The organism is Streptomyces sp. NPDC002490 (genome assembly GCF_040296045.1).
GTDB lineage: Bacteria > Actinomycetota > Actinomycetes > Streptomycetales > Streptomycetaceae > Streptomyces.
The window spans coordinates 1-57671 of sequence record NZ_JBEOWM010000012.1 but is presented as its reverse complement, the minus strand read 5'-3'; the positions used below and the strand labels follow the sequence as shown (position 1 = coordinate 57671).

The following is a 57671-nucleotide window of genomic DNA, read 5'->3' as shown; positions in this document are numbered from 1 at the left end:
CGGCGCAACAGAACGGCTATCGCACGGTCACCATTGCGAGCATCGTGCAAGCCGAATCCGGAGGAACGGCGGACATGGGGAAGGTGGCCAGAGTCATCCACAACCGCATGCAGCAGGAGATGCCCCTCCAACTGGACTCCACGATCGACTACGTCCGCGGCCAGAACACCGGACAGACGGAGAACCACAACGCGCCGCTCGACAACCCCTACAACACCTATGCGCGCCCCGGACTGCCACCCACTCCCATCTCCAGTCCGAGCAAGGAGGCGATGCGTGCGGCGATCGCGCCGACCCCGGGGGACTGGCTGTACTTCGTCACGGTGAAGAGCGGCGACACCCGCTTCACCGCGGAGTACCAGGAACATCAGCGCAATGTGGCCGAGTTGAAGGAGAATCGCCAACGGTCTGCTGCCTCGGCTTCACCCTGAGGTGCCGATCGGCCTCGTGACTACACGCTCGTCAGTTCCCCCGACAGCAATCGGTGGATGTCGCGCACGGCCGCCCGCCCCGCCCGGTTGGCGCCGATCGTGCTCGCTGACGGCCCGTACCCCACCAGGTGGACCCTCGGATCCGCCGCAGTCCGGGTCCCCACCATACGAATGCCGCCACCCGGATGCCTGAGCTTCAACGGCGCCAGGTGGTCGATCACCGCACGGAAGCCGGTGGCCCAGAGGATGACATCGACCTCCACTTTTCGGCCGTCCTGCCAGACCACTCCCTGTGGTGTGATCCGATCGAACATCGGCAACCGGTCCAGGACCCCGCTGTCACGTGCGGCCTTCACGGCATCGGTGAGGGGGAGGCCGGTCACCGACACGACGCTCCGGGGCGGCAAGCCGGCACGCACCCGTTCCTCCACCAAGGCCACCGCGGACCGCCCTGCCTCCGCATCGAACGGTTCCTCCACGAACACCGGAGGCCGTCGCGTCACCCAGTGCGTGGCGGCAGCGTACGGAGCCAACTCCATCAGGTGTTGAGTTCCCGAAGCCCCGCCCCCCACCACGAGGACGCGCAATCCCGTGAACTCGGCCGGCCCGCGGTACTGCGCCGTGTGCAGTTGGCGGCCCTGGAAGGAGTCCTGCCCGGGGTACCGCGGCCAGAAGGGCCGGTCCCATGTGCCCGTGGCATTGATCAGCGCACGGCTCGCCCAGCGACCCGCTGAGGTCTCGATCAGGAGCCGTCCCTCCTCGCCGTCCCGCACCGCCTCCACAGCGACGGGTCGCCGCACCCCCAGTGCGAAGGCGCGCTCGTAAGCAGCGAAGTACTCCCCGATCACCTCCGAGGAGGGGCGGTCCGAGGCGGCGCCGGTCAGCTCCATGCCGGGAAGCGCGTGCATGCCGTGGACCTTGCCGTAGGTCAGGGTGGGCCAGCGGAACTGCCAGGCCCCACCAGGTCGCGGCGAGCGATCGAGAACCACGAAATCGCGATCCGGGACCAGTCCCGTACGCCGCAGGTGGTAGGCGGCGGACAATCCGGCCTGTCCGGCTCCGACGACCACCACGTCCACGGGAGAGGGCGTCGTGTCCGGAGTGCTTCCGAGGTTCCCCATGTCGTTCACGCTTCTACTAACCAGGGGTGTGAGGAGAATCTTCCCCGCTCACCCGCTCCCGGAGCGGTGAGGGGCGGCAACCGTCCGGATCGGAGCGGCGTCGGAGCGTTCGCCGTGCCGTGTGCGCCAGGATGAGGCCATGCCCGACACCTTTGCCACCCATGTCCTCGACGTCGCCACCGGGACCCGGGAGACGGTCGTGGACCTCACGGACGACTGCGCGGCCTTCCTCACGGCCGTCGCCCCGGGCCGAAGCGGTCTGCTCAACGTGTTCGTCCCCCACGCCACGGCAGGGGTCGCCGTGCTGGAGACCGGCTCCGGCAGCGACGACGACCTCCTGGCCGCACTGCACCAACTGCTGCCGTCGGACGATCGCTGGCAGCACCGCCACGGCACCCCCGGGCACGGCCGGGACCACGTCCTCCCGGCCCTGGTGGCTCCGCATGCGACCCTCCCCGTCGTTTCCGGACGTCTCGCACTCGGAACCTGGCAGTCCGTGTGTCTGGTGGACACCAACGTCGACAACCCCCGGCGCCAGGTGCGGCTGAGCTTCCTCGGCTGATCGAGCTGAACAAGATCATCCTGGGAGTGGCCGCCATATCTCCGTACTCCGCGCGTTCGAAACGGACAGAGTGTACACGGTACGGACCAGAGCGTGATCGAACGACCCTACGACGGCTGCGGCACGTGTCTGCTCGGCGTCCGTCGGCTGTCCCGGATGAAGCTCGCCACGACCTCCCCGGAGCGGCAGCGCGCCGATGTGCTCGCCGTGGCCGCCTCGATCGGCGGCCACATCGTGGGCTGGGCCGACGACTGGGAGGTCTCGGGAGCCACGGCCCCGATGACCCGCCCGAAGCTCGGGCCGTGGCTCCGGGACGAGCGGGGACCGTACGACGGCCTGGTGGCCGCCGCGGTCGACCGCCTCGGCCGCAATGTCGTCGACTGCCTCAACACCGGCTACAAGATGCGGGACGAGGGAAAGCTCCTCCTCACCCACGGGCACGACGGCCCCTGGGACCTGAACGAGCCCGTCGACGAGAACCGCTGCACCATGGACGCCTGGGGCGCCCAGATGGAGCTGCGGGCCATCCAGCGGCGCAACCGCGACACCACGGTGCGGGGCTGGCTACAGGTGCCCCAACCGCCTTTGCTGATGGCGCGGAGAAGCGTCGGCGTGGGCGGCCCCTGGGAGTCAGCGCGGAGAGGGGCTCCCGAGGCGATCGGGTGAGTTCGCAACGGAGGAACGGTTCAGCCCCCATCGAGGCTGATTTCAAGCGCTACGCTCACCAGCGACCCCGATGACTACGCCATGCGCATACGTTCGTGCTGCGGGGTGTGCCGGTCGCGCGACCGCGTCCAGCGGCACTCGGGTCCTTCTGTCTCGTCTGCCGTGCCCACGCTTACCGCCCTCTCCCAGGGATGTGACGTTCTGTGACCCTGCGTGCCTGCTTTCGTCTGCGGATCGCGTTTGTCGTCCTGGTCACCAGTGCGCTCGTGCCGTTGGCCACTCCCGTGGCCCGGTCCGGGCCGGTGGCGCCGCTGGACAGAGTGCAGATGGACGGCCTGAGGAACGGGTTGCCCATCGAGGGCCTCGTGGTGACCTACCACCCCGGCAGCACGGTAGCGGCCGGTGATCTGGCCGCGGTGCAGCGCTCGCTTCCCGAGGCCGGCGGAGGGGTCCGTCTCATCGTCCGGGAGTGGGCGGGGAAGGGCCATGCGGTCGTGGACACCGACCCCCGGGTACTGACGAGGTCTCAGTGGAAGAGGGTGATGCTGCGGATCGCGGGCGACGCGCAGGTCCGCGAGGTGGGCCTGCATCACAGGATTGCCGACCCGCACGGCCTCCGACAGGCCGGGCCGGGACGTCGGCCCGTACAGGAGAAGCGGGAACGGGTCGCCTTCGTCCCCAACGACCACTTGTATGGGCAGCAGTGGGCGCTGCAGCCCAACGCGGGTGTCAAGGTGCCCGAGGTTTGGGGAGCCGCGCAGTTCGGTGCCGGTGCCCGGGTGGCCGTCATCGACGGCGGGGTCGTCCCCCATCCGGACCTGCCCGGCGTCGGGGACCTCGGCGCTGACTTCATCTATGACTGGCGCAACAGCCGCCGCTGGAACCACCAGGTCCCCAACGCTCGGGGGCCGGGTGCGTGGGATCCGGGGGACTGGATCGACCAGAACACGTACTGCTACAACCCGCCGCAGCAGGGGGTTCGGAACAGCACTTGGCACGGCACCATCGTGACCGGGATCATCGACGCGGTCATGGACAACGGGATCGGTATCGCCGGTATGGCCCCTGCCGCGGATGTCATTCCCATCAGGGTCTCCGGCCCGTGCGGTCTGAGTGCGGTAGATCTCACCCAGGCGATCTACTGGGCCGCAGGAGTTCCCTCCGACCCACAGGTGGGGTCACCGCCTGCGGGCGTCGATGTCATCAACCTCAGCCTCAATTCCGTGGCGTACGGGATGCAGTGCCCGCCCCATCTCCAGGACGCTCTCCAGTTCGCCTACGACCGGGGCATCACGGTGGTCAATTCAGCGGGAAATGACAATCGCCTGGCCAGTGGCTACTTCCCGGCCAACTGCGGTGTCCCCCTCATCGTGGTTGCGGGGGTCGACCGTCACAACCTGAAGTCCCCCGAGTCGAACTTCGGTGACTACCGCGACAACAGCGCTCCGGTTGATGTCGCAGGTCCGGGCACCGATGTCCTGTCTACGACCAACAGCGGTCATCAGGGCTGGGTCGATGACACCCAGGTGGGCGGCGTTTACGTGGCGAGGGACGGCACGAGCTTCGCCGCTCCGCATGTCTCCGCTCTGGCCGCGCTCCTCATCGGCCGCTATCCGCAGCAGTTGCGCAACCATCCGGACGTGGTGTCGCAGTACATCACCGCGATTGGCAGGGTCACCCCTTTGCCGTACAGCGACGACCCCAACCGGTGGTGCACCGACGGGAACCTGCGTCGGTGCGGGTCGGGAATGATCAACGCATGGGCTGCCATGTCCTAGTTGTCCGGTGGGCCGGGGGGCACGACGCCGGACAGACGGACCGGCAGAACGGTTGACATGCAATGAGTCTGACGATCGACAGCCTGAGGAAGCTGATTGCCGCGGCGGGCGAGGACTTCACCCTCACCGGCGACACCATGGATCTGCCCGGAGTCGGCGACATACTGAAGGCTCATCTGGCGGCCACCGCCCTGTCGGTGAAGAACGTTTCACTGCGAGACGAACAGAACCTCGTGGTGGTCGGGGAGGTCACCCTCCTCAAAGAACAGGGCCCGTACCCGGTACGGGTGGTCTTCGAACCGGACCCGAAGAACGAGAAACTGGCCGGACTGCGGATCGACGTCACGCTGCCCAGCTGGTCGGTTCCCGAAGGGCACATCACGGCCGACCCCGGGGTGCTGAAGAAGCTGGGCGGCGGTGATCTGCATCTGCTGGTGGGCATGACAGGGCGGGCCGGGACACCGCAGGCCGCCGTGGGGCTGGGGGTGGAACTGGCCACCCCCACGGACGCCCAGAACCACCGTCCCTACATCTGGGGATGGCAGGGCCCCGCTTCCGTCAACCAATGGACACTGTCCGGGACGTTCCCGGGTGTGGCGCTCAAGGACCTCAGCGACCTCAGCGTCCTGGGCCAGTGGGACGCGGCGCACCACGACGGCTTCACGGTGCCCTCCGACGTCAAGACCGGCGCACTGACCCTGACCGCCCTGAGCGTCGTGCTCCTCAAGGCACGCAAGAACACCCCGGCGCGGATCCGCGACGTGACACCGCGGGTGGCGCTGGACACCTCGTGGAAGCTCATCGACGGCGTCATCACCGTGTCCGGCCTGTGGGCCGATTTCGTCATCATGAAAGGCGGAGGCACACCACAGGTGAAGCTCGGCGGGACCGTGATCCTCGCCGAAGGGGCACCCGTCGAGATCACCGTCATGCCCGGCACCCAGGGCGACTGGAGAATCAGTGGAAGCCTCGCCAAGGAAATGCCGCTGGATCCGTGGCTCAAGAAGTACCTGCCCGACTCAGGGCTTGACGTGAAGAAGCTGAGCGTGACCAGCGCGGTCCTGACCGCCGCAACCAAACCTCCGGCGTACGCGATCGGCCTCAGCCTCGCCGGGCAGGTCGAGATGGGCCCGGCTTCGCTGACCGGCCTGTACCTGCGCATCGCCAAGGACAAGGACACCACGGCACAACTCGGCTGCTCCTGGCAACTGGGCAGCGGCGACGGCCAGGTCCGGCTGATCGGGACCTGGTCGAAGCAGGGCTGGTCGTTCACCGGCCAAGCGGTGGACATGCGGCCCGGGGACCTGTTCCACACGTTCGGCGCCGACGCCCCGCCCGTCCTCAAAGACCTGGCTCTGGACGAACTGGGCGTCGAGTTCGGCACGGACACGGCGCAGGGCAAGAAGGTCCTCCTCAAGGCCCGGGCCCGGATGCCGCTGGGCCGTGTCGAGGCCGACCTGGCTGTCACCGCCACCATGACACGGAAGAGCGACGAGCCCTGGAGCCGGGTCTTCTCCGCCCAGCTCGCACTCACGATCCCCCACAGCGGCGGCGAGCCCCGCGCGCTCACCTTCGGCCTGTCGGGCGACATCGAGAAGGGCGAGTTCACCGCCTCCTGCACCGACAGCAAGGGCGTGAAGCTCTCCGAGCTGCTGGACCTGGTCGGCGTCGACGACGCCTGTGGTGTCACCGACTGGCTCGACGGCGCGGCTTCCCTGAAGGGGATCGTCCTCGGGTACTCGACCAGGGCCCGCTCGCTGGTGCTCCACCTCGCCGGCTCGGGCCTCGCCCCCTCCCTCACGGTGGTGTCGGTCCAGCCCAAGGGCGGCGAGCGGCTGTGGGTGCTGCGCGCGGGCATCACCGTCGACAAGGGCCTGACCGACATGCCGCTCCTGGCGGGCACCGTCCCCAGAGACCGGGACCTGCGCCTTCAGGGGCTGAGCGTGCTGTATGCGCCGCGGGCGTTCAAGGCGACGGAGCTGAAGGAACTCAACACCGCGCTGGCGGCGGTCAGCTCGGTGATCACCGGTTCTGGCCAGGTGGGGCTTCCTCGGCTCCCGGACGACCAACTCGCCCAGGGCACCGCGTTCGGTGTCGATGTCCTGTTGCCCGGCACCACCACCCCCACCTCGGTGTCCGTACGCCCTCCCGCGAGCGCACCCAAGCAGCGCGAACTCGGCGCAGGCGGCGACGCGCCGATCGTGGTCGAGCAGGACACACCGGCCGTCGCCGCCAAGGGCGCCGGGGGCGGGATGTCGGCCCCGCTGGTGGCGTGGGTGGACGTCCACAAGGCGCTCGGGCCGCTGCGGTTGGAGCGGGCCGGCGTCAGCTTCACGGCAAACACCGTCTGGGTGCTCTTCGAGGCCAGTATGGGCATGGCGGGTCTTACGCTCGAAGTACTGGGGCTGGGCATCGGCGTACCGATCAAGACACCCGCTGACCTGAAGTTCCGGCTGGACGGACTGAGCCTGAGCTACGACCGGTCCCCGCTGACGCTGATGGGCGCACTGGTCAACCAACCGACCACGGACTACGACCCGCTGGTCAAGGGCGCAGTGGTGGTGTCGGTGAAGTCGTTCGGGCTCACCGCGCTCGGCGCCTACGCCTGCCCCACGGACCACGGGGCGCCGTCGATGTTCGTGTTCGGAAAGGCCACCGGCCAGTTCGGCGGTCCGCCGCCCGTCAAGCTGACGGCGCTGATGGCGGGGTTTGGCTACAACACATCGGTACGGGTGCCCGAGGCGAACAAGGTCTTCGACTTCCCGTTCCTCAAGGATTTCACCGACACCGAGCCGCTCAAAGCCCTCGATACGCTGATGGGCGGCGGCAAGGACGCTTGGGTACGGCCTGCGGTGGGCCAGTTGTGGTTCGCGGCCGGACTCGGCTTCCAGCTTTTCGAGTTCATCAACTGCGAGGCCCTGCTGATGCTGGAGGTGGGCGACGACTTCGCGGTCTCCCTGCTCGGCACTGCCGAGGCCGCCTTCCCCAAGGGCCCGGGGCTCGCGAAGTACGCACAGGCGAAGCTCGGCATGTCGGTCACGTACCGGGGCAGTGAGCAGATCCTCAAGGTGACAGCGCAGCTCGCTCCCGGCTCCTTCGTGATCGACGAGCAGTGCGTGTTGACCGGAGGGTTCGCGTTCTACCTGTGGTTCGACGACGCCCACCGGGGGGACTTCGTCGTCACCCTGGGCGGCTACCATCCCAAGTACGCGGTGCCCGCCCACTATCCGAGGGTGCCCGCACTCGGATTCAACTGGCCCATCCTGCCCGGATTGACGATGAGCGGGCGGGCCTACTTCGCGCTGACCCCCGGTGCGATCATGGCCGGGGGCCGACTGGAGGTGCACTACCGCTCCGGGGACCTGCACGCATGGCTGGTCGCGGGGGCGGATCTGCTGATCGAGTTCTCGCCGTTCCGGTTCGACGCCCGCATCGAGATCAGCATCGGTGTCTCCTACGTCCTCGACCTGTGGCTGGTGCGGGAGACGATCAAGGTCGAGGTGGGCGCCACGCTGGGGTTGTGGGGTCCGCCGACCGCCGGATTCGTCACCGTACACCTGTGGTTCATCGACGTCACCATCGATTTCGGGGATGACCGCAAGCTGTCCGACCGGGCGGCGACCTGGGACGAGGTCCGCCAGCATCTGCCGGCGGGGCAGGCCGTGAAGCTGTCGGTCACCGACGGTCTCATCCCCGTCCCCGGTGCCGCCGTCCCTGGTGCCGACGACACGGGGCAGCCGGCGTGGGTGGTCGCGCCGGGATCGTTCTCGTGGACCGTGCGGACCGTCGTCCCGTCCACCAGCATCCGTCTCAGCCGCGCTGAGGGCGACCCGGCCACGATCGCCGGTGCGTCCTCCGCGGACATCCGGCTCCTCCGCGCGAGCGGCGAGGACCTCCGGTCCGATCTCACCCTCACCCTGTCTCGCACCGTCAAGAACAAGAACGTCACTCAAGATCTGTCCGCCTGGCAGTACTCGAAGGACAGCGACACGAAGGTGCTCTCCGACCTGCCGGCCGCGCTGTGGGGTCGGTACCAGGGCGACCTCAAGCCCGGAAGCGACCGTCAGGTCTCCGGCCAGCTCACCGGCGTCAACCTTCGGCTGCCGCTCCCGCACCAGGGTGCCTCCCCCGGTAAGGTCACGGCCGGCACGCTCCTCTACGACGACCGCTTCCCCGACGGACCCCTTCCCCTCAGCCCTCTCGCCAAGGTCTCCACACCGCCTGCGGCCTCCACGGAACAGCCGCTCGCCGAAGCAGCCGCTCACCGGACGAGCGGCGCCGCCGCCCCGTCCGCCCGAGCGGTGCGCACACCGGAGAAGGCAGACCAGGTGGCGGTCGCCACGCACGTGGTCGGTACTGGTGAGAAGGCGCAGAACGTGGCATGGGCGCGCAGGCGCCTGTTCGACGCGATGGCCTACCTGGGAGTCAGCCCCGGCTTCAACGATGCCTTGGACCCGCTCGATCCCCTGGTGTCCGGTGACATCACGACCGAGCGGAAGGAGCCGGACATCGAGGTCGAGCCGACCCTTCCCGGGCCGCGCCTGTACGCGCTGGGCCGCTCAGGCCGGCTGATCTGTGTCGACACCGACAGTCTGACCGTGGCCTCCAGCGACCAGATCGGCGCCGTCGTACAGAAGGATGTGAACTTCCTGGCCATCGACCCGTCCGGGACCACGGCTCTCGACGTCCGGGACGACCAGCACATCGAGCTGATCGACATCAGCGCGAACCCACCTGGCACGACGAAGACCTGGATTGGAGCGCAGGACCCGTGGTTCCCCAAGCGGACGGGTGGGGTGGCCTTCAGCCCGGACGCCAAGTCGGCCTACGTCCTGGGTGTTGGTGACGACCAGATCGTCATCGTCACCATGGATCCGGCTAAGGGAACCGCCACCAAAGGCGTGTCAAACGGAACGTATCCGGCGAATTCGCCCCGGGACGTGGCGGTTGCGGCCGGACAGCAGGATCCCGCGAACCCCAAGATCTACGTCTCCGACCAGGACACAGACACGATCTATGTCTGGAAGAACGCCACCACGACCAATCCCGACAAGAACACGAAGTGGGCGGCAGGGCGGCGACCGGCCCGGCTGGCTGTGGACCCGAAGGGACGGTGGGTGTACGCGGTCAACGACCGGTGCGCGACGGTGACCGTGATCTCCGTGGACGAGGGCGGGGTTGTCGCGACCCTGCTCACGGGAACGGACCCGAGCGTGCTGACCGTGTCCGCCGACGGGACGCGCCTGTTCGTGGCCAGCCCGGTCAGCGGGACGGTCTCGGTGTTCGACACCTCTGTCACCAACGCGAAGGAGATCCGCTCTGTCGGTGACCCGGTGTGGGTCGGCGACCAGCCGCTCGCGCTGGCCGCGAGCCCGGACGGCGGCCGGCTGTTCGTCGCCCTGAAGGGCGTCAAGAGGATCACGGTCGTCGACACCTCCGGTCCGGAACCGGTCCTGCTTGACGAGACCGTCCCCCTGCACGATGGCTCACCCGGCGCGGGGGCGGAACTCGACGATGAACCGATGGCGCTCGCGGTGACCGTGCCGGCGCCCGTCAAGTAAGGACACTCCATCTGTGATCGCGCCCGAGTACCTGAGCGACCCCGACCCCAGCCTGGCCGTCGAGTTCGTCGACTACCTCGTCCCCGAACTGGCCGCCGGCATCTACTCCCTCGCCGCCTCGCAGACGCTGACGAAGAACGGCACAAGCGTCGATGACGCGAAGCAGCCTTACTTGCCCACCGAGAAGACGCCGGTCACCCAGGCCATCGAGGTGCGCGCCCCGCGGTTCGGTCTACAGCCGGAGTGGATGCACGGCTTCTACCCGCCCGACGGGTCGGTGGGCCTGTACTCGACGGTGCTGCCGCACGTCGCCCTGAACCGGCCGACGCTCCCCTGGGAACGGGACATCACCTCCGCCGAGACCAAGCCCGACGACAGGCTCCCGTGGATGGCTCTGCTGCTGTTCGCGGAAGGGGAACTGACCGAAGACCCGCACTGTTTCGGCACGACCGAGCAGCGCTCCGCGCCCGAGATCACCGCGGGGGAGAAGGGTGCCCGCCACCCCGGGGACGGCAGCGGCGTGACCCTGCCCGACGTCGACCTGACGGCCAACCCCGTCGACGACAAGAACGAGCTGTGCCGAACCATTCTGGTGGACGCCGCCGTGTTCCATGCACTCGCGCCGCAGCGGCAGGAGCTGCCCCGTCTCACACATCTGCGGCGGGTCAACGAGCAGCATCAACAGGCGTTCCGTTCGCGGGACGAGATCGTGATCGGTGACTACGCGGTGATGGTCTCGTCCCGCTTGCCGCGGGCGGCTGGCGGCCGCTACGTGGCACACCTGGTGTCGCTGGAAGGCTGGCTGGACCGCCTCCCCACCAGTGACGAAGCCTACAAGGGCAAGGCGGGGAAGCTGCGGCTGGTGTCGTTGTGGTCGGCTGCGTTCGAGACCCTGCCCGATCACTCGCCCGGCTTCGCCGCCCTGACGGAGAACTTCCTGCCTTCCCAGGGGGCGGACGGGTCCGGACTGCTGCTAGCGGTGCCCTCCAACGGCCGGCGCGCGGTGGGCGCCGAGCAGAAAGAGGTCCTCGCCCGGCTGGAAGACGGCTACCTCCCGCTGGCGTGCCGCACCGAGTGGGGGCGGATGACGTTCGGCTGGTACCGGGGCCCCTTCACACCGGTGCCCGCGAAGCCGCGGTCGGACGAGCAGCGACGGCGGTGCGCGGCGCAGGCACTGGTCTATCTGGCGCGGTACGGCATCTTCGACGTTTCCCTCGCGGTGGCGTTCACCGCCGGGCGTGGTGTGGCGCTTGCCAACCGTGAGATGTGTGCGGCGCTCCTGCGGCTGCGGGCCAAGGCCCATGACCTCGCCCGCGCCCATCTGGAGGAATCACGGTCCGCGTATGCGCTAGACGCGCACGGTCCGCCCGGCGACAGAGGAGCCAGTGCCCCAGGGGGAGGCGCCCGGACCCGGCTGGAGGCGCTGGTCACCGCCGGGGCTCCGGATCTGGCCCGGGCCTGGGCCGACGCCCCCACCCCCGCCGCCAGGAGAAGCGGTGCGGCCGTGCCGGTCGTGTCCCCGCCTCCGCTGGCGACCCGACTCCCGGCGACCGCCCGGATCACTGGACAGCTGCTGCGCACGGATCCGGACCTGCGTGCACGCCTGAAGACCGCCTTGTCGGGCCTCACCGGCACCACCGGGCCCGCACCGGCCGGCGACCGGCCCGAACGCACCGGCGACAACGGTGATCAGCACGGACGGGACACCACCGTCGAGGGAAGCGAGGACGGCCTGCTCGTGCGGAACTGGCTGGCCGGGCTGCGCCGCCTGGAAGGCGTGCCGTTCCCGCATCTGGTGCCGGACGCGCGGATGCTGCCGGCGGAAAGCGTACGGTTCTTCTACCTGGACCAGGATTGGATCACCACCGCGGTGGAAGGCGCCCTGAGCGTCGGCCTCGCCCGTGACTTCGACCTGGAATGCGACAAGCACCTCTTCAAGGACCTGCTGGCCCCGTCTACCCCGATGACCGGACTACTGATCCGTTCGCAGCTGGTGACCGGCTGGCCGGCACTGGAAGTCCGCCCCTACCTCGCTGCCCAGGAGCCGAAGTCCGGCAGCGGAACGCCGGAGACGCCGCTGCCGGTCGTCCGCCGTGAGGAGCTCGCCCGGGATGTGCTGCTGGTCCTCATCGACGGGGTACCCGGCCGCATCGAGCTGGCCGAGCCCGCCCAGGGCCTCCATTTCGGCATCGACGAACCCTCCAGCGGCCAGACCGACGACCCACTGGACGACGGTGTCATCCGCCTGCGGCGACTGAAGGGCACCGTCGGCAAGGAGAGCACCCATCAGTACCCCGACCCCGGCACCGAGAAGCTGCGCTCTCTGTTGAGGCCCACGCCCGCGGGCGGTCCGGACAACGTCCTCAAGGTCACCGAGCTGGCCAGGAAGCTGCGGGCCGCCCTCCTCCAGCACGAGCTCATGGACCCCGGCAGCACCAGCACGGACGCCCTCACGCCGAGCGAGTTCGCCATTCAGATGATCAACGCGGCCCAGCGGCGGACCTTCAGCGTCCAACCCCGCCCGGCATCCTGAGACGAAGGCCAGCACACGTGACCGACACCGCCTCCCAGCTGATCGTCCCCGTGACCGTGGACGCCCTCGCCGTCACCGACGCCGTCCGCCTGCGCGGCGGCAGGGGGTTCCGCCGCTGGGTTCCCGAATACAAGCTGCTCCACTACAACGCCACTCCCGAACCCCGGGCGTTCTCCAACGACACGTCCTGGAACAGCAAGAACAGCAGCCAGTACCTGGACAACGGAGTCGTGGTGCGATGGCAGCTTCCCGCCGGCCTGCGCCACGGCCGACCCCGCACCCCAGGCGGCCGCAGCGAGTTCCCGCTCGTGCCCAACCGATGGCTGGTGGTGCGCCGCGTCGGCACCGACCAGACCAAGGCAGGGGCCTGGTTGGTGGAGAGCGACTACCTCGACTCGCGTAAGGGTGCGTCACCCTTCGTGCACCCGGTCAAGAACGGTGCCGACGAACCGACGAAGACGCCCTACCGGTCCACGCTCGTCACCACCCGGATCGGCCGTGCCACGGACATCGGGCCCAGCGCGCAAGCCTGGACGGAACCGGCCGCGAAGCACCGCAAGGAGCTGTTCCTCACCGCGGTGGGGCCGGGCCTGATGACCTTCCACATCTTCGAGCCCTACCACCGCAACGTGTTCTCCCTGCACGACCCGCTCACTGGGCTCTCCTCCGGAGCCGTCGACTACCAGGTGATCGGCTGGTACTCCGACTCGGGCCAGGAAGAACTCATCCGTCTGCTCGACCTCAACCAGAAGAAGACCCAGAAGCAGACGCTGGCGGAAGTCCTGGCCGACCTCGGATGGCAGGTCAGCACGGACACCTCCGCCAGCTGGACACCCACCTCCACCCTGTACTGCGGGCGCATCGCGGGGATCGACTGGAAGCCCGGCGCTCCCCAGCCACCCGACAGCGACTTCCCGGAGAAGACGAAGATCACCATCGCCTTCGGGTCCAGCGCGGACGAGGCCGCCGCCGCCAAACCCGACCTCTTCAAGGCGGGCGACGACGCGGCGCACCTCCTCCACATGTTCGCCGCCGGACACCTGGACACCCTCGATGGCCCGGACGGGGACATCCTCGCTGCCCAGGACACGCACCGCAGCTGGTTCGAACAGCGCGCCGGCGGCACCGCCTGGCGCCTGGTACCGACCACGAATCCCAACGGCAACGCCCCGCGGAACCCGGCGGAGGTCACCTGGTCCACGGCTTCCAGCGCCGCCGAGAAGCTCCTGGCCGACCTCAACACCTGTCAGAGAGACCTCGACGAGGCCCAACGGGAACTGCGTGCCCTCCAACAGCGCCTTTACACCCTGTGGTGGATGCACGGGCGTCCCCTGCTGCCTCCTCAGTACACACGCGAGCAGTTCTACCAGGAGATCGCCGAGACCGGCGCGGGCAAGACCGCCACCACCGAATGCGGACGCCTCGCCGACGAAGTCGTGCGCCGTCGGAAACAGGTCGCCGACTACGCCACCCGGCTGGCGAAGGCCACCGAGGCGCTCACCGAGCACAACGCCACGACGCAGGGTGGCTGGGAGCTGCGCAGTGAGGCGCTGCCCTCGTTCTGGCAGGCAACGGACCCCACCGTCGTCCTGGGCCAGACCCGGGGCGGCAAGCCTCACTCGGCACTCACCACTTCCACCGCCCCCGGAAGCCTGCTCAATTGCCGTACCCACACCCAACTCCTCGGCGATCACAGCCTGCCCGCCGAGTTCGCCAAGCTGCACCTGGACAACTTGCCCTCGCTGGTGCCCGACCTTCTCGCTGAGTTCGTCCACCTGATCGGCAAACCCGGGCCGAACGTTCCGGAGGATCTCAAGTGTCCGACGTGGCGGCAGCCGTGGAAGCCCCTGCTGTACCAGTGGAAGGTCCGCTACTGGCACGTCCCGCACACCGACCAGGAGTCGAAGAAGGCGAACTGGGAGTTCGACGGCGGCCGCTACACATGGACGAACGGCGCACCCGATCCGCACCTGGGGCGCAACGAGATCATCGGCCGCCGCTTCCTCGTCCCTCTGCCCCAGCACAAGATGGTCGCCGTCGCCCGGCAGTACGCCGCCGAGGCCGGTCCGGACGAGGAAGGCAGACGACTCGCCGCCGCGTTCACCGCTTTCGCCGACACCGTCGCCCAAGCCGACGTGCTCTCCCAGAGGACGGACGGCCTGACCGACGCACTCGCCGGACGGGACAAGGCTCCCAACCTGTCCCCGCCCGGCCGAGTCGGTGAACTCGTCGGCGATGCCTTCGACCACCTGCCCGACCCCGGCCCGCTGCCCCTGCCCTTCGAGGGATGGCAAGCGTCCGGCTTCACTCAGATCCGCGCAGGCCAGTTCGCCGTCGCCGCCCTGACCGTCGTTGACGAGTTCGGCCAGAGCCTCGACGCCGTCCTGCAAAAGGACAGCGACCTCGTCACCCCGCTCATCGGAGACAGCCTCAAGCCCAACGGCAGGTACGCCGAGAGCACCAGAAAAGACCGCTTCGTCCAGCTCCCGCCCCGTCTGCTGCAACCCGCGCGCCTGCGCTTCGACTTTGTCAGCCAGAACGACAAGACCCGGTACGTCGACATGAGCGCGGGCACCACCCCCGTGGGCGCGTGGATCGTCCCCAACTACGTCGACCGGGCACTGCTCTGCTACGCCGCGGACGGCAAGCCCCTGGGCGAACTGCGCCCCCAACTCACGCTGGCAGAGGAGAAAGTCACCACCGTCGTGGCCTGGTCGCCCCTGCCGGACTCCGCCGTCCACACCCTGGACCAGCTCAAGAAGGACCAGCCCGTCCTCCACGACTTCGCCACCGAACTCGTCGCGAAGGGACAGACCGCCTTTCTGGAACTGCTGGCCACCATCGCCCATGTCCTGCACGGTATCGACCCCGGTAACCCCTACGGCGACGACGTCATGGGCACCCTCCTCGGGCGGCCTCTCGCCCTGGCCCGCGCCCGCATGGGCATCGAACTCGAAGGCCCGCCCGTCAGCGATCCCGGCTGGGAACACGCCCTGGACTGGCAGGCCCTCACCCAGTGGCGAAAGCGTGTGAAGGACAACAACGGCAAGCCGCCCGCCACGATGTCACACCTCGAACTCCACTGGCCCATCCGCCTCGGCAACGCCGGACAACTGGGCGACGGACTCATCGGCTACTTCACCGAACCCAACCAGACGGCCGACACCACCGAGAGCGCCTTCACCGACTACGCCACCTTCTACGCCGTGGACACGGCCCCCGACACCAAGCAGACCGGCTACATCAAGAAGATCGCCGCCGACAACTGGCACCGACTGCCCGCCGACTCCACCACCCACACCTACCTGACCGTGCTGTTCGACCCCCAGGCGGCTGTCCACGCCACCACCGACCTGCTGCCCGTCACCCCCCTGCAACTGCCCGCACGTTTCACCCGCGCCGCACTCGCCGCGATGCAGACCGCCCTGCGCCTGAGCCCCGTCCTCACCGCACCCCGCGCGGTCCCCGACCCCGACGCAAAGCCCAACAAGTCCGCGTTCACCACCGCCCTCGCCTTGCCCCACCCCACCGCCGCCCGGGGTGCCTGGAACTGGTCGGAACTCAACACCACCGAAGCGGGCAAACCCCCAGCCTGGCACCAAGAACCCCTCGTCCAGATCGACGAGACGGCTCGCCTCGACGAGGACCACCCCACCGTACGCACCGGGTACCTGCGCCTGACCGGCGGATTCCTTGACTGATCCGCCCTGCTCACCCGCCCCACGCCAATGGAGCACATCGCCATGACAGACGACAACGCGCCGCTGCTCGACTACGCCATCATCAGCGATCCCTTCCCGCTCCGGGCCGCGGCCGACGAAACCACCCCGCTCAGCACTCTTCAGATCGTGGTCTCCAATGGAGGAACCGAGACTGTCTACTGCAGCAGCATCATCATCTCCATCCCCTACGGCCACCTCGCCCAGAGTCTGCTCAGCGACAAGTCAGGCGACGCCAGCGCGGACGGCTGGACCATCCAGGCCGTCGACAAGAACTCCGATGCCGCCCTCCCTGAAGGCGACTACGCCATCTTCGAAGCCACCAAGCCCAAAGGACATGACAACGTCGAGGTCACCAGCACCGGAACCGCCTTCATCTTCCGCAACTGCAAGATCAGCACCAAACCCGGCACCGCCCGCATCGTGATCAGAGAAAAGACCACGACCGACCCCAAGAAGTGGCCGCCCAACCCGCGCTTCGCCACCCTTCCCCTGACCAAGTACCCGCGCCCCGACGTCCCCCCCGAGCCCGTCCAGGACTTCCACGCGGAAGCCGCCGATCAGCAGCAGCTCGGCCAGGAAGTGGGAGCGGGCGAAAAGGTCGTCCTCAAGTGGCGTGGCCCGAAACTCGAATACAAGATCATCTGTGGACCGGGAGCGAAGGAGACGGTCAAACCCGACCATGACAAGACGGGGAAGAACGACGGTCGGTTTGACTACACCTGGAAAGGCGAGGTCTACCGCGACACGACCTTCCAACTCCAGTACGTCATCGCGGAGACCACTCACACGCAAACCACCACCGTCAACATCCGCAATCCGCAACTCACCGGTCTGACCGTGACGGGAAGAACGCTGATCGAAGTCGATGAGGCAAAGATCGAGATCGGCGCGGACAAGCAGGGCATCAATCTACCGAAGGGTGAAATCAAGAGCGGTGGAAAGATCCACAGTGATGGTGAGGTCTCGGGTGCAAGCTTGAAAGCAAGCGGCTCGCTCGAAGCGAAGACGATCACCGCTACAGGCGGCCTGAACGTCCCCGCCGGAGCCGCTGAAGTCCAGGATCTCACCGTGAACGGGGAGTTGGTCGCGAAGAAGACCTTGACGGCTGAAGGTGTTCTCACCGCGAAATCGAACCTCGTCGCGGAAATGGCCGTGCGAGCTACAGGGGATATCAGTACCGACGGGGCGGTGAACGCCTCCGCTGTCGCCGCATCCAAGGAAATCAAACGAGGTGGCATTTCCGCCGTGGTGAAAGGTGACACCATCACCCTCTACAACACGACGGAGAAGGCGTACCTGTACGCGCCGAACGATCACTTCGACTACGACAGTGATCGCGGAAGGGTCTTCTACTGGAAGCCCGGAGATCGGGTCAGCAACGGATATTGGCGGGTCAACTGACCGTACGCGATGGGCCGTAGGGAAGCGATAGCGTGATCGGAGAACTGATCGCCTCCCCGCCGGGCGTCCCCGGTGGCGGGCAGCCAGTCGTCGGGCAGTACGTGCGTGGCCTCACCGGCGCGCTGCGGACCGTGACAGAGGACGCCCGTGAGTGCTGCGTGGCGGATCAGGTGGAAAGGCGCCTGCCCGTTCGGCGAGATACCGAGGGTCGTGAGGCGCTCGGTCAACTCGGCCCGGGTAAGCGGGCCGTGCACGGTGAGAAGGCGGCGGATGAGACGGTCGGCGCGCTGGCGCAGATCATCGTCCAGGCCCAACTGCTGGTAGCGGCGGCCGGTTGCGGCAGGAATCCGCGGGGACAGCAAGCGCGACACCCAGCGGGCATCGTCGCCGGGAACGGTGTGCAGGGTGCCGCGCATGCACCAGTTGCGGAGGATGCTCCGCTCCTTCTCGTATGCCGTGCGGATAGCCCGGGCGGTGACGCCCCGGCCGCGTACCCGGATGCCCGGGTCGGCGGCCGTGGCGTCCTGCGCCTGGACGGCGAAGACCCGTCGGACGACCGCCTCGGCAGATGCCCCACGTGCTCCGTCGGCCAGGGCCTGCGCACCGGCCCACAGCCTGCGGACGCTCTCGTGGTCGGGCGTCGGGCCGTGCCTCTCGGCCGGCGCGGTCAGGAGACGGCCTGGTCGAGGACGCGGGCGAGTTCGGCGGGCGCGGACAGCATCGGCCAGTGCCCGGTGGGCAGGTCGAAGCGCCGCCACGGCGGCTGGTTCAGGTAGGCCAGCATCGGCACCCCGGCATCCAGCAGCCCCGTGAAGTCATGGCACGCCACCAAGACGCGGTCCACACCGGGACCGGGTTCGGCCGGGTCGGCGAGGCGCTGGGTGTAGGTGCCGAACGGCTGAGGGGTGGCACCCGTGCGCAGGGCGTCCAACTGGCCCTCATCGAGCCCGTCGAGACTGCTGGACAGGCCCAGGACCTCGAACGGCGGCATCGGTAGCCGCCACCCGTCGCCAGACGCGTCGACCTGCCGGCGCAGCTGGTCGGCCACCTGCGGCGGCATGAGGTCGAGCATGCACATGCCCGCGGTGAATGGAGCGCTGTCCACATAGACCACGCGCTCCAGCCGGTCACCGAGACGTCCTGCCGCCCCGGTCACCGGAGCGCCCGCGTAGCTGTGGGCGACCAGCGTGACCTCGCGCAGATCGTTCCGCTCGACGCATCCCGTGATGTCCGCGATGTGTGTGTCCAGGTCCGTCTCGGGTCCGCCCCGGTCCGCGTGTTCGGCCAGGCCGGTCAGTGTCAGCGGCAGCGCCGTGTGGCCGCGCTCCCGCAGAGCGCGGGCGGTGTCCTCCCAAGCCCACGCGCCGAGCCAGGCGCCGGGAACGAGTACGAAGGTGGCCATGTGATCTCCCAGAAGTAGGTGCTGCCGGGAGCGTAGAGTCGATACCGGACAGAATCCGCCCTGAAATGCCGAGTGATCCGTGTCGCATCCCCTCACCCGCGTGCTGACCCTGCTGGAACTGCTCCAGTCCCATGCCCGGCTCACCGGAGCGGAGCTGGCAGACCGCCTGGACACCGACGTCCGCACCGTGCGCCGCTACACGGCCCACCTACGCGACGTGGGCATCCCCGTGGAGGCCGAACGCGGCCGCTACGGCGGCTACCGACTGGCCCGCGGCTACCGGATGCCACCGCTGGTCCTCACCAACGACGAGGCCCTCGCCGTCGTTCTCGGCCTGCTCGCGGCGGAACGTCTGGGCATGGGCACCGCCGCGCCGGCCAGTGCCGGTGCCTTGGCCAAGGTCGAGCGGGTGCTTCCGCACGCCCTGCGCGAACCGCTCGCCGCCATGCGGGAGACCCTGTCGTTCACCGCCAACGCCGTGACCGGCCAGGCACCCGGCACCGGCGTCCTCCTGGCACTGGCCCAGGCGTCCCGCGCCCGCACGACCGTCGGTATCAGCCACCACTCCTGGCGCCAGGAACACACCGAACGCGACATCGACCCCTACGGCGTGGTCTTCCACACCGGCCGCTGGTACGTCGTCGGCCACGACCACCTCCGCGACAGCCTGCGGACCTTCCGCATCGACCGCATCGCCTCCGTCACCGCCCGAGCCGACAGCTTCACCGCTCCCGACGGCTTCGACCCCGTCGCCCACCTCACCTCGACCCTCGCCCAGGGGACCTACCGCTGGCAGGTCGAGGTGACGATCCACGGCCCCCTCGATGAGGTCGCTCGCCGGCTACCTCGCTCAGCGGTGACCCTCACCGCCCGGCCCACCGGCGTCCTGATGCGCGCACGGGCAGAGCGGCTGGACGGCATGGCCCATGTGCTCGCCTCCCTGGAGTGGCCCTTCACCGTCCACCGTCCCGACGAACTACGGCAGGCGCTCACGGACCTGGCCGCCCAACTCGTCGCAGCCGCCCTGCGGAAACCGGAAGAACTACCGCAGTAGACGCCGGATTCACCGCGGCAGAGCCCCTACCGTGATCACCGCGATCTGCGGGCGGGCCGTTCCGGCCGCCGGGGGAGGCGCATGCATCTGCTGCGGCAGCACCGGACGGGCGGGACGGCGTGACGACCGAACCGGTGACCGAACTCCACGGATGCTCGCCGACGACCGGCGGCGATCGGGCTCGCCCGACGAGGCGCCTGCGGACGCACCCGTCTCGCCGAGTCCGTGCATGACGCGGCACGGTCCGCGTTCCTCGGCATGCTGGAGTACAAGGCGGTCAAACACGGCCGTACCTTCTCCACGGTGGACCGGGCCTTCCCCTCCTCCCAGGCTGCTCGACCTGCGGATTCCGGGATGGCCCGAAGCCTCTCCACGTCCGTGAGCGGGTGGGCGCCGAGGGCGGCACGGTGCACGACCGCGACCACAACGCGGCCCGCAACGTCCTCGTCGAAGGACGCCGTAGCGTCCGGGTCGGGGCGGACTTCCCCGCGCCCTCGGGTTGTGCGACTTATTCGGAGCATCCGTTCGAGTGTTGATCGTGTGTCCGATTCGAGGGCCTCGGGGGTCCTGGGTGATTTCTCCGCGACGAGGGGAGTTGTGCGGCGAAGGCATGTGCTAGGAAATGCTGTGAATACCCGTGTGGGTGACTTCATTCGCTGTCTCGTTCGAATTTCTGTCTTGTGGTGCAGGGGTGGCGAACGCAGGGGGGCGCTGTGGTGTGGGTGAAGAGTGGGTGGGGTGGCTCGGGAACTCTTGTCCCGCTCTGACCAGGGTGTTCGTTGAGGGATATGGATGGCGGGCGGGTGGGGTGAAGTCGGTGGTGTTCCCGGGGAGGGGTGGCGATATGCCGCCCATCGGGCGGACGAATTCCTTCCCGTTGACGTGACGTGCGCCCTTCGTGGCGCGCTCTGCGCTGGTGGGCGCCCTAGTCCCCGAAAAGACACCGCGCGCTCATTGCTTCTCGTACTGCCCGTCGGGCCTACTTTGTTACGTTCATGTGAACGGGCATATTTTCGCCGGCGGTTCTCGCCGTTGAGGGAGACGTGCATGACGAGCCAGACTATGGGAGCCGACCTCGACGACGCATTCGATCGGGGAGCGCAGGAAGCCGCGGGGACGGGCGGGCGCTCGGGCCCGACGACCGGAGTCGACCTCGAAGGCGTTCTCGGCGAGGTGTTGCAGGAGACGGGCACGAGCGCGCGGTGGACGTCCCGCACCGACGAGATGTGGTGCCGCCTGACGCCCGACTCGGCGGCGCAGCGCGAGCAGGGTTGGAAGCTACACGTGTCAGCAACGGCCGCCTCCGCGCCGGAGGTGCTGATGAAGTCCCTGGGCGTGTTGCTGCGGGACGAGTCGGCGTTCAAGTTCGCCCGCTCGCTGGAACAGGTGAGTGCCCTCAACTCCCGAGCCACACCACGGGGGAGTTCGGGCAAGTTCATCACCGTGTACCCGTGCTCCGACGCCGACGCGGCCCGTCTCGCACAGGAGTTGCACCGGGCCACGGCGGGGTTGGCCGGTCCGCGGATCCTGTCGGACCAGCCGTACGCCGCGCACAGCCTGGTGCACTACCGCTACGGAGCCTTCGTCGGTCGGCGCCGGTTGTCGGACGACGGCCTGTTGGTGTGGTACATCGAGGACCCCGAAGGCAACCCCGTGGAGGACAAGCGCTCCGGGCAGTACGACCCGCCCCCCTGGGCGGTCAGCCCCTTCCCCGCGTCGGTACCGGTTGCGCCGCGCGCCGAGCGGACGGCGAGCGAACCGGTGCTGCTCGGCGGCCGTTTCTCGGTGCGGGAGGCGATCCGGCACACCAACAAGGGCGGCGTCTACCGGGGAACGGACGTCACCACCGGCGCCCCCGTGGTGATCAAGGAGGCCAGGCCGCACGTGGAGGCCGACCGGTCCGGCAGCGATGTCCGCGACTGGCTGCGTGCCGAGGCCCGAACGCTGGAGAAGCTCAAGGGCACCGGGTTGGCGCCGGAGGGTCTGGCGACCTTCGAGCACGGGGGCCACCTGTTCCTGGCCCAGGAGGAGGTCCCGGGCGTGCCCCTGCGCACCTGGGTGGCCGAGCGCTTCCGCGACGCGGGACATGGGCAGTACCGCATCGAGGCGCTGGCCCAGGCCGGGCGGCTCGTGGACCTGGTGGCGGCGGCCCACGCCCACGGCTGCGTGCTGCGGGACCTCACCCCCGCCAACGTCATGGTCCGCCCGGACGGCGAACTACGCCTCATCGACCTGGAACTCGCCGTCCTGGAAGACGACCCCCCACTGCCGACCCGGGTGGGCACCCCCGGCTTCAGCCCCCCGGAACGCCTGGTCGACGCACCCGTCTCGCCCACCGGGGACTACTACAGCCTCGGTGCCACCATCTGCTTCGTCCTCCTCGGCAGAGTGCCGAACCTGCTCTCCGAGGAACCGGCCGACCGGCCCGCGGAACAGCGGTTCGCCGCCTGGCTGGCCGCCTGCGCCGACCCGTTCCCCCTGCCGGAGGGCCTCCCGGAGACCATCCTCGGACTGATGAAGGACGAGCCCGTCGAGCGCTGGGATCCGGCCGGCGCGCGCGAGGCCCTCGACCGGGCACAGGAGACGGCGAACCCCGTGCGCACTGCCTCCGGGCAGGACCGGAGCGAGGAGTCGCACGAGGTGATCCAGGCCGCGGTGGCCGGGATCGTGGACCACCTCGTCGACTCGATCACCCCGCAGGACGACCGGCGACTGTGGCCGGTGTCCACCACCGCGGGGGAGACCGACCCCTGCACCGTGCAGCAGGGCGCGGCCGGTGTCCTGGCGGTCCTGACGCGGTACTTCGAACTCACCGGCGACCCGCGCCTGCCGGCGCTGATCTCCACCGCCGGGCACTGGATCGCGGCCCGGACCGGTACCCGCTCCGTGCGTTCCGGACTGCACTTCGGCGGCCGTGGGACGGCTTGGGCCCTGTACGAGGCCGGGCGCGCCGTCGACGACCGCACCTTGACGGACCACGCGGTGGCCGTCGCCCTGGCCCCGCAGGAGCCGACGCTCCACCACGACATCACCCACGGCACGGCGGGCAGCGGACTGGCTGCCGCCCATCTGTGGCACCGCACCGGTGACGCGCGGTTCGCCGAGGCGGTCGTGGAGGCGGCCGACCGATTGACCGCCGTCGTGCGGCGGGATCCCACCGGGGTGAGCTGGCCGGTGCCCGCGGAAGCGGCCTCCGCCGAGCCGGGCAAACGCTATCTCGGCTTCGCGCACGGAGCATCGGGCATCGGCTGCTTCCTCCTCGCCGCCGCGGACGTCTCCCGCCGTCGGGAACACCTGGACCTCGCCACCGCGGTGGGCGAGCGCCTGGTGGCCGATGCCGTGACGATCGGCGGGGCCGTCCAGTGGCCGGCCCAGACCGCGGACGTGCCCACCGCCCCGTACTGGTGTCACGGGTCCGCGGGCATCGGGTCCTTCCTGTCCCGGCTCTGGCGGGTCACCGGCGACGAGCGGTTCGGGGACCTCGCCCGGGGAGCCGCGCGCGCCGTCGTGGAGCGCGCCTCCCGTGCCCCCCTCACCCAGTGCCACGGGCTCGCCGGCAACGGAGACTTCCTCCTCGACCTGGCCGAGGCCACCGGGGACACCGCCCACCGTGCGCACGCCGCCGACCTGGCCCGCCTCATCGTCTCCGAACGGGCCCACCGCAACGGCCACGTCGTCTTCCCCAACGAGTACGGGGACGTCTCGACCGGCTGGAGCGACGGCTCCGCGGGAATCCTGGCGTTCCTCCTACGGGTACGCCACACCGACCCCCGGCACTGGATGGTCCAGCAGCCGGGTTGAGCGGCAGGGAACCTGTCGCCACCTCACTGGAGAAGGAGAATGTCATGGAGAACCAGGCCCTCGAACTGCTGGCCCGCCTGCACGCCCTTCCGGAGACCGACCCCGTCGGCGTCGACGGAGCCCCGTTCGCCGCGACGTGTGAGTGCGTCGGCCTGCTGACCCTCCTCAACACCATCTGCATCGGCATCAGCTGCGCCTAGCAGAGACGGCCCTCCGGTCGGCGGTCGCCCCAGGGCAGCCGCCGGCCGGAGCGGTCGGATTCCCCGCGCGCCCTCCGCCCATCGCACCCCGCAGACGAGGATTCCGACATGCAGCCGCACACCGGCGACCCCACCCCGCCCCGTGCAGCCCGTCCGACGTCCGCACCGCAGAACCCGCACCCGGCGCACGCCGCTTCCGGGTCGGAACGCGCCATCAGCACCCGCGGGCTGGCCAAGACCTACACGGGAGCGGCGGGCACCACCCACGCCGTCCGCGGCCTCGACCTGGACGTGCTGCAAGGCGAGACCTTCGCCTTCCTCGGCCCCAACGGCGCCGGCAAGTCCACCACCATCGCCCTGCTCTGCGCCTTGGCCCGCCCCACCGCCGGACAGGCGGTCGTGGCGGGCGTCGACGTGCTCACCCACCCGGAGCGGGTACGGCGACGGGTCGGCATGGTCTTCCAACACAGCGCCCTGGACCCGGATCTGACGGTCGAGCAGAACCTGCACATCCACGCACGCCTCCACGGCATGCGCCGCCGCCGGGTCCGGCCGCGCGCCGCCGAGCTGCTCGACGTGGTCGGACTGGGCGACCGCGGGCGTGCTCCCGTGCGGACCCTGTCCGGTGGCATGCGGCGTCGCCTGGAGCTCGCGCGGGGCCTGCTGCACGCACCGCGGGTGCTCTTCCTCGACGAGCCGACCACCGGGCTCGACCCCCATGCCCGGGCCCAGATCTGGGAACACCTGCGCACGCTGAGCGACCGGCACGGCAGCACCCCCTTCGTGACCACCCACTACCTGGAGGAGGCGGAGAACTGCGACCGCCTCGCCATCATCGACGCCGGCCGCATCGTGGCCCACGGCACGCCCGCGGTGCTGAAGGCCGCCATCGGCGACGACCGGGTGACACTGCGCACCAGTGACGACGCCACGGCGGGCAAGGTCGTCCGCCGGATCACCCCCCAGGACGCCACCGTCGCCGTGGACCCCGAGGGGGTGGGCCTGCGCATGCCCGACGGCAGCGCCTGGATCCCCCGGCTGTGCGCGGCACTGGAAGCCCACGGCATCGCCGTGCACGCCGCCTCCGCCACCCCGCCGACGCTCGACGACGTCTTCTTCCACCACACGGGCCGCAGCATCCACACCGTCGCCCGCCCCCGCCCCGTACCGAACTCCGGATCCTGAGAGGGCCCATGACCACCCCGCCCTCCCGCACCCCGGGCGTCGTCTCCCCCGAACCGGCCACCGCCGCTCCGCACGGCCCGGCACGCGCCCCGCTGATCCGGGTGCGCCATGAACTGCGTGCCGTGCACGCCCTGCTCCACCGCGATCTGCTGCGCCTGTCGGCCCAGCCCACCCACACCGCCCTGATGCTGATCCAGCCGGTGCTCTACCTCTTCATCCTGGGCGGGGGGCTGGCCGCGCTGATCCCCCACTCCTCGCTGGGCGTCGGCTACCAGACCTTCCTCTTCCCCGGCATCCTGATGATGACCGTTCAGGCGCCGGCCATCATGGTCGGCATCCGCCTGATCACCGACCGGCAGAGCGGCTATCTGCGGGAACTCCTGATGGCCCCGGTCAACCGGTCCACCCTGCTGCTGGGGAGTTGTGCCGGTGGTACCGCCGTCTCCACGATCCAGGGTGCCGTCCTGCTCGGTCTGTCCGGCGCGGTGGGCCTGCCCTACGACCCCCTCCTGCTGGTCCTGCTCCTCGCCGGCATGGTGATGACCTCCTTCACCATCACCGCCCTGTCCCTGGCGCTGGCCGTGGGCCTCGATCGCCCCGAGGTGTTCCACACGCTGCTCGGGCTGGTGATGATGCCGCTGCTCTTCCTCTCCGGCGGCTTCTTCCCGCTCCAGTCCCTGCCGGGCTGGGCCAACGCGCTGGCCGTCGCCAACCCCTTGGCCCACGGAGTGGAGTTGCTGCGCGGCTGCATCGAGCTGAGGGCACCGGACCGGGCCGGCGCGGGCATGGAGTGGTTCGGGCGGCAGCCCTCCCTCCTCGTCGAGGGCGCCCTCCTCCTGGCGGTCGGTGCGACCGCCCTGCTCTGGGCCGCCCGCCGCTTCAGCCGTCCGGCATGACCACCGGCGCTCGGGTCGGGTTCCTCCCGGCCCGGCCGGGTGTCCGACCCGAGCGCCGGCCGGATGCCGGCCCGGGTTCCTCCGGGCCCGTGCGATCAGCCTCGGGCCGATCTCCGGTCCGGTGGCGCTGACGGGGTCTCGCCCGCCCGTCCGGTCCTGCGCCTGCGGAGGGCGTCCGAGGCCGACGTGATCGGGTCGTGCGTTCCCCGTCCTTCGGCTGGCTCGCCTCGCGCACCTCGTGCGCCCCCAGGCGCACGCCCCGGCGCAGAGGCAGCGGGATGCAACGGTCGAACTAGGTGACGCAGAAGGTCAGTTGTGGATCACTCATCACTACTGCGTAGACGCGGCTCCGTCGCGATGCTCCTACTGGAGCTGTCAGCAGGACGGGGGAGCGTCCCGGCCGCAGTGCCGGTACGCCTCGGAGTTGTTGGTTCCGGGGGGCCCGGGAACGTCCATCGGCGCAGGTCACCGGGCATGTCCCCATCGTCCCAAGGCCGTTGGGCGCACACCGATCGGAAGATCCAGTTCCAAACCTTGAACACAAATTGCACACACCCCCTCTCCATACCGGCGCCGATGGTCTAGATTGACCGTGCTTCAGCTGCTCGGAAGCGAAACGAACGATGAACGATCTCTAGTCCGGCGTGACGAACAGCCAGCATTCGCCGCCCCCGCACCGCGGGGGGCGGGCGATCACGGAGCCCGAGGGGGGCCCTGGACGCGGGGAGCGTCCGAGGTCGAACGGGTTCTGCACACGGTGAAGGTTCAGCAGGGCACAGCCGTGTCCGCTGCCGCCGGGGTGGGCTGTTCGCACGGCAGGGACCTCGTCGGAAAGGCATGCGCGGGAGACCGAGGTCTTCCGGGAGGAACAGCGCGGCGCGGGAGGCGGGGGCCTCTCGAAGGAACAGTGTAAGGCGCACACGTCGAACCGCTGGGAACCTGGGGGGTTCTGTGGAGCAGGGGGGATTAGCCAACCCGTTGCCGTCGGCACACGGGCGTCTGGCGAACGGGGTGATCGGCCGCCCCGAGATCGACTGGGAGGAACGTTACCGCCGTACCGTGATCGCCAGCGATGCCCTGGCCACCGCCTTCGTGGTGGCGGCCATCGGCAACTTCTTCGGGGTCCGGGACGCCGCCAACTGGCACGAGAAGTGGGGCATCCTCGCCTTCGGCACCGAGCTGCTGGTGCTGGGAGCGCTCGCGGTGAGCCGGTCCTGGTCCCCGGCCGTACTCGGCCAGGGAGCCGAGGAGTTCCGCCGGCTCGGGCACTCGCTGTTCATGGCCGCCGTCGTGCTGGCACTCGGCGGGATCGCCCTCACCTCGCGCAACATCAAACTCTGGATCTTCGTCGCGATCCCCGCGATCGCGCTGGTCACCATGAGCGCGCGCTACCTCCTGCGCCTCCGGCTGCACAAGCAGCGCAAGGAAGGGCGGTGCCTGAGACCGGTGCTCGCCGCCGGGAGCACGGCCACCGTGCGCGACCTGATCACCCGGGCCCGCAAGTTCCCGCACCTCGGCTGGCGGGTGGACGCGGTCTGCACCACGGACGGCCGCGGGCTCGACGGCGACCAACTGGACGGAGTGCCGGTCGTCGGCCGGCTGGTGGACGTCGCCGACCACGTGCGCCGCGGCGGCTACCGCGTCGTCGCGGTCACCCCCGACCCGCACTGGTCGCCCGACCGGCTCCAGCGGCTGGCCTGGAACCTGGAGGGCAGCGACGCCGACATGGTCGTCGCCCCCGTGCTCATGGAGGTCGCCGGCCCGCGGCTGCACGTCGACGCGGTGCTCGGGATACCGCTGCTGCGGGTCAGCATGCCGACCTTCACCGGAGGCCGCCGGGCGGTCAAGGCGGTCGTGGACCGGATGGGCGCCGCGATCCTGCTGATGCTGTTCGCGCCGCTGATGCTGCTCGTCGGAGCACTCGTCCTGGTGGACAGCAGGGGCGGGGCGTTCTACCGTCAACGCAGGGTCGGCAAGGACGGTCGCGAGTTCACCATCCTCAAGTTCCGCACCATGGTGGCGGGGGCCGACCGGGCGCGTGCCGAGTTGGCCGACCGCAACGAGGGTGCCGGCCTGCTGTTCAAACTCCGCCGGGATCCGCGGGTGACCCGGGTGGGAGCGGTGCTGCGCCGCTACTCGATCGACGAACTCCCGCAACTCTTCAACGTGCTCACCGGATCGATGTCGTTGGTCGGTCCGCGACCTCCCTTGCCGGAGGAGTCGGCCGCCTACGGTCCGGACATCCGGCGGCGGTTGCTGGTCAAGCCCGGCCTCACCGGTCTGTGGCAGATCAGCGGACGCAGCGACCTGCCGTGGGAGGAAGCGGTCCGGCTGGACCTGCGGTACGTGGAGGACTGGTCGCTCGCCCTGGACACGGTGATCTTGTGGAAGACGCTGCGTGCGGTGTTCTACGGGCAGGGGGCCTACTGATGCGCGGGGGTCGTCGTTCGACCCGCGTGCGGACCGCAGGCCGTGGGGGCCTGCCTGGGCGGAGGGACGGAGCATGAGGATCAGCGTTTTCGGGCTCGGCTACGTGGGCTGCGTGTCGGCCGCGTGCCTGGCCGACATGGGGCACGAGGTCATCGGGGTGGACGTGAACCCGGTGAAGGTCGACCTGGTCAACGACGGCAAGGCCCCGGTGGTCGAGGAACGGATCGGCGAACTGACCGCCGAGGTCGTGCGGACCGGGGCGTTACGCGCCACCGGCGACGTCCGCGAGGCGATCCTCGGCAGCGAGGTGTCACTGGTCTGCGTGGGCACGCCCTCGGAGCCCAACGGCAGCCTGTGCACCACGTACCTGGAGCGGGTCACCGAGGAGATCGGCGCCGCCCTGGCCGAGCGGGGCGGCTGGCAGACCGTCGTGTTCCGCAGCACCATGCTCCCGGGCACCTGCACCGAGCTGCTGGTGCCGATCCTGGAGAAGAGCGCCGGCGGCACGGCCGGGGTGGACTTCGGGGTCGCGGTCAACCCGGAGTTCCTGCGCGAGGGCACCAGCGTGCGGGACTTCTTCGACCCGCCCAAGACCGTCATCGGCGAACTCGACCCGACCAGCGGCGACGCGGTGGCGGCACTCTACGAGGGCCTGCCCGGCGAGGTGTTCCGGGTGCCGGTTCCCACGGCCGAGGCGATCAAGTACGCGGACAACGCGTTCCACGGCCTCAAGATCGGCTTCGCGAACGAACTGGGTGCGGTGTGCCAGGCCCTCGGCGTGGACTCGCACCAGGTGATGGACGTGTTCCTGGCCGACCGGAAGCTGAACATCAGCCCCGCCTACTTACGCCCCGGCTTCGCCTTCGGAGGCTCCTGCCTGCCCAAGGACCTGCGCAGCCTGGTCCACGCCGCGCGGCGGGCCGACGTCGACGTCCCCATCCTCGAACACGTGCTGCCCTCCAACTCGGCGCACCTGCAACGGGCGGTGGACCTGGTCGAACGCAGCGGCAAACGCCGGGTCGGACTCTTCGGCCTCTCCTTCAAGCCCGGCACCGACGACCTCCGCGAGAGCCCGCTCGTCGAATTGGCCGAGAGGCTCCTGGGCAAGGGCTACGACCTGCGGATCCACGACGCCAACGTGAGCCTCTCCCGACTGCTCGGCGCGAACCGCGAGTACATCGAGACCCGCCTGCCCCACCTGGCCCACCTGCTCGCCGACACCGTCGACGAGGTGCTCGAACACGCCGAGGTCTGCCTGATCGGGACCAGGGACCCGGCGGTTCTGGCGGCGCTGCCCCACGGCGACGCGCCGCTGCTCATCGATCTCATCCGTCTTCCCGACGCCGACGTGCGTCGTACCGAACCGGGGTACGTGGGCCTTGCTTGGTGATGCAATCAGCGGCGACCGGACCGGTCGGCGCGCTCTGATCCTGGTGGAGAACCTCTCGGTGCCGTTCGACCGGCGGGTGTGGCAGGAGTGCACGACGCTGCGCGACGCCGGCTGGGAGGTGCACGTCATCTGCCCCCGGGGGACCAAACGGGACACGGAGTCGTACGTGGTGATCGACGGGGTGCGGATCCACCGCTACCCGCTGCGGGCGGCCACCGGCGGTCCGGCCGGCTACCTGCGGGAGTACGGATCGGCGCTCTGGCACACCGCCCGGCTGGCCCGCAAGGTCGGCCCGGTGCACGTGGTCCACGCCTGCAACCCGCCCGACCTGCTGTTCCTGCCTGCGCTCCGGCTGAAGCGGCGCGGCGCCCGCTTCGTCTTCGACCAACACGACCTGGTGCCCGAGCTGTACCTCTCCCGGTTCGACCGGGGCGAGGACCTGCTCTACCGCGCCGTCTGTGCCCTGGAACGGCTGACCTACCGGGCCGCGGACGTGGTGCTCGCGACGAACGAGAGCTACCGGGACGTGGCGGTGCGCCGTGGCGGTCGCAGTCCCGAGGACGTGTTCGTGGTGCGCAGTGCGCCCGCCGTCGAGAGATTCCAACCCGTTCCACCCGAACCGGAGTTGAAGAACGGGAAACCCCATCTGCTGTGCTACCTCGGGGTCATGGGGCCGCAGGACGGCGTCGACTACGCCCTGCGTGCCCTCGCGAAGCTCCGTGACGACCTCAAGCGGACCGACTGGCACGCGGTGTTCATCGGCTCCGGCGACGCCTTCGACGCGATGGTGGAACTGTCCCGGGAACTCGGTCTCTCCGATCAGGTGCAGTTCACCGGACGCATCCCGGACGCCGACCTGGTGCGCTACCTGTCCACCGCGGACGTGTGCCTGTCCCCCGACCCGCGCAATCCGCTCAACGACGTGTCGACCATGAACAAGGTCCTGGAGTACATGGCGATGGGCCGCCCGATCGTCTCGTTCGACCTCCGGGAGGCCAGGGTCTCCGCCGCCGACGCCGCCGTCTACGCGCCCGCTAACGACGAGGCCGTCTTCGCCGAACTCGTCGCGCTCCTGCTGGACGATCCGGAGAAGCGCGCGCGGATGGGCAAGATCGGCCAGGAGCGGATCACCGGAGAACTCTCCTGGCGCAACTCCCAGCGGGCGCTGCTCGCCGCCTACGCCGCTGCCTGCCGCGACCGCACCCGGACCTCGGCGGGCGCCCGGACACGGATAGGGAAGCGACCGCGTCGTTGAGCGAAGACACCATACGCCTGGTCACCATCGGGCGGATCCTCCGTCGGCGCGGGCGGCTCCTCACGGTCCTCGCCCTGACGGGCGCACTCGTCGGCTACGGCGCCTCGCTGGTGTTCCCTCCGCGGTACACCACGTCGACATCGGTACTGCTCCAGGGGCAGTGGGAAGAACGAGAACTGTTGACCCAGGTGGAGATCGCGACCAGTTCGACGGTGGTCGACCGCGCGGCCGCGGCACTCGGCTGGACCGGGGTCGGCTCCGCCGAACTCCGGGGCAGGGTGGGCGCCCAGGCCACGGACGGAACCATCATCAAGATCTCGGGCACCGCCGAGACCCCCGAGCGGGCGCAGCGCCTGTCCGACCGGGTGGCCCAGGAGTTCATCGCCTTCGCCACGCGGCTCGCCGGCGGCGGTGCCGAGCCGGAAGCGGCCACGGGGCCCGAAGCGCTGCGGCAGAAGGTGGTGGAGACCAACCGTCGCATCACCGACCTGGCCGAAGCGGCGGATCCGGGGCGGACCGTGGAGAGCGTGCAGACCCGGACCACGCTCGAAAAGCTGCGCAGCGCGCTGGACGAGGCCGTGAAGAAGCTGGAGGAGGCCGATCCGGCGACCGGCAGGTCCGGCATGGTCGTCATGGGTCCGGCGGCCCGCCCGGCCGAGGAGGCGCCACCGACACGGGTGCAACTCGTCGGCGCGGGGGCGGTGTCGTCCTTCCTGCTCGGGGTCGTCGGCCACCTCGCGGCCGCACGGTCGAGCCGCCGGTTGCGCACCGAGTCGGAGATCGCCGCGGCGCTGGGATCGGTGCTCCTGGGCACCGTCGACGTGCCCGTCGACCGCTCCGCAAGCCCGGCAGCTCGCGACCCACGGGCCCGGCTCCGGCACCTGCTCGCCCTCGACACCCGGTGGGACGCACCACGCCCGTCCCCCGCGGGCGACGAGAGCGGCAGCCGGATCCGCTACCAGCGCGTGTGCGCCCGGCTCCGGGACGAACGGCCCGGCTCCCACGAGCTGTTGGTGGTCGTCCCGGAGGGGGACGAGACCGCTCACCGTGCTGCGGAACGACTCGTCGTCGAGGCCCGGAACGCTCCCCCTCCGCCCGCGTCGGGCGGGGGCCGTCCGGCGCTGCGGGTGGTGCGGGTCTCGGTGTCCCGGCCGATGGTGCCGGACCGTGACGACACCGCAGCCGGCGCCCTGGTCGTGCTCAGCGCGCACCGGTGGACCGCCGAGGAGCTCGCCGGTGTCGCCGGGGCCTGCACGGACGGCGGGTACGAGCTCCTCGGCACCGTCGTCGCCGGCACGGCCCTGACCCGCCCGGCCGGGTCCGCCGACCCGGCGTCGAAGGACGACGCTCCCGCGCCCGGGGACCGAGGCCAGGCGACGGGAGAGCCGGCGTGACGACGAGCACGACGGCGAAGTCGCCCGCCGCGACTCCGCTCCTGGACCTCCAGGCACTGGTGGTCTCGGTGATCAGACGCCGCCGACTCTGGTGCACCGCAGCACTGTTGGGGCTGGTGGCCGGTGCGGCACTGGCGGTGTTGCTGCCGCCCCCGCCGAGCGCGGTGACCAAGGTGCTGGTCGCGCACAAGGAGGACCAACCCAACGACACCGGAACGCTGATCCGCACCGACGTCGCCCTGCTGGGAACCACCCGGATCGCCGGCCAGGCCCTGCAAGCCCTCGGGTCCCCGGAGGAACCGGAGGACTTCATGCAGCAGTACTGGGGAACCGGCCTGACCAACAACCTGTTGCAGATCGACGTGACCGGAGACAGCGACGCGGACGCCGTGGCCCGGGCCAAGGCCCTGGCCGACGCGTTCGTCACGGACCACGTGCGCCGGATGAGGGAGGCGGCCGAGGCCGAGGCCGAGGCGCTGCTCGACCAGCGGGACCGGATGCGCAAGGAACTCGCCCAGGTCAACGAGACCATCGGAGACCGGCCGCCGGGCAGCGACCCGAAGGCGTCGGCGAGCACCGAGTCGCTCTTCGCCCGCCGTGCCGAACTCAACTCGCGCATCGCCGACTTCGACCAGCGCGCCGCCGAAGCGCGCACCGGCACGCCCCGACTCGTCTCCGGCACCCAGATCGTGGACGGGCCGCGCGCGGTACGGCACTCCCTGCCCAAGACGGCCGTCACCAACGCGGGCATCGGGCTCGTCCTCGGACTCGCCCTCGGCCTCGCACTGGCCGTGGTCGGCACGGTGGTGGCGGACCGCCCCGTGCTGCGCCGGCAGATCGCCGGCCACCTCGGCGCCTCGGTCCTCGCGGAGCTGCGCCGGCGGCCGGCGCCCTGGCACCGCCGACGGACCCGAGCGGCACGGGAGCGGCTGGCCACGACCCTGCTCCGTGCCGTGCGCGGACCCGCGGAACCGGTCTCGCTGCTGGAACTGGGCGCCGCCCGCAGCGCCGCCGCGATCGCCGTGGACCTCGCCGCCGCACTCGCGGACGAGGGGGAGGTGGCCCTCGTCGACGCGCTGCCGGACCGCCGGCTCGTGGACGGCAAGCGCACGCCCGGGGACCTGACGGTGGTCAGCGCCGAGGACGCCGGGTCCCTGCCGCGGCCCACCCGCCGGATCGCCGTCGGCTCGCTCGCTCCCGGCACGGCCTGGACCGACCTGGAGCACCTCGGGCAGCGCACCGTGCTCGTGGTGCGCGCCGGGCACGCCAGTGCGGCATGGCTGCACACCGTGGCACGACACCTCGCGGACCGGGACGTCTGGGTGATCGGCGTGGTGCTGATCGACCCCGACCCGCGGGACCGGACCGACGGCACGCTGTGGGACGGGCCGCACACCGCGCTGCGCGGCCCCGACGGGCGACCGGCACCGCAGGACAGGACGGGCGTACCGCGGACGCGGTCGGCCCGGCAGAACGGGACGAGGCAGCCGTCGACGACGGCCGCAGGCGCCCCGGACAGCGACCAGGAGGCGCGGTAGAACATGTGTGGCGTCGCAGGCACGTACCGATGGCCGGACGGGAAGGCCGTGATCGAGCGGCTCACCGATGTCCTCGCCCATCGCGGCCCGGACGGCTCGGGCCGGTACAGCCACCCCGCGGGCGACGGCGAAGTGCACCTCGGGCACCGCCGGTTGGCCATCATCGACCTCTCCGAGACCGGCGCCCAACCGATGGTCTCGGACGGCCTCGCGCTGACGTACAACGGCGAGCTGTACAACGCGCCCGAACTCCGGGCCGAACTGACCGGCGCCGGGGTGCGCTTCCGCGGCACCTCCGACACCGAGGTGCTGCTGGAGGCGTGGCGGCGCTGGGGCACGGACTGCCTGCCGCGACTGCGCGGCATGTTCGCCTTCGCGGTCTTCGACGAGCGCACCGGTGAGCTGGTGCTCGCCCGCGACCAACTCGGCATCAAACCGCTGTTCCTGCTCCGGCGCGGCACGGGCCTGGTGTTCGCCTCCGAGCTCAAGGCGCTCGCCGCCGTGACCGGCGGATCGCTCCAGGTGGACCACACGGCACTGGTGGCCTCGCTGCTGTACTACTGGGTGCCGGACTCGCGCTGCGCGTTCCGCGAAGCGGAGAAGCTGCCGCCGGGCACCTGGCTGCGGTGCCGGCCGGACGGCCGGGTGGAGCGGGGCCGCTTCTGGAACCTGCGGGAGGTCGCCGCCGAGGGCCGGGAGCGGGCCCGCAGCGGCGAGCTGCCGGACCTGGCCGCCGTCGTCGAGGAGTCCAACCGCAGGCACCTGCTCTCGGACGTGCCGGTGGCGACCTTCCTCTCCGGGGGCCTGGACTCCAGCTACCTCACCGCGCTGGCCGCCCGTCACCGGCCCGGGATCTCCGCCTACACGATCGGGTTCCGCGCCGCCGACGCCAAGTTCGAGGCGATGCCGGACGACCTGCGCTACGCCCGGCAGGTCGCCGAGCGGTTCGGCGTCGACCTGCACGAGATCGAGATCGCGCCGGACGTGCTCGACCTGCTGCCCCGGATGACGTACCACCTGGACGAGCCGATCGGTGATCCCGCCGCCATCAACACCTTCCTGATCTGCTCGGCCGCCCGCGAGGCGGGGGTCAAGGTGATGCTCTCGGGGATGGGCGCAGACGAACTGTTCGCCGGATACCGCAAACACCTGGCCAACCTGCTGGCGCTGCGCTACCAACGCGTTCCACGGCCCCTGCGGCGCGGGGCGTCCCGGGTCGTGGACCGGCTTCCGGTCGCCACCTCCCGCCGGGGGTACCGCTCGGTGCGGTTCGCCAAGCGGTTCCTCTCCTTCGCCGACCTGCCGGAGGAGACCGCGTTCCGACGCAGCTACACCATGTACGACCGGGACGAACTGCTCGCCCTGGTCGATCCGGACCTGGCCCGGTCCGTCGAGGAGGTGCTGAGCGAACACGCCGAGGTCTACCGGGACAACGACCTCGACGACTTCGTCAACCGCATGTGCCTGGCCGATGCCCGGATGTTCCTCCCGGGCCTGAACCTCGCCTACACGGACCGGTCCAGCATGGCCGCCTCGACCGAGGTGCGGGTGCCGTACGTGGACGTCGAGGTGGTCAAGGCGGCGTTCGCGGTGCCCGGCAACCGCAAGATCGTCGGGCGGCAGGGCAAGGCCTTCCTCAAGGAGGCGGCCACCTCCGTCCTGCCCCGGGAGATCGTCTACCGGCCCAAGGGCCTGTTCAGCGCCCCGCTGCGGGCCTGGATGAGCCGTGACCTCGCCCCGCTGGTGCGCGAGGTGGTGAACGACGGGGTGCTCGTCAGCTCCGGTCTGCTGCGTCGCGACGCGCTCGCCAGGCTCGTCGCCGAGGACGCCGCCGGGCAGCGGGACTTCTCCAAACACCTCTGGCACGTACTGACCCTTGAGTACTGGTACCGCGGCGCGACCTCTGGCTCCGGCCAGGGCCGGACGGCTTGACGGCGTAGAAACAAGAGGAGCTCGTGTGAAGCAAGTTGTGCAGAACTACAAGAGCGGCGAGCTGGCGCTGCTCGACGTGCCGGTGCCGGGGTGCAAGCCGAACGGCGTGCTCGTCCGGAGCGCCTACTCGCTGATCTCCACCGGCACCGAACTCATGAAGGTGTCCGAGGCCAGCATGTCGATGCTGGGCAAGGCGCGTTCCCGGCCCGACCAGGTGGCCAAGGTCATGCAGAGCGTGGCCACCAACGGACTGACCGCCACCTACCGCAAGGTGAACAACCGGCTGGACTCCTACACCCCGCTGGGCTACTCGCTGTGCGGGGTGGTCGAGCAGGTCGGCGCCGGGATCGACGACGTGGCGGTCGGTGACCTGGTGGCCTGCGCCGGCAACGAGCACGCCCTGCACGCCGAACTGAACTGGGTGCCGAAGAACCTCTACGCACGGCTGCCGGAGGGCCTCGCGCCGCGGCACGCCGCCTTCGGCACCGTCGGGTCGATCGCGATGCAGGGCGTCCGCCGGGGCGAGCCGCAACTCGGCGACGTGGCCCTGGTCATCGGCCTCGGGCTGATCGGGCAACTGGTGGTGCAGTTGCTGGCAGCCTCGGGAGTCCGCGTCGTCGGAGTCGACCCGGACCCGGCGCGCTGCGAACTGGCCGAGCGGCTGGGCGCGGCGGCCTGCGGCGACCCCGAGTCCACGGCCGTGCAGAACGCCGTCGCCGAACTCACCGACGGCCACGGCGTGGACCAGGTGTACCTGGCCGCCGGCGGCGGCAGCAACCAGCCCGTCGAACTCGCCGCCCGGTTGAGCCGGGACCGCGGCCGGGTCGTCGACATCGGCAAGTGCCGTCTGGACCTGCCCTGGAACGCGTACTACGAGAAGGAGCTCGACGTCCGGTTCTCCCGTTCGTACGGTCCCGGGCGCTACGACCCGGAGTACGAGCTGGAGGGCCGGGACTACCCGATCGGCTACGTCCGCTGGACCGAGCGCCGCAACCTCGCGTGCTTCCTCGACCTCGCCGCCCGCGGACGCATCGACGTGGAGCCCCTCGTCTCCCACGTCGCCGACTTCGACGACGCCGTCGAGACCTACCAACGGCTGAAGGACGGCGACCTGAAGGCCGTGGCCGTGCTGTTCCGCTACCCCGACCGCGCCCCCCGCGCGGTGGAGGCGCAGGCCCCCGAAGTGACCGTGCCCGCCGTGCGGCGCAGCGAGCCGGCGCCCGCCCCGACCCGCTCCGGCAAGGGACCGGTCCGGCTGGCCTTCGTCGGCGCCGGGAACTACGCGACGTCCATGCTGCTGCCGCACCTGGCACAGCGCGAGGGCGTCGAGCTGTCCGCGGTCGTCACCACGACGGCGCTGTCCGCGGCCAACGCACAGCAGAAGTTCGGCTTCGCCGGGGCCACCACCGACCTCGACGCCGTGCTCGGCGACCCGTCCGTCGACGCGGTGTTCGTGGTCACCCGCCACAGCTCGCACGCCGAACTGACCCGCAAGGCGCTGCTGGCCGGCAAGGCCGTGTTCGTGGAGAAGCCGCTGGCGCTCACCGAGGACGAACTGGCCGACGTGCTCGCGGCGGTGAAGGAGTCCGGCAACGACCGGCTCCAGGTCGGCTTCAACCGCAGGTTCGCGCCCCTGCTGAGGGAGGGCCGCAAGCGGTTCGGCCCCACCACCGGTCCGGCGAACCTGCGCTACCTGGTGAACGCGGGCCGGCTGGACCACGGCAGCTGGTACCTCCAACAGGGCACCGAGGGCTCGCGGTTCGCCGGCGAGGGCGGACACTTCATCGACACGGCGAGCTGGCTGCTCGCGGCCGACCCGGTCTCGGTGTACGCGGTCGCCACGCCCGGCAACGAGGACCTCCAGGTCGTGCTGCGCTACCCCGGCGGATCCACCGCCACCATCAGCTACGTCACCACCGGGCCCAGCGGCTTCCCCAAGGAGACCCTGGACCTGGTCGCGGACGGCCGTGCGCTGCGCCTGGACGACTTCGTCCGCGCCTCCGTGTACGGCGGCAAGCGGTGGGTCAGCTCCCGGCTGCCCCAGGCGCGGGACAAGGGACAGCGCGCCGAACTGGACGCCTTCCTGCGGGCCGTGCGGGCCGGCGCCCCGATGCCGGTGCCGTTGGAGTCGCTGGTCGCCACCACGGCGGCCACCCTCGCGGTGCGGGCCAGCCTGGCCGCGGGCGCGCCGGTGACGCTGGCGGGCGCGCGATGACCATGAGCACGGCCTGGTACCTGCGGCGACTGTCCCGGATGGGGCCGCAGGAGGTCGGCGGCCGGGCGGCCGACGCCCTGCGCCGACGGCGGTGGCGCTCGGCGCAGGCGCACGCTCCGGGGCCGACCGACGCCCGGTTCACCGCACCACTGCCCGCCGGGGCCCTCGCCGCGGTGCCGCCGGACGCCGGCAAGCGCCTGGTCGCCGAGGCCGACCGGCTGATGGCCGGGCACGCCACGTACTTCGGGGTGGACCGCGAGGACATGGTCGCCCCGGACTGGTGGTGGGACCCCAAGACCGGGCGCCGGGCCACGGCCGGCTACGCCTTCGACGTGCCCTACCGCGACGAGGAGGCCATCGGGGACGTCAAGCAGATATGGGAGCCGTCCCGGCACCAGCACCTGACCGTGCTCGCCGCGGCCTACGCGCTCACCGGGGACGAGCGGTACGCCGAGCGGGTGGCCGAACACCTGCGCTCCTGGTGGGCGGCGAACCCGCCGCTGTGCGGAGTCCACTGGACCAGCGGCATCGAGCTGGGCATCCGGCTGCTCTCCTGGGTGTGGGTCCGTCGACTGCTCCACGACTGGCCCGGTGCGGTCGAACTGTTCGAGGGCAACCCGGTGGCGCTCCACCAGATCTGGCACCACCAGCGCTGGCTGGCCGCCTTCCCCAGCCGGGGGTCCTCGGCGAACAACCACGTCATCGCCGAGGCGGCCGGACAGTTCGCCGCGGCCTGCGCGTTCGACTGGTTCCCCTCCTCGGCGCGCTGGCGGACCGATGCGCTGCGGTCGCTGGAGCGGCACCTGCGGCACAACACCTTCCCCTCCGGCCTCAACCGCGAGCTGGCCACCGAGTACCACGGCCTGGTGCTGGAGCTCGGACTGGCCGCGCTGGCCGAGGCGGACGCCGCCGGCGTCCCGGTCCCCGGCACCGTCCGGCTGGTGCTGCTGCGCATGACCGACGCGCTCGCGGCCGTCGTGGACGGTCGGCTGAGGCCGCCGCGCCAGGGCGACGCCGACGACGGACACGGGCTGGTGGTGGACGGCGGGGGCACCGGCCGCTGGGCCTCGCTGCTGGTGACCGGGGACGCCGTGTTCGGGCGGCTGCCCTGGTGGCCGGTGGTGACCGGCACCGATGTGCGCACCCCGCTGTGGGCCGCGCTCATCCGGCCCTCGTCCCCGGCCGTCACCCGACCGGAGCACCGGCCGGCCCACTTCGCCGATGCGGGCATGACCATCCTGCGCGGCCCGGGCGAGATCTGGTGCCGGTGCGACGGCGGCCCGCACGGCTTCCTGTCGATCGCCGCCCACGCCCACGCGGACGCGCTCTCCGTGGAGGTCCGGCACGACGGGGTCGACGTGCTCGCCGACCCGGGGACCTACTGCTACCACGGGCAACCCGAGTGGCGGCAGTACTTCCGGTCGACCCTCGGCCACAACACCCTGCGGCTGGACGGCACCGACCAGTCCCTCTCCGGCGGCCCGTTCCTGTGGACCCGGCACGCCCGCAGCCGCGTCCTGACCGCCGACGCGTCCGACCCGGACACCGCCCGCTGGTGCGCCGAGCACGACGGGTACCCGGGCTCCGTGCACCGCCGCCGGGTGGAGCTGGTCGCCGACCGCCGGGAGGTGCACGTGGTCGACGTGGTGCGCGGACCGGGCCGGGCCGCGCAGCTGACGTTCCACCTGGGGCCGACCATCACCGCCGAGCTGGTGGCGGACCGGGCCGTGCTCACCTGGACCCGGGACGGGGAGGACCGCTCCGCGGTGCTCGACCTGCCCGGGCGACTGCACTGGCGGGCGCATCGCGGCGAGAACGACCCGCCGCTGGGCTGGTACTCCGCCGGCTTCGGGCGCAAGGAGCCCGCCACGACGCTGGTCGGCACCGGCTTCGTGGACGGCACCGAGGAGTTCACCACCGTACTCGCGTTCCACGGCTAGGGAGGAGAGGCGCGTGGGGATCAAGTGGCGCAGCTGGACGGTGCCGGTGGTGGCGCCGGCCCTGCTGACGACCGGCTGCGTGGGCACCCAGGGCACCCCGGCGGAACCGACCGGCACGTCCTCGGCGACCGCGGCCCGGCCCGTGGCCCGGGTGTGCGCGGGGCCCGCGGCCGGGCCGGTGAAGGCACCGGCGGGCGCGGTGACGGTCGACCCCGACGTGGTCGGCGACCTGGCCGCGAAGACCCGCAGCAGCGGCCCGAACACCACGTTCTGGCTCCGGCCCGGCACCCATCGGCTCACGCCGGACCGCTACTCCCAGGTCGTCCCCAAGAAGGGGAACAGCTACCTCGGCGCACCGGGTGCCGTGCTGGACGGTCGAAAGACCAACCAGTACGCCTTCGGCGGCGCCGCCCCCGACGTCACCATCCGCCACCTGACCGTGCAGCGCTTCGTCGCCCCGCACGACGAGGGGGTCGTCAACCACGACTCGGCCGACGGGTGGCTGATCGAGCACACGAGGATCCAGCACAACTCCGGCGCCGGGCTGATGGCCGGCGACCGGCAGCGGGTCCGCGCCAACTGCCTGCGCGGCAACGGCCAGTACGGCATGAACGCCTACAAGGCCGAGGGCCGGATCCGCGGCCTGGTGGTCGAGGGCAACGAGATCGTCGGCAACAACACCGACGACTGGGAGCGGCGGCGGCCGGGCTGCGGCTGCACCGCGGGCGTCAAGTTCTGGGCCGTCGACGGCGCCGACGTCCGCGGGAACTGGGTGCACGACAACCGTGGAACCGGCCTGTGGGCGGACACCAACAACAACGACTTCCGCATCGAGGACAACCTGCTCGAAGCCAACGACGGTGCCGCACTGATCTACGAGACCAGTTACAACGCGGTCATCCGGAAGAACACGATCCGGCGGAACAACTGGGTGGAGGGCCGCAAGCACGCCGAACGCGGCGACACCTTCCCCTACGCGACGGTCTACCTCTCCGAGTCCGGCGGCGAACCGCGGATCCGGGCCCGCACGGACAAGATCGAGATCTACCGGAACGTGCTGGAGGACAACTGGTCCGGCATCACCCTGTGGGAGAACGCCGACCGGTTCTGCAACAGCCCGGCCAACACCTCCTCCGGCCACTGCACCCTGCTGGTCCCCGACCCCGAGCGCTGCGCGCAGCCCGCCATCGCCACCGCACCGCTCTACGCCGACTGCCGGTGGAAGACCCAGCGGGTGGAGGTCCACGGCAACCGCTTCGCGCTGGACAAGTCCGTCGTGGGGTGCACGGAGAAGTGCGACCGGATGGCGGTGCTGGCCAACTACGGCACCTACCCCAACTGGTCGCCCTACCACGGGGCACGGATCTCCCGGGCGATCACCCACGAGCAGCGCAACCGCTGGTACGACAACGTCTACCTCGGACCGTGGGAGTTCGTCGCGCACGACCCCAGCCGGGTGCTCTACTTCGGACAGTGGCAGGGCACGCCCTACCAGCAGGACACGGGCAGCACCCTCGACACCCGGGCCGGTGGTTGACGGTGGGCCCGGACCTGTGCCGCGGCGCGCCCGCGAGCGGACCGGACACGGCGGACCCGCCGCAGGACGCCGGCCCGCGCCCCGTCACCCCACCGAAGGCGGTCGGCCTCGCCTGGGGGCTGCTGATCCTCAACACCCTCGGCTCCGCCGGGGCGAAGACCGTCGTCCCGCTGCCCCGCTCCCTGATCCAGATGGTCACGATGGGCGCACTGGTCGCCGCGTTCGCCCTGGCGCTCGCGTGCAACCTCCGGCTGCGCGTGCGCCCCAGTGCCTTCGTCTTCCTGCTCACCCTGCTGCTGGTGCCCAGCCTGATCTCCAGCGTCCAGTTGGAGTCCGGCTTCGGAGCGCTGTTCCGCTGCACCCGGCTGGCCCTCTTCGTCGGCACGCTGTGGCTGCTCAGCCGCTGGTGGGACGGTGGCCTGGCGTTCGTCCGGTACCACGTCCGGTGGTACTTCGCCGTGTTGGTGCTGGTGGCCGCCGGTCTGGTCGTCGCGCCCGGCACGGCCATGCCCGAGTACTACGGCGGGCGGCTGGTGGGCGCGCTGTGGCCGCTCACCCCGCCGCAGATCGGACAGTACGCCGCGGTGATCATCGGGCTCACCGTGCTCCTGCTGCTGGGCCGCCAGGTCACCGGCTCCGGTGCGGCGGTGGTCATCGTGCCGGCGATGGTCCTCCTGGCGATGACCCACACCCGGACGGCGACGGTCGGACTGCTCACCGGACTGGTCGTGGCGATCGGCTCGCTCGTCCTGACCAGCCCTGCCGCCCGCCGCTTCTTCACCCGGGCGGTGGTGTGCGCGGTGGTGGCGGCGGTGGCCTTCAGCTCCGCGCTCCAGGCGTGGTTCCTCCGCGGGCAGAGCCAGGAGAACTTCTCCAACCTCACCGGTCGGGCCAAGGTCTGGGACGCCCTGTTGGCCGCGCCCCGGACGGCCGGGGAGAAGGCGTTCGGCACCGGTCTGGGCGACAAGTCGTTCGACGGACTGCCCATCGACAACAGCTGGCTGGCCGTCTACGACGAGCAGGGCCTGCTCGGTGTCGTCCTGGTGGCGGCGATCATCGCCGTGCTGGGCGGCGTCGCCCTGCTCCGGCCGCCCTCGCTGTCGAGGGCCTGCGCGATCTTCCTGATCAGCTACTGCGCGATCTCGTCGTACACGGAGGTCGGGCTCGGCGACGCCTCGGCGTACCTGCTGCACCTGGCGCTGGCCGCCGCGCTGCTCGCGGTGCCCGCCGCGGACGCACCCGGCCCGACGGTCGAGACGCCCCCACGACCCATCCCGCGACGGGCCCGGAGGATGACCTGAGCATGCACGTCCTGGTAGTGCACAACCGATACTCCTCGGCCCAGCCGAGCGGGGAGAACAGGGTCGTCGACGAGGAGGTGGCGCTGCTGCGCGCGGCCGGCCACCGGGTCGACGCCTTCGAGCGGCGCAGCGACGACATCGCCGCCCGCTCCCTGCCCGCCAAGGTCGCGGTGCCCCTGCTGGTGCCGTGGAACCCGGCCGTCCGCACCGAACTCGCCGCCCGGCTCCGCGCCGAACGGCCGGACGTGGTGCACGTCCACAACGTCTTCCCGCTGCTGTCGCCCGCGGTGCTGGCCGCCTGCGCCGACGCCGACGTCCCCGTCGTCGCCACGTTGCACAACTACGCCCAGGTGTGCCCGCCCGGCACCCTGCACCGCGACGGCCGGCCGTGCACCGAGTGCGCGGGGCCGACGTTGCCGCTGCCCGCCATCCGGCACGGCTGCTACCGCGGCTCCCGGTTGGCGACGGTTCCGTTGGCCGTCGGCCTGGTGGTCAACCGACGGCGGTGGTGGTCCGGCGTGGAGCGGTTCTTCTGCATCTCCGCGGCGCAGCGCGACCTCCTGGTGCGCACCGGGATGCCCACCGAACGGCTGGTGGTGAAGCACAACTTCGTGCCCGACCCGGGTGAGCGTCGCGAGGGCCCGGGCGAGCACCTGCTCTACCTCGGCCGGCTCGCGGAGCCCAAGGGCGTGCGCCTGCTCATGGCCGCGTGGGACCGGCTCGCGGCGGCCGGCGGGGTGGGCGCACCGCTGGTGATCGCGGGTGCGGGACCGTTGGATCGGGAAGTGGCCGCCTGGGCGGCGGGCCGGGACGACGCGCGGTACGCCGGCCTGTGGGACCCGGCGGAGTGCCGCGCAGCCGTCGCACGCTCCGTCGCCGTGGTCGCCCCCTCGACGGCCCGGGAGACGTTCGGCCTGGTGGTCGCGGAGGCGATGGCGGCCGGGGTGCCGGCCGTCGCCGCCGACCACGGCGCCTTCGCCGAACTCGTCGAGGACGGGGTGAGCGGGCTGCTGCACCGGCCGGACGAGGTCGACTCGCTCGCGTCCCGGCTGCGTCTGGTCGCGGCCGATCCGGTCCGCAACCAGGAGATGGGCCGGGCGGCCCGGCGCCGGTACGAGCAGGGCTTCAGCCCGGCCGTCGGCCTGGAGCGCCTGGAAGAGGGGTACCGCACCGCGATCGCGCTGCGGTCCGGCGGCGTGCACGACGCGCCGTCGACGGGCAACGACAAGGGCCCGCGGCGGGACGCCCGCGCGGGCAGGGATGGGGGAAGCGGATGACAGGATGCCGACTCTGCGGTTCGAAGGCGCTGGTGAGCGTCGTCGATCTCGGAGCGACCCCGCCGTGCGAGAGCTTTCTCGCCGAAGACCAACTGGACCGACCGGAGCCGGCGTACCCGCTGCACCTGCGGGTCTGCACGGACTGCTGGCTCGCGCAGATCCCGCCGCTGATCACCCCGGAGGAGACGTTCACCCAGTACGCGTACTTCTCCTCCTACTCCACCTCCTGGGTGGAGCACGCGGGCGCCTTCGTCGCCGAGGCCGTGCAGCGGTTGGACCTCGGCCCCGACGCCTTCGTGGTCGAGGTCGCGAGCAACGACGGATACCTGCTGAAGCACCTGGTGGACCGCAAGGTCCGCTGCCTGGGCATCGAACCGTCGGTGAACGTGGGGGCCGCGGCGCGGGAAGCGGGCGTGCCCACGGTCACCGAGTTCCTGGACCCGGACACCGGTGCCGCGGTCCGCGCCGAGCACGGCCCGGCGGACCTGGTCGTGGCCAACAACGTGTACGCGCACATCCCCGACGTGGTCGGGTTCACCCGGGGGCTGCGCGCCCTGGTCGCCGACGACGGCTGGGTCTCCATCGAGGTGCAGCACCTGCTGACCCTGATCGAGCAGAACCAGTACGACACGATCTACCACGAGCACTTCCAGTACTACACGGTGGCGTCCGCGGCCCGGGCCCTGGCGAGCGGCGGGCTGACGCTCGTGGACGTGGACCTGCTGCCCACGCACGGCGGCTCCATCCGCCTCTGGGCCCGACCGACCGAAGCCGCCGGCGAACCGACCCGGCGGGTGGCCGAGGCGCTGGACCGGGAGAAGGCCGCGGGGCTCCAGGAACTGTCCGGGTACACCGAGTTCTCCGCCCGGGTGGCGAAGGTGCGCCGGGACCTCCTGAAGTTCCTCATCGAGGCGGCCGAGTGCGGCGAGACGGTCGTCGGCTACGGCGCCCCGGGCAAGGGCAACACCCTGCTCAACCACTGCGGCATCCGCCCCGACCTGCTTCCGTACACGGTCGACCGCAACCCCTACAAGCACGGCAGGTACACCCCCGGCACCCGCATCCCGATCCTCTCGCCCGAGCAGATCGGCGCCGACCGACCGGACTACGTGCTCGTCCTGCCCTGGAACCTGCGGGACGAACTCGTCGAGCAACTCTCCTTCGTGCACGCCTGGGGCGGCCGGCTGGTCTTCCCCATCCCGGAACTGAGCATTGTCGAGGTCAAGCCATGAAGGTCGTCCTGTTCTGCGGCGGTTACGGGCTGCGCATGCGCAGCGGAGCCTCCGACGACGTGCCCAAGCCGATGGCGATGGTCGGCCCGCGCCCGCTGATCTGGCACGTCATGCGCTACTACGCGCACTACGGGCACACCGAGTTCATCCTGTGCCTCGGCTACGGCGCCCACCACATCAAGGACTTCTTCCTCAACTACGAGGAGACCACGTCCAACGACTTCGTGCTGCGCGGCGGCCGGACCGAACTCCTCTCCACCGACATCTCCTCCTGGACGATCACCTTCGTGCAGACCGGCATCGAGTCGCCGATCGGGGAGCGGCTGCGCCGGGTGCGGCACCACCTGGACGGCGAGGAGATGTTCCTCGCCAACTACGCCGACGTGCTCACCGACGCCCCGCTGCCGGAGATGATCGACCAGTTCGCCCGGCGCGACGCCGGTGCCTCGATGACGGTGGTGCCGCCGCAGTCCTCCTTCCACTGCGTGGAGTTGGGCGAGGACGGACTGGTGGGGGGCATCACCGCGGTCAGCGAACTGCCGCTGTGGGAGAACGGCGGCTACTTCGTACTGCGGCAGGAGGTCTTCGACCACATCCCCGAGGGCGGCGACCTGGTCGCCGACGGATGCGCCCAACTGGCCAAGCGCGGCAGGCTGGTGGCGTACCAGCACCGCGGCTTCTGGAAGCCCACCGACACCGTCAAGGAACGGGCCGCGCTCGACTCCGCCTACGCCCGGGGCGACCGCCCGTGGGCCGTGTGGGAGCGGGCCGGCGCCGAAGCGGGGAACCGGTGATCCGGCTCGGCGCGGGCCGCCTGGCCGGGATCGTCGCGGTGGGCGCGCACTGCGACGACATCGCCATCGGCGCCGGCGGCACCCTGCTGACCCTGTGCCTCGCCCACCCGGGCCTGCGCGTCGACGCGCTGGTGCTCTCCGGCGGCGGCAGCGAACGGGAACAGGAGGAGCGGGACGCGCTCGCCGCCTTCTGCCCCGGCGCCGACCTGCGGCTGACCGTGCTCAAGCTGACGGACGGCCGGCTCCCCGCACAGTGGGACGAGGCCAAGACCGCGGTCGAGGAACTGCGGGCCCGCACCGAACCGGACCTCGTGCTGGCCCCGCGCACCGAGGACGCGCACCAGGACCACCGCGGGCTGGCGAAGCTGGTGTCCACCGGGTTCCGCGACCACCTCGTGCTCGGCTACGAGATCGTCAAGTGGGACGGCGACCTCGGCCGTCCGACCGCGTACCAGCCGCTGTCCCCGGAGACCGCCGAACGGAAGGCGGCCCTGCTCCAGGAGCACTACCCCTCGCAACGCCACCGGCCCTGGTACGACCGGGAGGCGTTCCTCGGCCTGGCGCGGATCCGCGGCATCGAATGCCACACCCGCTACGCCGAGGCGTTCGCCGTCACCAAACTCACTCTCGACATGGGGGAATGAACGTGCGCGTACTACTGACCGGACACCAGGGCTATCTGGGCACCGTGATGGCCCCGGTCCTCGCCGCGGCCGGCCACGAGGTCGTCGGGCTGGACTCCGGCCTGTTCGCCGACTGCGTGCTGGGCCCGGCACCCGCGGACCCGCCGGGGCACCGGGTGGACCTGCGCGACCTCACGGCCGACCACGTGGCCGGGGTGGACGCCGTGATCCACCTGGCCGCGCTCTCCAACGACCCGCTGGGAGCGCTGGCCCCGGACCTCACCTACGACATCAACCACCACGCCTCGGTGCGGCTGGCCCGGCTGGCCCGCGACGCCGGAGTGGGACGCTTCCTGTACGCGTCGACCTGCTCCGTCTACGGCGCCGCCGGCGGCGACGAACTGGTCGCCGAGGACGCCCCGCTGCGTCCGGTGACGCCGTACGCCGAGTCGAAGGTGCGGGTGGAGGACGACTTGCACGCGCTGTCCGACGACGACTTCAGCCCGGTGTACATGCGCAACGCCACCGCCTTCGGCTACTCGCCCCGGCTGCGCGCGGACATCGTGCTCAACAACCTGGTGGGCCACGCGCTCCTGTCCGGCGAGGTGCTGGTGCTCTCCGACGGCACCCCCTGGCGCCCCCTGGTGCACGCCGTCGACATCGCACGGGCCTTCGAAGCCGCCCTGACCGCGCCCCGCGAGGCGGTGCACGACCGGGCCTTCAACGTCGGCAGCGAGACCAACAACGTCACGGTCGCCGAGATCGCCGAGCAGGTCGCCGAGGCGGTGGCCGGCTCACGGGTGGTGATCACGGGCGAGACCGGTGCCGATCCGCGGTCGTACCGGGTGGACTTCTCCCGCTTCCGCGCCGCGGTGCCGGGCTTCGACTGCGAGTGGACGGTGAAGCGGGGCGCGCTGGAACTCGCCGACGCCTACCGCGAACACCGGCTGACCCGGGAGGACTTCGAACGCCGCTTCACCCGGCTGGCCGTGCTGCGCGCGGCGGCCGAGGCCGACACCGTCGACGACACCCTGCGGTGGCGCCGATGACCTCGACCGGCGAACGGATGCACGCCCTCGTGGAGCGGTTGTACCCGCTCTGCCGGAGCATCACCGGCGACGGGGTGCGCGCCACCCTGGAGATCATCGGCGAACACCTCCCGCTCCTGGTGCACGAGGTGCCCACCGGCACGCAGGTGCTCGACTGGACGGTGCCGCAGGAATGGAACATCACGGACGCGTACGTCGCCGACGGCGCGGGCAACCGGGTCGTCGACTTCGCCGCGTCCAGCCTGCACGTGCTCGGCTACAGCGTGCCGGTGTCGGCGACCATGCCGCTCGCCGAACTCCGCAACCACCTGCACACCCTGCCGGACCACCCGACCTGGGTGCCGTACCGCACCAGCTACTACCGGCCGGAGTGGGGGTTCTGCCTGTCCCAGGAGACCCTGGACGCACTGCCGGACGGCGAGTACGAGGTGCGCATCGACTCCACGCTCGCCGACGGCCACCTCACCTACGCCGAACACGTGGTCCCCGGGCAGGTCCCCGACGAGGTGCTCGTCTCCTGCCACGTCTGCCACCCCTCGCTGGCCAACGACAACCTGGCCGGCATCGCGGTGGCGACCCAACTGGCCCGCGAACTGGCCGAGGGCACCCCCTGGTACACCTACCGGTTCCTGTTCGCACCCGGCACCATCGGGGCGATCACCTGGCTGGCCCGCAACGAGGAGCGGGTGGGCCGGGCGTCCCCGGTGCCGGGGGAGGGGCCGCGGACCGGGGGGAGGGTCGCGCACGGACTGGTGCTGGCCTGCGCCGGCGACCGGGGCCAGGTGACCTACAAGCAGAGCAGGCGCGGCGACGCGGAGATCGACCGGGTGATGCGGCACGTGCTCCGCACCTCCGAACGGCCCCACCGCATCAACGAGTTCACCCCGTACGGCTACGACGAGCGGCAGTTCTGTTCGCCCGGGTTCGACCTCGGGGTGGGCTCCCTCACCCGGACCCCGTACGCCGGCTACCCCGAGTACCACACCTCCGCGGACAACCCGGACTTCGTCTCCCCGGAGGCGATGGCGGACACCCTCGCCGTCTGCCGCGAAGCGTGCGCGGTACTGGACCGCAACCGGCGCTACCTCAACCTCAGCCCCCACGGCGAACCCCAGCTCGGCCGGCGCGGGCTGTACGCCTCGCTCGGCGGCCGGAGCGACGCCCAGCAGGCCCAGATGGCCATGCTCTGGGTGCTGAACCTCTCCGACGGCGAGCACGACCTGCTGGACGTCGCCGAGCGGTCCGGGCTGCCGTTCGACACCGTCGCCGCCGCGGCCGACGCCCTGCACGGCGCCGGGCTGATCAAGACGTGAGCTCGATGACCACCGAGGGGGAGGAGACGACGGCCGCCGCCCGGCCCACCGCCCGGCGAGCCCTCCTCGGCCGGCTGTCCTGGGGACTGGCCGACCAGGCGGTGTGCAGCATGACCAACTTCGCGGTGGGCATCTACGTGGCCCGCTCGCTGGGGTTGACCGCGTTCGGCGTGTTCAGCCTGGCCTGGGTCACCTACGGCGTGGTGCTCGGCGTCTCCCGCGGAGTGGCCACCGACCCGCTGATGGTCCGCTTCAGCGGCGTGCCGGACGCCAGCTGGCGCACGGCGGCGGCCCGGTCCTCGGGCACCGCGCTCGGGGTCGGCGCCGTCGTCGGCGCCGTGTGCCTGGCGGTCGGGCTGGGCGTGGGCGGCCGGGTGGGGCTCGCGTTCGCGGCGCTCGGCGTCGTCCTGCCCGGCCTGCTCCTCCAGGACGCCTGGCGGTTCTCGTTCTTCGCCGCCGGGACCGGGCGCAAGGCGTTCGTCAACGACCTCCTGGGCGGCATCGCCCTGGTCCCGGCCATGGTGGCGGCCGACCACCTGGGCAGCGTGACCGCCTTCGTGCTGGCCTGGGGCGCGGCCGCCTCGGTCGCCGCCGGCTACGGCTGGCTCCAGTCCGGCATCCGACCCCGACCGGCCGGGGCACGCGCCTGGCTCCGCGACCACCGCGACCTCGGCTACCGGTACCTGGTCGAGAACGTCGGGGTCAGCGGCGCCGCCCAACTGCGGGCGTACGGCCTCGGCGCGATCGTCGGAGTCAGCGCGGTGGGGGTGGTCCGGGGCGCCGAACTCCTGCTCGGCCCGTTCCTCGCCGTGCTGATGGGCCTGTCGCTGGTCACCGTCGCGGAGGCGGCCCGGGTGCTGCGACGGGCCCCGCACCGGCTGCGCGCCTTCTGCCTCCTGCTCGGCGCCGGGCAGGCCGTCGGCGCGCTGCTCTGGGGCGCGGCGCTGCTCCTGGTGCCGGACCGGGTCGGCGCACTCGTGCTCGGCGAGGTCTGGGGCGCCGCCTCGGAGCTCATCGTGCCGGCCACGCTCGGCGTCGCCGGAGCCGGCCTCGGCGTCGGCGCCGCGGCCGGGCTGCGCGCCCTCGCCGCGGCCCGGCGCAGCCTGCGCTGCCAACTGTTCGCCTCCGCCTGCTACGTCGGCGGCGGCCTCGGCGGAGCGGCCGTGGCCGGCACGGTCGGCTCGGCCTGGGGCGTCGCCGCCGCGACCGTCAGCGGCTCGGCCCTGTGGTGGCTGCACCTGCACGCGGCCCTGCGCGAGCACCACCGGAACACCCTTCGTGAAGTGAGGACACCATGACCCCCCGGCTGAGCATCGGCCTACCCGTCTACAACGGCGAGGAGTACCTCGCCGAGGCGCTCGACGCCCTCCTCGGCCAGACCTACGAGGACTTCGAGCTGGTCGTCTCCGACAACGCCTCGACCGACGGGACCCCGGACATCTGCCGCCGCTACGCCGCGCAGGACCCGCGCATCCGCTACCTGCGGCTGCCCCGCAACATCGGCGCCGCACCCAACCACAATTACGTGTTCACCCAGTGCCGCGGCGAACTCTTCAAGTGGGCCTCCCACGACGACCTGTACGCCCGCGACCTCCTGCGGAGCTGCGTGGAGGCGCTGGACGAACGACCGGAAGTGATCCTCGCGCACAGCGGCCAGGCGGTCATCGACGGCGACGGCCGGGTGAAGGTCCCCTACGAGTACGGGCTCGCCACCGACTCGCCCCGCGCGCCCGAGCGCTTCCGCAGCATGCTGTTCGAGCCCGGCGGCGACGACTTCTACGGGGTGATGCGGGCCGAGGTGCTGCGCCGGGTGAAACCGCACGACAGCTACCACCACGCGGACCGCACCTTCGTCTCCGAGATCGGCCTGCACGGTCCCTTCCACCAGGTGCCCGAACTGCTGTACTTCCGGCGCGACCACCCCACCCGCGCCGAGCGGGCCAACCCCTCCAAGCGTTCCCGGTGCGTCAACCTGGACCCCCGCAGGGCCGGACTCCTGCACCCGACGCCCCGGCTGCTCGCCGAGTACGTGTGGGGATTCGTCGCCGCGATCCGACGGGCGCCGCTCTCCCCGGCGGACCGCCGCGCCTGCTACCGCCACCTGGCCGCCTGGGCGACCAGCCGGGCGCGGCCGGGCAGCGGCGAACGGGTCGAGGACCGCACCCCGGTCGACCCGCACCGGTTCGACGTCTCCATCGACGCCCTCGTCGCCGGCCGCGAGGGGCGGCGGGCATGACCTCCGCGGACGCGACCCCGGTGCGCGTCGGGGTGTTCGGGCTGCTCGGCTCCGGCAACATCGGCAACGACGGGTCGCTGGAGGCGGTGCTCGGCTACCTGCGCGCCGCGCACCCGGACGCGGTGGTCGACGCGCTGTGCGGCGGCCCCGAAGTCGTCACCGCCCGGTACGGGATCCCCGCGACTCGGCTGCACTGGTACCGCGGCGAGTACCGGACCGCCTCGCGGGCGGGCGCGATCGCGGGCAAGGGCCTCGGCAAACTCGTCGACGCCTTCCGCACCGCCGCCTGGGTGCGCCGGCACGACGTGGTGATCGTGCCGGGCATGGGCGTCCTGGAGGCCACCCTGCCCCTGCGGCCGTGGGGCTTCCCGTACGCGCTCTTCCTGCTCTGCGCGAGCGGCCGGCTGTTCGGCACCCGCGTCGCGCTGGTCAGCGTCGGCGCCGCCGCCGTCAGCCGCCGGCCCACCCGGGTCCTGATGCGCTGGTCGGCACGGCTGGCCGCCTACCGCTCGTACCGGGACGAGATGTCCCGCGAGGCGATGCGGGCGATGGGCGTGGACACCGCCCGCGACGAGGTCTACCCCGACCTGGCCTTCGCCCTGCCGACACCCCGCGGGGACCGCCCGGACGCACCGGGCCCGGTCTGCGTGGGCGTCATGGCCTTCCACGGCGGCAACGACGACCGCGCCCGGGCCGAGGAGATCCACCGGCGCTACCTGGACGGGACGACCCGCTTCGTCCGGGCGCTGGTGGCGGACGGCCGGCGGGTCCGGTTGCTCACCGGGGACGCGTGCGACGCGCCGGTGGTCGCCGCGATCCTCGACGCGGTCGACTCCCCGCTGGTCACCGCCGCCGAAGCGGGCTCGCTGGCCGACCTGATGAAGGAGGCGGCAGCCGCCGATGCCGTGGTGGCGACCCGGTACCACAACCTGATCTGCGCGCTGAAGGTCGGTACGCCGACGCTCGCACTCAGCTACGCGGCCAAGAGCGACGCGCTCATGGCCCGGATGGGACTGGACGCCCACCGCCATCCGGCCCGCGAGGTCGACGCCGACCGGCTGCTCGAACAGTTCCGGTCGCTGGAGGCGGCTGCGGTGCAGCTGCGGGAGACCCTCGCCGAGCGGAACCGGCTCGTCGCCCGGAGCCTCGACCAGCAGTTCACCGCCCTGACCGCGGCCCTCTTCCCGGCGGCCGCACCCACCCACACCCTGAGAGAGGCACCGTGAAAGCGACCGCAGTCCCGGCGATCGACGGCGCGTACCTGTTCGAGCCGACGCCGTACGCCGACGAGCGCGGCTTCTTCTGCCGCACCTTCGACGCCGAAGCGGCCCGCTCCGTCGGCCTCGACCCGGACGCCTTCGTCCAGGACAGCGTGTCCCGCTCGGTGCAGGGGGTGCTGCGCGGACTGCACCTGCGCTCCGGGGCCGGCGAGGCGAAGCTGGTGCGGTGCTCGTACGGCCGGGTCTTCGACGTGGTCGTGGACCTGCGGGCCGACTCGCCGACCTACCGCAACCGGGCCTTCTTCGAACTGTCCGGCGAGACGCAGACGACCCTGTACGTCCCGGCGGGGTGCGCACACGGCTTCCAGGCGCTCACCGAGACCGCCGACGTCTCCTACCGGATCGACCGCGAGCACGACCCGGCCGAGGACGTGACGATCGCCTTCGACGACCCCGAACTCGCCGTTCCGTGGCCGCTGCCGGCCACCTCGGTGTCCCCCCGGGACCGGGGGGCCCCGAGCCTCGCCGAGGTCCTGCACCGGCGAGAGAAGTGAGGTCGGCGTGGACGCGGACGAGTTCCACCTGCCCCGGTCCCGACGGGCCAACGAACGGCTGCACGCCGCGATCCCCGGCGGCGCCCACACCTACGCCAAGGGCGACGACCAGTACCCCGAGGACCTGGCCCCGGTCATCAGCCACGGCCGTGGCGCCCACGTCTGGGACGTCGACGGCAACCGCTACGTCGAGTACGGGTCCGGGCTGCGGTCGGTCAGCCTGGGCCACGCCCACCCCCGGGTGCTCGAAGCGGTGCGCCGGGAACTCGACCGCGGCAGCAACTTCGTGCGGCCGTCCCTCGTGGAGGCCGAGGCGGCGGAGCGCTTCCTGGCCACCGTGCCGACCGCCGAGATGGTGAAGTTCGCGAAGAACGGCTCCGACGCCACCACCGCCGCGGTACGCCTCGCCCGCGCCGTCACCGGGCGCCCACGGGTGGCCGTCTGCGGCGACCACCCGTTCTTCTCCGTCGACGACTGGTTCATCGGCACCACCCCGATGGACGCCGGCATCCCTGCGGCGACCACCGAACTCACCGTGGCCTTCCCCTACGGGGACCTGGTGGCCACCGAGGAACTCCTCAGCCGGTACCGGGGCGAGATCGCCTGCCTGATCCTCGAACCCACCGGACACACCGAGCCGCCGCCCCGTGCGAACGGCGCGGGCCCCGCCCCCGGGTACCTGGCCGGCCTGCGCGAACTGGCCGACCGACACGGCTGCGTCCTGGTCTTCGACGAGATGATCACCGGCCTCCGCTGGTCCGAAGCGGGCGCCCAGGGCCTGTACGGGGTGGTCCCCGACCTCTCCACCTTCGGCAAGGCGCTCGGCAACGGCTTCGCCGTCTCCGCGCTGGCCGGCCGCCGGGAGCTCATGGAACGGGGCGGGCTGCGCCACGCCCACGACCGGGTGTTCCTGCTGTCCACCACGCACGGTGCGGAAACGCACTCGCTGGCCGCCGCGATGGCCGTGCTCGCCACCTACGTCGAGGAGGGGATCACCGCGCGGCTGCACGCCCTCGGCGAGCGGCTGGCCACCGGTGTCCGCGAGGCCGCCGCCGGCGCGGGCGTCGGCGACCACCTCGTGGTCCGGGGCCGGGCGAGCAACCTGGTCTTCGCCACCCTCGACGAGAACCGGCAGCCCTCGCAGCCCTACCGCACCCTGTTCCTGCGACAACTCCTCGCGGGCGGGGTGCTCGCCCCGTCGTTCGTGGTGAGCAGCGCGCTCACCGACGCCGACATCGACCACACCGTCGACACCGTGGCCCGGGCGTGCGCGGTCTACCGGAAGGCACTGGACGCCGCCGACCCCGCCCCCTGGACGGGTGGGCGGCCGGTGCGGCCCGTCTTCCGCCGCCGGGCCTGACGCACCGTCACCGGCGCTCCCGCCGCCCGGCGGGAGCCGCCCGGTCGACCAACCACGCGGTCGCCGGGACCACCGCCAGCGCCGTGCACCAGCCGCCGAGGGCGTCGGTGGGATAGTGCGCGCCCAGAGCGACCTGCGCCCAGCCCATGGCGCCGCCGGCGACCAGCGCCGCGGCGAGCACCCAGCAGAGGCCGACCGCCCTCCCCGGAGCGAGCCGTCCGACCAGCAGCAGGGCCAGGACGAGGGCGAACGCGGTCAGGAAGGCGGTGTGCCCGCTGGGGTAGGCCAGGTGCCCGTCATGGATGGTGCGCCCCACCAGGGGCTTCAGCAGCTTCGTCGTCACCACGGCCGTGCCGGTGCCGACCACGACGAGCGCCGCCGCACGAGGCCGCCGAAGCCACAGACAGCCCACCACGGCGACCAGGACCAGCGCCGCCGCCCCCAGGGGTTCCCCCAGGAAGTCGATGGCCAGGGCGACGCGCCGCCACGACGGCCCCAGGCCCTCCGCCGCCGGCCACCACCACGCGTCCACCGCGCCGGGCCGGTCGTGACCGGCGTACCGGACCCCGAGCGCCCCGACCACCAGTGCGGCCAGCACCGCGACCGCACCGAGCCGGGTGCGCAGCGACGGCGGGAGCACCGGCCCACCCGCCCCCGCGGTCCGGCGGCGGTCCGCCGTGGCGGACGGACCGCCCTGCGGGTCCCGACCGTTCGAGGCGGGAGCAGGGGGCGTCCCCTGCTCCGACCGTTGGGCAGCCATGAAGCAGCGGCCTCCTGTATCGCTCCGGCCGGGCGGTCCGGCACCCGTGCCGGGCGCCGGGGCCCGGCGCCGACCCGTCCCGGTACCCGCTCCCCGTGGTGGGGCCCCTCGGGTCCGAACACGGGCTGCACGGACGGCCGTTGGTCCCGGGTCAGTTCCTTCGCGTCACCCTAGCCAACGTTCCCCTCGCGGCAACACCACCGAAAGGGTGCCGTTTCTGCCCGAACGGACCGACACGGTGCCTCTCCCGTAGGGGACTTGAGGGAACGCGCCAGCACCACGGGGACCGGAAGCGGTCGACCGTGCGGCGGATTGCCCGTCCCGCCCGCGGGTGCCCGCCCGCGAACCTATGCTGGCACCGAAGGCACGGACGACCGGGGGCGCGCCTCATGAGGGCACTGGACAAGGGCACGGCAGCGGTGAGGTCGGCGGTCAAACGGCTCATCGGCCGTACCGGCTTCGACGTCGTGCGCAGCACCAACAACCGCGGGGGCGTCGACGACTTCCTCCCCTTCGAGGCGACGATGCGGGCCGCGCGGGCGTCCGGCCTGTCGGTGGGCGACCACATCGACGAGGTCATGAACGGAACGCCCGGCGCCACCCAGTCCACCGTCGACGAACTGCGCACCCTCGGCGTCTACGCCGCGAAGCCCGACACGGTGCTGGAGATCGGTCCCGGTTCCGGGCGGTACCTGGAGAAGACGCTGAAGGAGTGCTCACCGAGCCGCTACGAGATCTACGAGACCGCCGCGCCCTGGGCCGCACACCTGGTGGACGCCTTCGGCGTGGTGGCCCGGCCGACCGAGGGGAGCAGCCTCGCCCCGACACCGGACGGCAGCGTCGACCTCGTCCAGGCCCACAAGGTCTTCAACACCGTGACCTTCCTCTGCACCGCCCGCTACTTCCTCGAAATGGCCCGGGTGACCCGGCCCGGCGGCCGGATCGTCTTCGACGTGATGACGGAGACCTGCCTGGACCCGGCGGCGGTGCACGCCTGGGCGGCCCGAGGCGGCGCGGGGCACGACTCCTACCCGGCGGCCGTGCCGCGTCAGACGTGCGTCGACCTCTTCGAGAGCCTCGGGTGCGCTCTGGAGGCGAGCTTCCTGGCGCCCATGGGCATCGGCTCCACGGAGGTGCTCGTCTTCGCGAAGGGGGACTGACAGTGAGGATGTGACGTGGCTTCTCCGCTGGGTCTGACTCACGGACTGACCGACGCCGACTGGCTGTCCTTTGCGGGATTCGTCGGCCCGCGCGGAGGAGCCACCGCACGCGACCGGACGGGCGCCCGTGACCTTATAGCGCCTCTGTGTGTCAAGCTGCTTGAGCAAGGTGGTTCCGTTGGTCTCGCTTCATGATCCGGTAGACCACGTTGGACAGCCGTCGCTTGAGGGCCCGCCGGGCCTCGGATGGTGTCTTCCCTTCGCTGATCTTGCGGAGGTAGTAGTCCTGCCCGCGGCCGCCGTCGCGGATCTGGCAGACGGCGATGGTGTGCAGAACCGAGTTCAGCGCGCGGTTGCCGCCGGTGTTGAGCCGGTGGCGGACGTTGTTGCCGCTGGAGGCGTCCAGGGGTGCGCTGCCGGTGTAGCTGGCGAAGTGGTGCTCGGTGGGGAACCGGCTGACGTCCCCGATGTGTCCGATGACCTTCGCGGCCAGCACGGTGCCCAGGCCCGGCAGGGTGGTCAGCGTCGTGCGGGTTGCGGCGACGGCCTCGCGCATCTCGGCTTCGTTGTCCTTTACCTGCCGGTCCAGTCTGCGCAGGTCGGCCAGCAGGTCACGGGCTATGTCCCGGCGGCAGTTGTCGGTGGCCGTGACCGGCCGGATGCCCTTCATCAAGGCGGCGGCCTTGTCGGCCGACAGGCCGGTGGGTGCTCCGCCGGGCAGGAGATCGCGCAGTACGGCATGGAGCCGGTTGAGGACGCGGGTGCGCTCGTGGACCAGGTCGTCTCGTCGCTCGGTCAGCAGCCGCAGGATCGTCGTCTGGTCTTCCCGCACGACGGGGCGGAGGTCG

At 71.2% G+C, this 57671-nt stretch carries 40 protein-coding genes and 1 pseudogene (1 of these 41 running past the window's edge); 36 read left to right on the top strand and 5 right to left on the bottom strand.

What is annotated here, in order from left to right:
* On the top strand, positions 1–431 hold the 3' portion of the coding sequence (gene mltG, locus ABT092_RS10275; RefSeq protein WP_351241926.1) for an endolytic transglycosylase MltG. 412 nt of this gene lie to the left of the window's left edge; only the last 431 of its 843 coding nucleotides appear in the window; its start codon lies off the left edge, out of view; its stop codon occupies positions 429–431.
* Positions 432–451: 20 nt separating this feature from the next.
* On the opposite strand, the gene ABT092_RS10270 is transcribed toward mltG, so the two are convergent.
* Positions 452–1552: an FAD-dependent oxidoreductase gene (locus ABT092_RS10270; protein WP_351241924.1), complete on the bottom strand. Its 1101-nt coding sequence runs from the start codon at positions 1550–1552 to the stop codon at positions 452–454.
* Positions 1553–1691: 139 nt separating this feature from the next.
* Here ABT092_RS10270 and ABT092_RS10265 point away from each other — a divergent pair, with 139 nt between their 5' ends.
* The 7 genes from ABT092_RS10265 to ABT092_RS10235 all read left to right on the top strand — a co-directional run bounded on the left by ABT092_RS10265 (position 1692) and on the right by ABT092_RS10235 (position 17775).
* Positions 1692–2114 (top strand): secondary thiamine-phosphate synthase enzyme YjbQ, encoded by a 423-nt coding sequence (locus ABT092_RS10265; protein WP_351241922.1) that lies wholly within the window; start codon positions 1692–1694, stop codon positions 2112–2114.
* Positions 2115–2207: 93 nt separating this feature from the next.
* Positions 2208–2780 (top strand): recombinase family protein, encoded by a 573-nt coding sequence (locus ABT092_RS10260; protein WP_351241920.1) that lies wholly within the window; start codon positions 2208–2210, stop codon positions 2778–2780.
* Positions 2781–2983: 203 nt separating this feature from the next.
* Positions 2984–4558 carry a S8 family serine peptidase gene (locus tag ABT092_RS10255; protein WP_351241918.1) on the top strand — a complete coding sequence of 525 codons (1575 nt, stop codon included), beginning with the start codon at positions 2984–2986 and terminating at the stop codon, positions 4556–4558.
* 62 nt (positions 4559–4620) lie between these two features.
* Positions 4621–10119: a DUF6603 domain-containing protein gene (locus ABT092_RS10250; protein WP_351241916.1), complete on the top strand. Its 5499-nt coding sequence runs from the start codon at positions 4621–4623 to the stop codon at positions 10117–10119.
* A gap of 13 nt (positions 10120–10132) precedes the next feature.
* The gene (locus ABT092_RS10245) at positions 10133–12652 is read left to right on the top strand and encodes a hypothetical protein (RefSeq protein ID WP_351241914.1); all 2520 of its coding nucleotides are present in this window, start codon (positions 10133–10135) and stop codon (positions 12650–12652) included.
* A 17-nt stretch (positions 12653–12669) separates the two neighbouring features.
* Complete coding sequence (locus tag ABT092_RS10240; protein WP_351241912.1) at positions 12670–16353, top strand: hypothetical protein; 3684 nt, start codon at positions 12670–12672, stop codon at positions 16351–16353.
* A gap of 42 nt (positions 16354–16395) precedes the next feature.
* Positions 16396–17775, top strand: a complete 1380-nt coding sequence (locus tag ABT092_RS10235; protein ID WP_351241910.1) for a polymer-forming cytoskeletal protein — start codon at positions 16396–16398, stop codon at positions 17773–17775.
* On the opposite strand, the gene ABT092_RS10230 is transcribed toward ABT092_RS10235, so the two are convergent.
* Positions 17724–18533: a DNA glycosylase AlkZ-like family protein gene (locus ABT092_RS10230; protein WP_351241908.1), complete on the bottom strand. Its 810-nt coding sequence runs from the start codon at positions 18531–18533 to the stop codon at positions 17724–17726. The two genes, ABT092_RS10235 and ABT092_RS10230, sit on opposite strands and share 52 nt — an antisense overlap.
* Positions 18443–19177, bottom strand: coding sequence for an alpha/beta fold hydrolase (locus ABT092_RS10225; protein WP_351241906.1), 735 nt, complete (start codon positions 19175–19177; stop codon positions 18443–18445). Before ABT092_RS10225 ends, ABT092_RS10230 begins: the two co-directional genes overlap by 91 nt.
* A 79-nt stretch (positions 19178–19256) precedes the next feature.
* Here ABT092_RS10225 and ABT092_RS10220 point away from each other — a divergent pair, with 79 nt between their 5' ends.
* The 27 genes and pseudogenes from ABT092_RS10220 to ABT092_RS10090 all read left to right on the top strand — a co-directional run bounded on the left by ABT092_RS10220 (position 19257) and on the right by ABT092_RS10090 (position 54903).
* On the top strand, positions 19257–20231 hold the full coding sequence (locus ABT092_RS10220; protein WP_351241904.1) for a helix-turn-helix transcriptional regulator: 975 nt from the start codon (positions 19257–19259) through the stop codon (positions 20229–20231).
* Between the two features lie 201 nt (positions 20232–20432).
* Positions 20433–20689 (top strand): annotated as a pseudogene (locus tag ABT092_RS10215) (zinc ribbon domain-containing protein); the annotation flags it as partial.
* Between the two features lie 589 nt (positions 20690–21278).
* Entirely contained in the window at positions 21279–24032 is a 2754-nt protein-coding gene (gene lanL, locus ABT092_RS10210; protein ID WP_351241902.1) for a class IV lanthionine synthetase LanL, read from the top strand.
* Between the two features lie 44 nt (positions 24033–24076).
* On the top strand, positions 24077–24232 hold the full coding sequence (locus ABT092_RS10205; protein WP_351241900.1) for a VenA family class IV lanthipeptide: 156 nt from the start codon (positions 24077–24079) through the stop codon (positions 24230–24232).
* Between the two features lie 108 nt (positions 24233–24340).
* Positions 24341–25417, top strand: a complete 1077-nt coding sequence (locus ABT092_RS10200; protein WP_351241898.1) for an ABC transporter ATP-binding protein — start codon at positions 24341–24343, stop codon at positions 25415–25417.
* A gap of 8 nt (positions 25418–25425) precedes the next feature.
* Positions 25426–26313 carry an ABC transporter permease gene (locus ABT092_RS10195; protein ID WP_351241896.1) on the top strand — a complete coding sequence of 296 codons (888 nt, stop codon included), beginning with the start codon at positions 25426–25428 and terminating at the stop codon, positions 26311–26313.
* Positions 26314–27264: 951 nt separating this feature from the next.
* A complete protein-coding gene (locus ABT092_RS10190; protein WP_351241894.1) occupies positions 27265–28743 on the top strand; it encodes a sugar transferase in 1479 nt (492 codons plus the stop codon).
* 73 nt (positions 28744–28816) lie between these two features.
* Complete coding sequence (locus ABT092_RS10185) at positions 28817–30133, top strand: nucleotide sugar dehydrogenase (protein WP_351241892.1); 1317 nt, start codon at positions 28817–28819, stop codon at positions 30131–30133.
* Positions 30123–31388: a glycosyltransferase family 4 protein gene (locus ABT092_RS10180; RefSeq protein ID WP_351241890.1), complete on the top strand. Its 1266-nt coding sequence runs from the start codon at positions 30123–30125 to the stop codon at positions 31386–31388. Before ABT092_RS10185 ends, ABT092_RS10180 begins: the two co-directional genes overlap by 11 nt.
* Positions 31385–32782: a polysaccharide biosynthesis protein gene (locus ABT092_RS10175; protein ID WP_351241888.1), complete on the top strand. Its 1398-nt coding sequence runs from the start codon at positions 31385–31387 to the stop codon at positions 32780–32782. The genes ABT092_RS10180 and ABT092_RS10175 overlap by 4 nt, the downstream gene beginning before the upstream one ends.
* Positions 32779–34320 carry a Wzz/FepE/Etk N-terminal domain-containing protein gene (locus tag ABT092_RS10170; protein ID WP_351241886.1) on the top strand — a complete coding sequence of 514 codons (1542 nt, stop codon included), beginning with the start codon at positions 32779–32781 and terminating at the stop codon, positions 34318–34320. The genes ABT092_RS10175 and ABT092_RS10170 overlap by 4 nt, the downstream gene beginning before the upstream one ends.
* A gap of 3 nt (positions 34321–34323) precedes the next feature.
* A complete protein-coding gene (asnB, locus tag ABT092_RS10165) occupies positions 34324–36252 on the top strand; it encodes an asparagine synthase (glutamine-hydrolyzing) (RefSeq protein WP_351241884.1) in 1929 nt (642 codons plus the stop codon).
* 25 nt (positions 36253–36277) lie between these two features.
* Positions 36278–38467: a bi-domain-containing oxidoreductase gene (locus ABT092_RS10160; protein WP_351241882.1), complete on the top strand. Its 2190-nt coding sequence runs from the start codon at positions 36278–36280 to the stop codon at positions 38465–38467.
* Positions 38464–40407: an alginate lyase family protein gene (locus tag ABT092_RS10155; RefSeq protein ID WP_351241880.1), complete on the top strand. Its 1944-nt coding sequence runs from the start codon at positions 38464–38466 to the stop codon at positions 40405–40407. Before ABT092_RS10160 ends, ABT092_RS10155 begins: the two co-directional genes overlap by 4 nt.
* A 13-nt stretch (positions 40408–40420) precedes the next feature.
* Complete coding sequence (locus ABT092_RS10150; protein ID WP_351241878.1) at positions 40421–41944, top strand: right-handed parallel beta-helix repeat-containing protein; 1524 nt, start codon at positions 40421–40423, stop codon at positions 41942–41944.
* A 2-nt stretch (positions 41945–41946) separates the two neighbouring features.
* On the top strand, positions 41947–43245 hold the full coding sequence (locus ABT092_RS10145) for an O-antigen ligase domain-containing protein (RefSeq protein ID WP_502968415.1): 1299 nt from the start codon (positions 41947–41949) through the stop codon (positions 43243–43245).
* Positions 43246–43247: 2 nt separating this feature from the next.
* A complete protein-coding gene (locus ABT092_RS10140; protein WP_351241876.1) occupies positions 43248–44522 on the top strand; it encodes a glycosyltransferase family 4 protein in 1275 nt (424 codons plus the stop codon).
* On the top strand, positions 44519–45754 hold the full coding sequence (locus ABT092_RS10135; RefSeq protein WP_351241874.1) for a class I SAM-dependent methyltransferase: 1236 nt from the start codon (positions 44519–44521) through the stop codon (positions 45752–45754). Before ABT092_RS10140 ends, ABT092_RS10135 begins: the two co-directional genes overlap by 4 nt.
* Positions 45751–46548: a sugar phosphate nucleotidyltransferase gene (locus ABT092_RS10130; RefSeq protein ID WP_351241872.1), complete on the top strand. Its 798-nt coding sequence runs from the start codon at positions 45751–45753 to the stop codon at positions 46546–46548. Before ABT092_RS10135 ends, ABT092_RS10130 begins: the two co-directional genes overlap by 4 nt.
* Positions 46545–47192, top strand: coding sequence for a PIG-L deacetylase family protein (locus ABT092_RS10125; RefSeq protein WP_351241870.1), 648 nt, complete (start codon positions 46545–46547; stop codon positions 47190–47192). Before ABT092_RS10130 ends, ABT092_RS10125 begins: the two co-directional genes overlap by 4 nt.
* 2 nt (positions 47193–47194) lie before the next feature.
* Complete coding sequence (locus tag ABT092_RS10120) at positions 47195–48220, top strand: NAD-dependent epimerase/dehydratase family protein (RefSeq protein WP_351241868.1); 1026 nt, start codon at positions 47195–47197, stop codon at positions 48218–48220.
* Positions 48217–49533 carry a DUF4910 domain-containing protein gene (locus ABT092_RS10115; protein WP_351241866.1) on the top strand — a complete coding sequence of 439 codons (1317 nt, stop codon included), beginning with the start codon at positions 48217–48219 and terminating at the stop codon, positions 49531–49533. The genes ABT092_RS10120 and ABT092_RS10115 overlap by 4 nt, the downstream gene beginning before the upstream one ends.
* 5 nt (positions 49534–49538) lie before the next feature.
* On the top strand, positions 49539–50831 hold the full coding sequence (locus ABT092_RS10110; protein WP_351242089.1) for an MATE family efflux transporter: 1293 nt from the start codon (positions 49539–49541) through the stop codon (positions 50829–50831).
* Complete coding sequence (locus tag ABT092_RS10105) at positions 50828–51769, top strand: glycosyltransferase family 2 protein (protein WP_351241864.1); 942 nt, start codon at positions 50828–50830, stop codon at positions 51767–51769. The genes ABT092_RS10110 and ABT092_RS10105 overlap by 4 nt, the downstream gene beginning before the upstream one ends.
* Entirely contained in the window at positions 51766–52995 is a 1230-nt protein-coding gene (locus tag ABT092_RS10100) for a polysaccharide pyruvyl transferase family protein (RefSeq protein ID WP_351241862.1), read from the top strand. The genes ABT092_RS10105 and ABT092_RS10100 overlap by 4 nt, the downstream gene beginning before the upstream one ends.
* A complete protein-coding gene (gene rfbC, locus ABT092_RS10095; RefSeq protein WP_351241860.1) occupies positions 52992–53543 on the top strand; it encodes a dTDP-4-dehydrorhamnose 3,5-epimerase in 552 nt (183 codons plus the stop codon). Before ABT092_RS10100 ends, rfbC begins: the two co-directional genes overlap by 4 nt.
* Positions 53544–53550: 7 nt before the next feature.
* Entirely contained in the window at positions 53551–54903 is a 1353-nt protein-coding gene (locus ABT092_RS10090; protein ID WP_351241858.1) for a glutamate-1-semialdehyde 2,1-aminomutase, read from the top strand.
* 7 nt (positions 54904–54910) lie between these two features.
* Here ABT092_RS10090 and ABT092_RS10085 read toward each other — a convergent pair whose 3' ends face one another.
* Positions 54911–55663, bottom strand: coding sequence for a phosphatase PAP2 family protein (locus tag ABT092_RS10085; protein WP_351241856.1), 753 nt, complete (start codon positions 55661–55663; stop codon positions 54911–54913).
* Between the two features lie 389 nt (positions 55664–56052).
* Here ABT092_RS10085 and ABT092_RS10080 point away from each other — a divergent pair, with 389 nt between their 5' ends.
* On the top strand, positions 56053–56823 hold the full coding sequence (locus ABT092_RS10080) for a class I SAM-dependent methyltransferase (protein ID WP_351241854.1): 771 nt from the start codon (positions 56053–56055) through the stop codon (positions 56821–56823).
* A 151-nt stretch (positions 56824–56974) separates the two neighbouring features.
* Here ABT092_RS10080 and ABT092_RS10075 read toward each other — a convergent pair.
* The coding region (locus ABT092_RS10075; protein ID WP_351241852.1) for a transposase at positions 56975–57671 on the bottom strand (697 nt) is incomplete at its 5' end.

Bases quoted from the DNA above. Each gene is read 5' to 3' on its own strand.
- ABT092_RS10085 (WP_351241856.1), bottom strand. From the start codon at position 55,663: ATGGCTGCCCAACGGTCGGAGCAGGGGACGCCCCCTGCTCCCGCCTCG.
- ABT092_RS10185 (WP_351241892.1), top strand. From the start codon at position 28,817: ATGAGGATCAGCGTTTTCGGGCTCGGCTACGTGGGCTGCGTGTCGGCC.
- ABT092_RS10270 (WP_351241924.1), bottom strand. From the start codon at position 1,552: ATGGGGAACCTCGGAAGCACTCCGGACACGACGCCCTCTCCCGTGGAC.
- ABT092_RS10140 (WP_351241876.1), top strand. From the start codon at position 43,248: ATGCACGTCCTGGTAGTGCACAACCGATACTCCTCGGCCCAGCCGAGC.
- ABT092_RS10225 (WP_351241906.1), bottom strand. From the start codon at position 19,177: ATGGCCACCTTCGTACTCGTTCCCGGCGCCTGGCTCGGCGCGTGGGCT.
- ABT092_RS10135 (WP_351241874.1), top strand. From the start codon at position 44,519: ATGACAGGATGCCGACTCTGCGGTTCGAAGGCGCTGGTGAGCGTCGTC.
- ABT092_RS10130 (WP_351241872.1), top strand. From the start codon at position 45,751: ATGAAGGTCGTCCTGTTCTGCGGCGGTTACGGGCTGCGCATGCGCAGC.
- ABT092_RS10105 (WP_351241864.1), top strand. From the start codon at position 50,828: ATGACCCCCCGGCTGAGCATCGGCCTACCCGTCTACAACGGCGAGGAG.
- ABT092_RS10235 (WP_351241910.1), top strand. From the start codon at position 16,396: ATGACAGACGACAACGCGCCGCTGCTCGACTACGCCATCATCAGCGAT.
- ABT092_RS10195 (WP_351241896.1), top strand. From the start codon at position 25,426: ATGACCACCCCGCCCTCCCGCACCCCGGGCGTCGTCTCCCCCGAACCG.
- ABT092_RS10115 (WP_351241866.1), top strand. From the start codon at position 48,217: ATGACCTCGACCGGCGAACGGATGCACGCCCTCGTGGAGCGGTTGTAC.
- ABT092_RS10080 (WP_351241854.1), top strand. From the start codon at position 56,053: ATGAGGGCACTGGACAAGGGCACGGCAGCGGTGAGGTCGGCGGTCAAA.
- ABT092_RS10205 (WP_351241900.1), top strand. From the start codon at position 24,077: ATGGAGAACCAGGCCCTCGAACTGCTGGCCCGCCTGCACGCCCTTCCG.
- ABT092_RS10200 (WP_351241898.1), top strand. From the start codon at position 24,341: ATGCAGCCGCACACCGGCGACCCCACCCCGCCCCGTGCAGCCCGTCCG.
- ABT092_RS10265 (WP_351241922.1), top strand. From the start codon at position 1,692: ATGCCCGACACCTTTGCCACCCATGTCCTCGACGTCGCCACCGGGACC.
- lanL (WP_351241902.1), top strand. From the start codon at position 21,279: ATGACGAGCCAGACTATGGGAGCCGACCTCGACGACGCATTCGATCGG.
- ABT092_RS10250 (WP_351241916.1), top strand. From the start codon at position 4,621: ATGAGTCTGACGATCGACAGCCTGAGGAAGCTGATTGCCGCGGCGGGC.
- ABT092_RS10100 (WP_351241862.1), top strand. From the start codon at position 51,766: ATGACCTCCGCGGACGCGACCCCGGTGCGCGTCGGGGTGTTCGGGCTG.
- ABT092_RS10155 (WP_351241880.1), top strand. From the start codon at position 38,464: ATGACCATGAGCACGGCCTGGTACCTGCGGCGACTGTCCCGGATGGGG.
- asnB (WP_351241884.1), top strand. From the start codon at position 34,324: ATGTGTGGCGTCGCAGGCACGTACCGATGGCCGGACGGGAAGGCCGTG.
- ABT092_RS10110 (WP_351242089.1), top strand. From the start codon at position 49,539: ATGACCACCGAGGGGGAGGAGACGACGGCCGCCGCCCGGCCCACCGCC.